A 55389-nucleotide genomic window follows, 5' to 3' on the forward strand; every position below is an offset into this window, starting at 1 on the left:
TTTCGCTGCAGCTTTATGAAATGGAAATGCCGGCCCGATTGGGCCGGCATTTTTGTTGCTTGGACGTTCCAAGGGGGATTCGAGATGATGTCCATTCGCTCGCTCGCGGGCGCATGCCTTGCCGCGTTCGCCTCGCTATGCGTGGTCGCCGCGCCCGCCTCGGCGCAGAATTACCCGACGCGCACCATCACCATGATCGTGCCCTTCGCGGCCGGCGGTCCGACCGACGTCATCTCGCGCATCGTCACCGCCAACATGGCGCAGACGCTGGGACAGAGCATCGTCATCGAGAACGTCGTCGGCGCCGGCGGCACCACGGCCACGACACGCGCCGCGCGCGCCGCCAATGACGGCTACACGCTGATCACCGGTCACATGGGCACGCACGCCGCCTCGGTGCCGCTCTATCCGAAACTCGCCTATCATCCGGAAAAGGATTTCGAGCCGGTCGCGCTGCTTGCCGGCACGCCGATCCTGATCCTTGCGCGCAAGGATTTTCCGCCGAAGGACCTCAAGGAATTCGTGGCTTACGTGAAGGCCAATGCCGAGAAGATCAACGCCGCACATGCCGGCGTCGGCTCGGTCTCGCACGCGTCGTGCGAACTGCTGAACTCGATCCTCGACGTTAAGCCGGTCGGAGTTCCCTTCAACGGCACCGGGCCGGCGATGAACGCGCTGGTGGCGGGCCAAGTCGACTACATGTGCGACCAGATCGTCAACGCGGTGCCGCAGATCAATGCCGGCACCATCAAGGCCTATGCGATCGCCACGCCCGAGCGCAACCCGTCGCTGCCTAACGTGCCGACCACGGCCGAAGCCGGTCTGCCGGCCTACCAGGCCCAGGCATGGAACGCGATCTTCGCGCCGAAGGGGACGCCGCCGTCCGTCATCGCCACGCTGAGCGCGGCGGCCACCAAGGCGCTCGACGACGAGGCGGTCCGCAAGCGCCTGCTCGAGCTCGGCAGCGTGATCCCGGCACCCGCCAACCGCACGCCGGAGGCGCTGGCAACCCTGGTAAAGAGCGAGATCGCGAAGTGGACGCCGGTCCTCAAGCCGGCAACTTAAACCAGCACAATCAAACGGATAGGGTGGGGCGGAACACTGGTTCCGCCCCTTGTCGTTTGCCGGGGAGGTGCTCATTTTTCGGGGTATAATCGGTGCAATTAGCCGAATCGGCGTGTCGATCGGCGGCCTCGGCCGCTAAATTCGCCGCTCTCTAGAGCCTTTCCGTTCCGATTGAATCGGAACAGGGCTCTTAGATCCTAGCTTTGACGCGTTTTCTTTACGCGAACCGGTATCCACTTCGCTTGAAAACGCTCTGAAGGGCCCGAACAGACGCCATGAACCAGTATCACGACCTGCTCGAACGCATCCTCGCCGATGGCGCGCAGAAGCACGACCGCACCGGCACCGGCACGCTGTCGATCTTCGGCCACCAGATGCGCTTCAACCTGTCGGCGGGCTTCCCGATGCTGACGACCAAGCGGCTCCCGCTGAAGGCGATCGTGCACGAGCTGTTGTGGTTCCTCGCCGGCGACACCAACATCAAATATCTCAACGACAATGGCGTCACCATCTGGGACGAATGGGCCGACGCCAATGGCGATCTCGGCCCGGTCTATGGCTCGCAGTGGCGGTCGTGGCCCGCGCCGGACGGACGCAGCATCGACCAGATTGCCAACGTCATCGAGATGATCAAGCGCAACCCGGACTCGCGCCGGCTGATCGTCAGCGCCTGGAATCCGGCCGAGGTCGACAAGATGGCGCTGCCGCCGTGCCACTGCCTGTTCCAGTTCTATGTCGCGGGCGGCAAATTGTCGTGCCAGCTCTATCAGCGCTCCGGCGACGTCTTCCTCGGCGTGCCCTTCAACATCGCCTCCTACGCGCTGCTGACCATGATGGTCGCGCAGGTGACCGGCCTGAAGCCCGGCGACTTCGTGCATTCGCTCGGCGATGCGCACCTCTACTCGAACCATATCGAGCAGGCGCGCCTGCAGCTGACGCGGCCGACGCGGCCGCTGCCGACGATGAGGATCAATCCCGACGTGAAGGACATCTTCGCGTTCCGTTACGAGGACTTCAAACTCGAGGGTTACGACCCGCACCCGCACATCAAGGCCGAAGTCGCGGTGTGAGGCATTGAATGTCTCTCGCCATCCGCCGCGCGCGACCCGATGAGGCCGGACTAGTCTTCTCGCTGGTCCGCGAGCTCGCCGAGTACGAAAAGCTGCTGCACGAGGTTCGCGCCAGCGAGGCCGACATTGCCGCCGCGCTGTTCGGCCCCGATCCGCGGTTGTTTTGCGACATCGCGCAATGGAACGGCGAGCCCGCCGGCTTCGCGGTCTGGTTCGTCAATTTCTCCACCTTTGCCGGCAGCCACGGCATCTATCTGGAGGATCTGTTCGTGCGGCCGGCGCTGCGCGGCAAGGGGATCGGCAAGGCATTGCTCGTGCACCTCGCGAAGGAGTGTCTCGCCAACGGGTGGTCACGCCTGCAATGGGCGGTGCTCGACTGGAACGCGCCGTCGATCGCATTCTACAAATCGCTTGGTGCCGAGCTGATGGACGAATGGACGATTTGCCGCGTCTCCGATACGGCGCTCGCGGCGCTGGCGAAGGGAGCACGTTGATGGAGATCGTGCTCGTCGTTGCGGTCGCCGAGAACGGCGTGATCGGGCGCGACAACGCAATTCCGTGGCGGCTGAAATCCGACCAGCAACGTTTCAAGGCGATGACCCTGAACAAGCCGGTGGTCATGGGGCGCAAGACATTTGAATCGTTGCGCAGGCCGCTTCCGGGACGGACCAACATCGTGGTGACGCGCGATGCCCACTACCAGGCACGAGGGGCCGTCGTGACGACATCGTTCGAGAACGCCCGCGGCGTTGCCCATGGCGACGCGCTGCGGCGTTCGGCCACTGAGATGGCCGTCATCGGCGGCGCCGAGATCTATGCGCAGTGGATGGATGTCGCCGATCGCCTCGAGATCACCGAAGTCCACGCCAGGCCCGAGGGCGACACGCGGCTTGACATCATTGACGCGAAGGAGTGGGAAGAGGTCGCGCGTGTGCGAAATCCGGCAGGGCCGGAGGACAGCGCCGACTTCTCCTATGTGACATATCGTCGGCGCGGCCGACGTTAACCAATGTTTGCATTGACAAATATGCCCCGGGGCATAGCTCGTGCCGCCAGGAAGCTTGCGTTGTAAGGGCCCCGACGGTCCCCTATAACCGGGCCGGACATTCGAGCCCGGGCGTCGCCGTCCGGACTTGCCGAGGAGATGTTTGATGCCGTGGAAAAATCAGGGCGGGGGTCCGTGGGGCTCGGGTCCGAAAGGGCCATGGGGCTCGGGTCCGCAATCGGTCGGGCCAAGGCCGCCGGATCTTGAGGACCTGCTGCGCCGCGGCCAGGACCGGCTGCAGCAATGGCTGCCCGGCGGGCATTTCAGCGGCGTCGGCATCGCGCTGATCCTGGCTGCCGTGCTGGCGATCTGGTTCGCGACCGGCATCTTCCGTGTTCAGTCCGAAGAACTCGGCGTGGTGCTGCGTTTCGGCAAGTATGTGCGCGATGCACAGCCGGGCCTTAGATATCACCTGCCGTATCCGATCGAGACCGTGCTGCTGCCGAAGGCGCTGCGCGTGAACACGACCTCGATCGGCATGACCTTGATCGACGATCCCGCCCGGCGCGGCCGCACCATGCGCGACGTGCCGGAGGAGAGCCTGATGCTGACCGGCGACGAGAACATCGTCGACGTCGATTTCACCGTGCTGTGGCGCATCAAGCCGGGCGGCGCCGGCGCATTCCTGTTCAACATCCAGAACCCCGAGGGCACCGTGAAGGCGGTTGCCGAAAGCGCGATGCGCGAGGTGATCGGCCGCTCCGAGATTCAGCCGATCCTCACCGGCGCGCGGACTCAGACCGAAACAACCGTGCAGGAGCTGATGCAGAAGACGCTCGACACCTACGGCGCCGGCATCCAGATTGCACAGGTGCAGATGCAGAAGGTTGATCCGCCGGCACAGGTCATCGATTCATTCCGCGATGTGCAGGCGGCGCGCGCCGATCTCGAGCGCGCGCAGAACGAGGCGCAAACCTACGCCAACCGCGTCGTGCCCGAGGCACGCGGCCGTGCCGCGCAGATCATCCAGGCTGCCGAAGGTTACAAGGAGCAGGCGGTCGCCGAGGCCAGAGGCCAGAGCGCGCGCTTCCTGAAAGTCTATGAAGAGTACAAGAAGGCCCCCGAAGTGACGCGCGAACGCATCTATCTGGAAACCATGGAGCACGTGCTCGGTGGCGCGGATAAGCTGGTTTACGACGGCGGCAAGGGCCAGAACATTGTGCCCTATCTTCCCCTCGGTGAACTGACGACGCGGCGCCCGGCAGCGCCGGCCACGACCGGGCAGCAGCAGGGAGGCTCGCGATGAGGTCCCCCGTTGCGGGCATTGTGGCCCTGATTGTCCTGTTCGTCGTGATCATCGTTGCCTATAGCTCGATGTTCACCGTGCAGCAGACCGAGCAGGCTCTCGTGGTCCGGTTCGGCAGGCCGGTCGCCGTCATCACCGAGCCCGGTCTGAACTTCAAGGTTCCGTTCACCGACAGCGTCATCTCGATCGACAAGCGCATCCTCGATCTTGAAAACCCGTCGCAGGAAGTCATCGCGTCGGACCAGAAGCGGCTGGTGGTCGATGCCTTCGCCCGCTACCGCATCAAGGACGCGCTGCGCTTCTACACCAGCGTCGGCTCGATCCAGGCGGCCAATCTGCAGCTCACCACGCTGTTGAACGCGTCGCTGCGCCGCGTGCTCGGCGAAGTCAACTTCATCGCGGTGGTCCGCGACGAGCGTGAGAAGCTGATGTCGCGGATCCGCGAGCAACTGGACAAGGAGGCCGACGGTTACGGCATCCAGGTTGTCGACGTGCGCATCCGCCGCGCCGATCTGCCGGAGCAGAACAGCCAGGCGGTCTATCAGCGCATGCAGACGGAGCGCCAGCGCGAGGCGGCCGAGTTCCGCGCCCAGGGCGCGCAGAAGGGACAGGAGATCCGCTCCAAGGCGGATCGCGAGGCAACCGTGATCGTCGCCGAGGCCAATTCGACCGCCGAGCAGACGCGCGGCGCCGGCGATGCCGAGCGCAACCGCCTGTTCGCCGAAGCCTACAGCAAGGATCGGGACTTCTTCGCGTTCTATCGCTCGATGACGGCCTATGAGAACGGCCTGCGTTCCAGCGACACCCGTTTCCTGTTGCGGCCGGATTCGGAATTCTTCAAGTACTTCGGCAGCGCGAACGGCAAGCCGCCTGAGGCGGCGGCCGCCGCGCCGAAACAGTAACGCCACAAGGCGGTGATGCGACTGACGCGTCGCCGCCATCATAGAAAAACAAACATGAAGCGGGAGGCTGCGATCCGATGAGGTCCATAGCGTTCGGCGACTTCCTCATCGGCTTGGGAATCCTGTTCGTGCTTGAAGGCATCCTGTTTGCCGCAAGTCCGGCCTGGATGCGCCGGGCCATGAAGAGCGCGCTGGACACGCCCGACAATATCCTGCGTGCCGTCGGCATCGGATCGGCGGTCGGCGGGCTGATCCTGATCTGGCTGGTGCGACGATAAAGCGTCAACCATCCTTCCAGGATATCCGAAGCACGACCGCAAATGCGGATCGGGGAACTTCGGGACTCCTCATGAGCGCAATTGCGCGCCTGGTCTCGCCCGTCGGACCGTCCCGGAATGACAACGAATGACAACCAAGGCTCTACGCAATCGTGAGCCTCCTGCATCCGGTTTTTCGCCGAAATGGCAAGCTGAGATGCTTGCGCCGCGCGCCCGTTCAGGCGCAGTCTGTGGCCAACGATTTTGACCCGTTTTCCTGGAGAACTTCCGACATGACCGCTGCCACACCAGCCCTGAGCCGCCGCCTCCGCCTGATGGGGGCCGCGATCTCGATCGGTGCTGCAAGCATGCTGAGCTCCGTGCCGGCGTTCGCGCGCGGTCCCGAAGGCATTGCCGACATCGCCGAGAAGGTGATCGATGCCGTCGTCAACATCTCGACCTCGCAGACGATCGAGGCCAAGGGCGGCGCGATGCCGCAACTGCCGCCGGGCTCACCGTTCGAGGAGTTCTTCGACGACTTCTTCAAGAACCGCCGCGGACCGGGCGGCAAGGGCGGCGACAAGGGCGGCGAGTTCCAGCCGCGCAAGACCAACTCGCTCGGTTCCGGCTTCATCGTCGATACGTCGGGCATCGTCGTCACCAACAACCACGTCATCGCCGATGCCGACGAGATCAACGTCATTCTTAACGACGGCACCAAGGTCAAGGCCGAGATAGTCGGCGTCGACAAGAAGACCGACCTTGCGGTCCTGAGGTTCAAGCCGCCGAAGCCACTCACCGCAGTCAAGTTCGGCGACAGCGACAAGATCCGCCTCGGCGACTGGGTGGTCGCGATCGGCAACCCGTTCAGCCTCGGCGGCACGGTGACCGCGGGCATCGTCTCGGCGAAGAACCGCGACATCAGCCAGGGGCCGTATGACAGCTACATCCAGACCGACGCCGCCATCAACCGCGGCAATTCCGGCGGTCCGCTGTTCAATCTCGATGGCGAAGTGATCGGCGTCAACACGCTGATCATCTCGCCGACCGGCGGTTCCATCGGTCTCGGCTTCGCAGTGCCGTCGAAGACGGTGGCCGGCGTCGTCGATCAGCTGGAGAAATACGGCGAGTTGCGTCGCGGCTGGCTCGGCGTGCGCATCCAGCAGGTCACCGACGAAATCGCCGACAGCCTCAACATCAAGCCGGCGCGTGGCGCGCTGGTCGCAGGCATCGACGACAAGGGCCCGGCCAAGCCGGCCGGCATCGAGCCGGGCGACGTCGTCGTCAAGTTCGACGGCAAGGACGTGAAGGATCCCAAGGATCTGTCGCGCATCGTTGCCGACACCACGGTCGGCAAGGAGGTCGACGTCGTCATCATCCGCAAGGGCAATGAGGAGACCCGCAAGGTCACCCTCGGCCGCCTCGAGGACACCGACAAGGTTCAGCAGGTGAATGCCAAGCCCAAGGACGACACGGCCGAGAAGCCGGTGACGCAGAAGGCGCTGGGCCTCGACCTGGCGGCGCTGAGCAAGGACCTGCGCAGCAAGTACAAGATCAAGGATAGCGTGAAGGGCGTCATCATCACCGGCGTCGACGGCGCCTCCGATGCCGCCGACAAGCGCCTGTCGGCCGGCGACGTCATCGTCGAGGTGGCGCAGGAAGCGGTCTCCAGCGCTGCCGACATCAAGAGCCGGATCGAGAAGCTGAAGAAAGACGGCAAGAAGTCGGTGCTGCTGCTCGTCTCCAACGGCGACGGCGAGCTGCGCTTCGTCGCGCTGAGCGTGCAGTAGGGCTGTTCCGCACACTGCGTCATTGCCGGGCTTGACCCGGCAATCCATCGGCGAACAAGACTCTGCAAACGAAGGTGGATGCGCGGGTCAAGCCCCGGGCATGACAGTGTCTTGAGAGGCTATCCCTCGACGAACTCGTCGCGACGATACCCCTGCGCATAGAGCAGCGCGGTGAGGTCGCCATGATCGATCCGCGCCGCCGCGGCGGCTGCCACCGCCGGCTTGGCGTGGTAGGCGACGCCAAGGCCCGCGGCCTGGATCATGCCGAGATCGTTGGCGCCGTCGCCGACCACCAGCGTGTCGATGTCGTCGAGATCGAAGGATTCCATCAGCTGGACCAGGGTGGCGAGCTTGGTGGCGCGGCCGAGGATCGGCTCGATCACCTCGCCGGTCAGCTTGCCATCCTCGACCCGTAGCTGGTTGGCCCGGTTCTCCTGGAAGCCGATCCTGGCGGCGACCACGCTCGTGAACAGCGTGAAGCCGCCCGAGATCAGGCAGGTGTAGGCGCCAAGCGCGCGCATGGTCATGACGAGGGCGCGGCCGCCCGGCGTCAACGTGATGCGCTTCTCCAGCACCTCATCGACCACGCTGACCGGCAGGCCCTTCAGCAGCGCCACGCGCTCGCGCAGCGCCGACTCGAACTCGATCTCGCCGCGCATGGCGCGCTCGGTGATGGCGGCCACATGGGCCTTCAGCCCGGCGAAATCGGCGAGCTCGTCGATGCATTCCTGCCCGATCATGGTGGAATCCATGTCGGCCAGAAAAAGCTTCTTGCGCCGGGCGATCCGAGGCTGCACGACAATGTCGATCGGCAGGTCGCCGCGCGCCTCGCGCAGGCGGGCTTCGATCGCCTTGATGTCGTCCTTGCCGGTGTCTTGGCTTTCGAAGGGAATGTCGACCGCGACCTCGTTGAACAGCCATTGCGCCGGGCCCGGAGAGGGCAATACGGCCCGCGCGCCGTCAACGATGGTGGAGTCGAGTGCGGGGCTTGCGGGATTGCAGATCAGCGTGGCAACGAGGGACATGCAGGCGCATTCGGGATTGTTGGACAAGGCCGTGCTTATCGCAGGGCCGACCGCCAGCGGCAAGTCGGCGCTGGCCCTCGAGCTTGCGCAAAAAACCGGCGGGGCCGTGATCAACGCCGACTCCATGCAGGTCTATCGCGACCTCAGGATCATTACGGCGCGGCCGACCGCCGAGGAGGAGGCTCAGGTTCCGCATAGGCTCTACGGGCATGTCGATGCCGGTGTGAATTTCTCCGCCGGCGCCTGGGTCAGCGATGCGGCGAAGGTGCTCGCCGAGGCGCGCGCGCAGGGTCGTTTGCCGATCTTCGTCGGCGGCTCGGGGCTGTATTTCAAGGCTTTGACGCAGGGGCTCTCGGCGGTGCCGCCGATCCCGGCCGCGGCGCGCGAAAATGTCCGCGCGCGGCTGGAGCGCGACGGCGTCGAGGCGTTGCATGCCGAGCTGGCGCAGCGCGATCCGGTGTCTGCCGCGCGCCTGAAGCCGCGCGACCGCACCCGTATCGCGCGCGCGCTCGAAGTGGTCGAGGCGACTGGGCGACCGCTGCCCGACTGGCATCGCGAGGGCCTGCCGCCACTGCTGCCGCCGGGCGAATTCCGCGCGCTGTTTCTCGCGCCGGAGCGGGAGAGCCTCTATGCGCGGATCGACGCGAGGTTCGACGTCATGCTCGATTCCGGCGCGCTCGACGAGGTCGCTGCTCTGGCCGCCCGCGGGCTCGATCCGCTGTTGCCGGCCATGAAGGCCCATGGCGTGCCGGTGCTGATCCGACACCTGAAGGGGGAGATCAGCCGGGAGGAGGCCGCGGAGATCGGCCGTGCGGATACCCGCCACTACGCCAAGCGCCAGTTCACCTGGTTCCGCCACCAGCTTCCCGAATTCGCCTGGGTGACGCCGGAGAGGGCGCGGAAGTGGCTGGAGAACCGGACTTCGTAGTCCGGAGGAGCCAACGGGTCGCGCGAACGCGCACCCGATGACAGGCTCCGCGCAATCCGGGGACCTTACGCCGGAGGTGCTTGCCCCGAATTGCGCTGCGCTTCATCCGGGCTATGGCTCTCTCCCTTTTGATCCGGCGCCCGTCTGCCATGCGTGTTTCGCCGCGCAAAAATACTCGCCGAACGAGCGGAACCTCGTTACACTCCAAAGATCGCGAAAGTGTCTGCCTTGCCTTGACATTCAGGCTTTGGCCGTTATGTTCGCGCAACCTTTGGGAAGCCTGAGCAGTCCAGTGCGCAACATTATTACCAAACTCCTTATCGCCGTCGTACCCAGGCACACCGCCGGGGATGGCTAGCGGCCATCCAAAGACGGGCGGTGTGCATGGGGCCTCTCGGGCCCTTTTTTATTTCCCGAAGCAGCACCAAGAGAATCGACAAAAGTCGCGCAAAAACAAGCGCATCCGGAGCGAACCATGACCGACAAGAGCCACGATCCCAATCAGATGACCGGCGCCGCGATGATCGTGCGCGCGCTCATCGATCACGGCGTGCAGCATGTCTTCGGCTATCCGGGTGGCGCGGTGCTTCCGATCTACGACGAGATCTTCCAGCAGAGTGAAGTCGAGCACATCCTGGTGCGCCACGAGCAGGGCGCCGGCCACGCCGCCGAGGGCTATGCCCGCTCGACCGGAAAGCCCGGTGTAGTGCTGGTGACGTCGGGTCCCGGCGCTACCAACATGGTGACGCCGCTCACCGACGCGCTGATGGATTCGATCCCGCTGGTCTGCATCACCGGCCAGGTGCCGACCCATCTCATCGGCAACGACGCCTTCCAGGAATGCGACACGGTCGGCATCACCCGGCCCTCCACCAAGCACAACTGGCTGGTGCGCGACGTCAACGACCTCGCCAAGGTGCTGCACGAAGCCTTCTACGTGGCGACCTCCGGCCGGCCCGGCCCGGTGCTGGTCGATGTCCCGAAGGATGTGCAGTTCGCGACCGGCACCTATCATCCGCCGCGCAAATCGGACGTGCACGTCTCCTACACGCCGCAGGTGAAGGGCGACGCGACGCAGATCCGCAAGGCGATGGCGATGCTGGCCTCCGCCAAGCGTCCGGTGATCTACAGCGGCGGCGGCGTCATCAATTCGGGGCCGGAAGCCGCCAAGCTGCTGCGCCAGCTGGTCGAGGCGACGGGCTTCCCGATCACCTCGACACTGATGGGCTTGGGCGCTTATCCGGCGTCGGGACCGAACTGGCTCGGCATGCTCGGCATGCACGGCACCTACGAAGCCAACATGACCATGCATGATTGCGACGTCATGCTGTGCGTCGGCGCGCGCTTCGACGACCGCATCACCGGCCGCGTCGATGCGTTCTCGCCGGGATCGAAGAAGATACACATCGACATCGATCCGTCCTCGATCAACAAGAACATCCGCGTCGACGTGCCGATCATCGGCGACGCCGCCAACGTGCTCGGCGACCTCTTGCAGGTGTTCAAGACGGAGGCGAAGAAGCCCGACATCAAGGCGTGGTGGCAGCAGATCGCGCAATGGCGCGCGCGCAACTCGCTGTCCTACAAGAAGAACAACGATATCATCCTGCCGCAATACGCGATCCAGCGCCTGTTCGAGCTGACCCACGGCAAGGACACCTACATCACGACCGAGGTCGGTCAGCACCAGATGTGGGCGGCGCAGTTCTTCGGCTTCGAGGAGCCGTACCGCTGGATGACCTCGGGCGGTCTCGGCACCATGGGTTACGGCCTGCCGGCCGCGGTCGGCGTGCAGGTGGCGCATCCCGACAGCCTGGTGATCGATATCGCCGGCGACGCCTCGGTGCAGATGACGATCCAGGAGATGTCGACGGCGGTCCAGTACGAGTTGCCGATCAAGATCTTCATCCTGAACAACCAGTACATGGGCATGGTGCGGCAGTGGCAGCAGCTCCTGCACGGCAACCGCCTGTCGCACTCCTACTCGGAGGCGCTGCCTGATTTCGTCAAGCTTGCCGATGCCTATGGCTGCGTCGGCCTGCAGGCGATGAAGCCGTCCGATCTCGACGGCGCGATCAGCGAGATGATCTCGATCAAGCGCCCGGTGCTGTTCGATTGCCGCGTCGCGGCGCTGGAAAATTGCTTCCCGATGATCCCGTCGGGCAAGGCGCACAACGAGATGCTGCTGCCGGAAGAGGCGACCAGCGAAGCCACCGCGAGCGCGTTCGCGGGCGGCAAGGCGCTGGTGTGATGATGCAGGCCACAAATTCCATTGTCATCGCCCGGCTTGACCGGGCGATCCAGTACGCCGCGGCGTCTCTTCGGACGCCTCTGGAATACTGGATCCCCGCTTCCGCGGGGATGACACGAGAGAGGGAAGATAGACGGGAAGCCAGGATGTTTGACCTCAGCCAACTCGAGCGCGCGCACCGGATCGTCGGCACCGCGGTGCCGCCGACGCCGGTGCATGCCTGGCCGCTGTTGGCCGAGCGGCTCGGCACGCGCGTCGTGGTCAAGCATGAGAATCACACGCCGATCGGCGCCTTCAAGGTGCGCGGCGGGCTGGTCTACCTCGAGCGGCTGAAGCGCGAGCGACCCGATGTGCCGGGCATCATCTCGGCGACGCGCGGCAATCACGGCCAGAGCCTTGCCTTTGCCGCGAGCCGCCACGGCGTGCCGGCCGTGATCTACGTGCCGCGGGGCAATTCGGTGGAGAAGAACCGCGCCATGTGTGCCTTCGGCGCCGAACTGGTCGAGCACGGCGAGGATTTCCAGGCCGCGCGGGAGGAGGCCGAGCGCCGCGCGCAGTTCGCCGGCCTCCACATGGTGCCGTCGTTTCATCCGGACCTGGTGCTCGGCGTTGCGACCTATGCGCTCGAACTGTTCCGCACCGCGCCTGATCTCGATGTTCTCTATGTGCCGATCGGGCAGGGCTCCGGCATCTGCGGCTGCATCATGGCGCGCGACCTGCTCGGCCTGAAGACGGAGATCGTCGGCGTGCAGTCGACCGAAGCGCCGTCCTACGCGCTGTCCTTCGCGGCCGGAAAGATCGTGACCACCGAGACCAGCAACACCCGCGCCGACGGCATGGCGACGCGGATTCCGGATCCGGACGCGTTCGCGCTGATCCGCAACGGCGCATCCCGCATCGTGCAGGTCACCGATGACGAGGTGCGACAGGCGATCCGCGCCTACTGGACCGACACCCATAACCTCGCCGAGGGCGCCGGTGCTGCGGCGCTCGCGGCCGCACTGCAGGAAAAGGGCAGGCTCGCCGGCAAGCGGGTCGGCCTGATCCTGAGCGGCGGCAATATCGATTTCGATCTGTTTCGGACATGGATCGGGACGGATACGGCGCCGGCCGCCGAGCGGGCGGTGGCGTGATGTGCAGTTTGTTGACGATCGCTTTTTTCACCTCGCCCCGCTTGCGGGGAGAGGTCGCGCCGAAGGCGCGGGTGAGGGGGACTCTCCGCGGGTTCATCTCACACCGTCCTCGCGGAGGCTCACCCTCACCCCAACCCTCTCCCCGCAGGCGGGGAGAGGGAGTCTGATCAGTTCGGGACACACAAAATGAACCAGCCCGCATCCGCCTACTTCCTCGAAGAGCGCCACGATCCCAACGAGACGCACACGCTGTCCGTGCTCGTGCAGAACGAGCCCGGCGTGCTCGCGCGCGTGATCGGCCTGTTCTCGGGCCGCGGCTACAACATTGACAGCCTCACGGTGTCGGAGACCGAGAACCAGAAACACCTCTCGCGGATCACGATCGTCACCACCGGCACACCGATGGTGATCACGCAGATCAAGCATCAGCTCGACCGCATGATCCCCGTCTACCGCGTCGTCGACATGACGCTGACCGGCAACTCGATCGAGCGGGAGCTCGCGATGGTCAAGGTCAGGGGCACCGGCGATCACCGCGTCGAGGCGCTGCGGCTGGCCGATGCGTTCCGTGCACGGGTGATCGACGCCACGACTGAGAGCTTTGTGTTCGAGATCACGGGCAATTCGTCCAAGATCAATCAGTTCATCGACCTGATGCGTCCGCTGGGCCTGGTCGAGGTGTCACGAACCGGGGTGGCCGCCATCACGCGCGGGCCGGAAGGAATGTGAATCATGTTGGCGCGCGACTGGTACTACACGCAACGGCGGCGGGTCGGGCTCGATACCGCGGTCGCCTCGATTTATGGCCAGCATGACGACGCCGATCTCCGCGCCCGCCAGGCGCTGACCATGCTGGGCGTCAAGCCGGGCTGGCGGATCGCCGATATCGGCTGCGGCAACGGCGTGCTGGCGACCGAGGCGGCGCTGCTGGGAGCCGAGGTCGACGCCATCGACATCTCGCCCGCGATGCTCGGGCTCGCCGATATCTACGCGCGCGACCGCAAGGCGCGGATCCGAACTCAGCCTGCTGGGCTGCTCTCCTTCGCCTACCAGCCGAATTCCTATGACTTGATCGTCAGCGAGTTCACGCTGCACCATCTGCCCGATTTCTGGAAGGCGGTGGCGGTGTCGCGGATCTTCAACGCACTGAAACCCGGCGCGAACTTCTATCTGCGTGACATGGTGTTCGTCAGCATGCCCGACGGCCTCGAGCGCGACGTCGAGGGCTGGGCCGACTTCTCGATCAAGAACCACGATTTCGAGCGCGAAAGCGTGATGACCCACATGCGCGACGAATACTCGACCTTCGGCTGGGTGATGGAGCGGATGCTGACCGAGACTGGCTTCACGATGGTCTCCGCCGATTATCACGCGCCGTTGCACGGCACCTATCTGCTGCGCAAGCCGAAGCCAGACGAACAAATCTAGAGCATGATCCGGAAGAGTGGAGACCGGTCTTCCGAAAAGATCATGCTCAGATAAAGATCCCGACCAACCGAGCGAAACCGAACCAAAAGAAGAACAACAATGAAGCCGGCCGATGTTGGCGTCGCCGTCATGGTCGCGGTGATCTGGGGACTTGCGTTCGTCGCAAGCCGGATTGCGCTCGATGAGCTGCCGCCCGAACTGATGACGGCGTTGCGCTTCGGCATCGCGGCGGTGCCGTGCCTGTTTCTGCCCAAGCCGAAGCAGGTCTCGTGGCCGCTCCTGATCGGCATCAGCTTCACTCTGTTCCTTGGCCAGTTCCTGGCCCAGTCCATCGCCATTGCACACGGCGTGCCGGTCGGGCTCACCAGCGTGATCGTGCAGAGCCAGGCCCTGTTTACGATCGGATTTGCGGCGGTTCTGTTCGGCGAATTGCCGTCGCGGATGCAGGCGATCGGCATCGCGGTCGCCGCGATCGGTCTGCTGATGATCTGCGGCACCGTCGGTTACGATTTCAGCGTCACGGCCTTCGCCATCCTGATGATCTCGCCGGTCTCGTTCGCGATCGGCAACCTATTGCTGCGGCCGGCGCAGGGCGCGCGGATGTTCGACCTGTTCGCCTGGCTGTGCCTGTGCGCGGCGGTGCCACTGTTCGTCCTGTCGCTGCTGACGCTGGGAGCGCAGCCGGTGTGGCAGGCGCTGTCGCATCTGTCGCCGCGCGGCATGGTCTCGATGCTGTTCGTCGGCGCCATCTCGACCAGCATCGCCTATTGGCTCTGGGGGCGGCTGCTGCGGGACCATCCGGCGGCGCAGGTGGTGCCGTTCGCGCTGCTGGTGCCGTTCGTCGGCTCGGCGGCCTCAAGCATCGTGTTCGGCGAGCAGTTCGGGCCGCTGCGGCTCGCGGGCATGATCACGGTCGTCGGCGGCATCGCGGTGATGCTGCTGTCGAGGCGGCCCAAGCCTCTGCCGGAAGTCGTGTGAGGAGATCATGTCGAATTCGTTGATGCTCGCCTTCGTCGTGTTCGCCGTCGCGATGTTCTTCACGCCGGGCCCGAACAACATCATGCTGCTGTCGTCGGGGCTGACCTATGGCTTCCGCCGCACGCTGCCGCATATCGCCGGCATCACGGTCGGCTTCGCCTTCATGGTCGGCGCGGTCGGCGTCGGGCTCGGCGCCATCTTCATCGCCTATCCGGTGCTGCAGACGATCCTGAAATACGGCGGCGTCGCCTATCTGATCTACCTCGCTGCGGTCATCGCCATGGCCGAGCCGCCCTCGGCGGACAAGGACGAGAAGCCCGGCCGCGGCCCGATGACCTTCTGGGGCGCGGCCATGTTCCAGTGGATCAATGCCAAGGGCTGGGTGATGGTGATCGGCACCATCACGGCCTATGCGGCGATTGCCGCCTTTCCCTGGAACATCGCGATCCAGGTCAGCCTGAGCCTGATCCTGGGGACGGTGTCCTGCACCGTCTGGGCGCTGTTCGGTACCGCGCTGCGGCCGATCCTGACCTCGCCCATGGCGATCCGCGTCTTCAACGTGGTGATGGCCGTCCTGCTCCTGGCCTCGCTCTACCCGGTCTTCATGGACGCATGATGCCGCACCGCGGCATGCGAGATGGGGGTTTCCCCTGAGGGGAAAAATGCTCTAGACAACGCCGGAAATTCACGGGCGGCCGGCGGTTTTGTCCTTCCGATAGCCTGATCCATCGGCCGATTTCGGCCCCTTTTGCAAACGAGGAAAACCACGATGCGAGTTTACTACGATCGCGATGCCGACCTGAACCTGATCAAGGGCAAGAAGGTCGCCATCGTCGGCTATGGCAGCCAGGGCCACGCCCATGCGCTGAACCTGAAGGATTCCGGCGTCAAGGAAGTCGCGATTGCGCTGCGCAAGGGCTCGGCCTCGGCCAAGAAGGCCGAGAACGCCGGCTTCAAGGTGATGGAAGTCGCCGAGGCCGCCAAATGGGCCGACCTCGTGATGATGCTGACCCCGGACGAGCTGCAGGGCGACATCTATCGCGAGCACCTGCACGACAACATGAAGAAGGGCGCCGCGCTTGTGTTCGCACACGGCCTCAACGTGCACTTCAACCTGCTCGACCCGCGTCCCGACCTTGACGTGCTGATGATCGCGCCGAAGGGCCCCGGCCACACCGTGCGCTCGGAATATCAGCGCGGCGGCGGCGTGCCCTGCCTGATCGCGATCGCCAAGGATTCGTCCGGCAACGCCCATGACCTCGGCCTCTCTTACGCCTCGGCGATCGGCGGCGGCCGCGCCGGCATCATCGAGACCACCTTCAAGGAAGAGTGCGAGACCGACCTGTTCGGCGAGCAAGTGGTGCTTTGCGGCGGCCTGGTCGAGCTGATCAAGGGCGGCTACGAGACGCTGGTCGAGGCTGGATACGCGCCGGAGATGGCCTATTTCGAGTGCCTGCACGAGGTGAAGCTGATCGTCGACCTGATCTACGAAGGCGGCATCGCCAACATGAACTACTCGATCTCCAACACCGCCGAGTACGGCGAATACGTCACCGGTCCGCGGATCGTCACCGATGAGACCAAGAAGGAGATGAAGCGCGTGCTCAACGACATCCAGTCCGGCAAGTTCGCCCGCGACTGGATGCTGGAGAACAAGGTCAACCAGACCTCGTTCAAGGCGACCCGCGCCAAGCTCGCTGCGCATCCGATCGAGGAAGTCGGCGCCAAGTTGCGCGACATGATGCCCTGGATCAAGAAGGGCGCGCTGGTCGACAAGACCAAGAACTAAGGCCGACATCGCAGGGTGGGCGGCGTCATGCCCACCCGACGCGCCAAGAGCAGAACGGTGGGCAGAGGCGTGCGGCGCCTGGCCCACCCTTTTCGTTTGTGAAGTCGCGAAATTGAGCCCCGGCTACCCGACCGCCATCGGCTGCTTCTCGAGCCTGTTGTGCAGCTGCCAGAAGCGCACCGTGCGCTGCGCGGTTTCCATCGACAGCCGACGGTAATCCCGCTCGGCGACCTTGAGCGTCACCTCGTCGATCGGATGCGTCATCGGCCGCTTGCACAGGATGGATTCGACCGTCGGCCAGTTCAGCCGCGCGGAGCGGCAAGGGATCAGGATCAGGTCGGAGCGGGGACCGAGCATCAGCCGTTCGATCATCTCGATCGGCATGTCGTTGAGCACGGCGAGCGCGACGGTAACCTCGTCGAACTTGCCGGTCTCGGCGAAGTTGTAGACCGCGGCGTCGTCGAGCTCATTCAACTGCTTCATCAGCTTGACCAGCTCTTCGGCGACGCCGTAGTTGCGACGGGGCGCTGCCGCTCCCGCCTGGGCGATGTCGTTCAGCACCTTCTGGATTTCGTCCCGCACCGCGGGTGGCGCGATCGCCAGCAGGCGGGCGCGCACCGTATCCTTGGCGCGGCGCAGCAGGTCGCGCAGGAGCTTGGCCGGAAGGTCGAGACGCAGGCCGAGGATCTCGATCAGCTCGTCGTCGCCCTCGGCGCGGGCGACAATGTTGGAATAGCCGTCGTCGGAGAACTGCGCGCTGGCGTTCTTGGCGAGGCGTCGGATCACCCTGTCTTCGCCGCGGTTGATGATCACATCGGTGACGCGCTTGGGCAGGTTCTCCCGCGCCGAGATCGCGAACAGATGGTCCTGTCCCTTGGTGCCGGCGATCTGGAGCAGCGCCTCGGAGCTGAGGCGGCTGGAATGCGTCAGCACCTCGCCGGCGACGCTGATGTCATCGTCCCAGGCGAGGTGCTGGATCACCTCGAAGGGCGCGTAGTCGAGCGGCGCCAGCCGCTTGCTGAGCTCGGCCCGCGCGCGCGTCTCGACGCGTGCGACCAGGAGGCAGAGCACGTCGTCGAACACCTTGACCTGTTCGTCGTTGAGGTGGTCGCCGTCGTTCAGGAACAGATCGGTGACCCGCCGCAGCGTCTGCACGCGCTTTGCGGTCGTTCCGTCCCGGACAGCATCTTCGAGTTCGGCAATGATCGATTGTGCCGGCTGTTGCGCCATTGATCGGCAGCCTGTTGTTGTTGATGACACCCGCGCGCACGATGCCGCGCGTGGTATTACACCTGCGTTAAGTGGGAACCTCGCGCAAATACAGGTGCATCGCATCCTTAACGGGCAGCGACCGAACCGGATTCAATTCGCGCTTTCGACGCGATCGGTCGCGTCATCCGTTCTTGATCGCTTGAACGACGTCGCAGAGAGGCGACACGTTTTAAGAATTGATTTAGGATCGAGCCTGCGATTGTGCCAAATGTTCAAGGATGCCGGCGACAGGTAGCCCGAACAGTATGCGCAGCATGACCAAGGCACGCGCCAGGGAACTGGAAAATCTCGGCCATCAGTGAGCCATTTTCCGGAGTCACCACCCGTCGTCATGACTGACGGAAAGAACCAGGACGAATTGACTTTGCTTGCGGAGGAGGCACTGCGCGCTCATCCCGGATGCGAGACAGCGCGCGTGCCGACAGTCGCCGCGCTGCCGCACGTGCGGATCGGCCGCAACTGGGAGATTCCGAACGTGGTGCTGGGCGACAGCCTGATCAGCGACGTCGATCGCGCCGTCATGTCGGTTCATCGCCGGCTTGGCCGCAAGTTCCATCTGACGTGAACGGCGCTGCCCACGTACCGGCCTGCGCCGGACGCGGCGCGGACAGTGAGGCCATGCTCACCATCCGCAGCGCGAACACCGCGGCGAGCGGGACCAGGAACAGCGCGTAGAGCGGCATCTCGGGAATTCGCTTGCCGAACGACACCGCGAACTGCAGCAGCAGATAGTAGCCGCCGGTCAGATGCAAGGCGCGCTAGGCGCGCGGGCCCAGCATTGCCGCGGTGCGATCGAATGAGGTCGCGGTCAATACTATGATGAACGCATAGCCGATGCCGCCGAAGATGTAGGACGCGGCCGAGATCGCGCCCGCGAAGCCGGGCGGATCGATCAGCGCGAACCAGACGATCGCGACGGCATGGATGGCGTGCGAGGCTGCGAAGGTGACGCCGAGATAGCGGCGGTTACGGCGCTGCCACCGTGTCCAGGCGTTCGGCCAGAGCCGCGCCAGCGCCGCCGCCGAAAAGGCAAGGCAGAAGAACAGCAGCGAGGTGCGCGCCGTGAAGCGGATCACCATCCGCACGCCGTCGACCTCGAACTGCCGCATCCCGGCGATCCAGACCTCAGGCCGATCAGGGCCAGTGAAAGCAGGGCAAACAGCCGCCAGCCCTCGAACCAGTTTCGACGCGTCGGCAGATCCGCCTCCCGTGTTAATGTAATCAGCAGTTACATGGCGCCCCAGCGTGTGGTCAACCGGTGTAATCAACGCTTACATTCACAGGCGGGTGATGCTAGATGTGCTGGATGCGCCGCCCCGCCAAAAGCCCGCCGTCCGGACGTCGACCGACCAAGCGGCGATCGGCAGCGCCGCGCGTGGCCGCGGCAACGCCGTATCACCATGGCGATCTCCGCCGCGTCCTGATCGAGGCCGCGATGCAACTGATCGGCGAGGGCGGTCCGGAGGCTGTCAGTGTCCGCGAGGCCGCACGCCGCGCCGGAGTCTCGCCGGGGGCGCCGTTCCGGCACTTCCCGAGCCGGGACGCCTTGATCAACGCGGTGGCAGAGGAAGCGCAGCGCCGCTTCCGCGCTGAGATCGAGGCGGCCCTTGCGACCGCACCGCCCGGCGATCCGCTGGGCCGCTTCCGCTGCATCGGGATGGCCTATCTGCGCTGGGCGATGCGCAACCCCACCCATTTCGAGATCATCTCGAGCCGCCGCTTTTTCGACCACGACCGGTCGACCGGAGTCTCCAGCGACAATGCCGGGCTGATCGCCCTGACCGAGCGGACGCTGGCGGATGCGTTTTCGGCCGGCCAACTCGAAGCACGGGATCTGAAGCAGGTTCAGATCGCCGGCCGCGCGCTGGTCTACGGCTTCGCGCGGATGCACATCGACGGCCATCTGCCGCGCTGGGGCGTCAGCGATGCGGAGGTCGAGCAGATGGCCGCCGCTATCATCAATCTCTTCATTGCGGGCATCGTAAGACGCGCGACGCCTGCTGCCTAAGTCTAGGGCGCGCCAGGCTGACGCACGGTCGCGCGGGCAAATTCATTGCGCGTTCATGACGATTATATTACGGTTTTGTGACACGGCGCAGGTACCGGCTGTGCGGTGTGCCTCCTGGCCTTCGCCAGCCAAGGCTGTGCATTGCGCCGGGTTCGTATTGCGTCTCACCCATGGCGCCCGCGCCACAGCAGAATTCCTCTGCCGCCGCGCTCGCCGGCGGCCTCGTCGCGATCGGTATCTGGCGCTTGATGGCGGTCGCCGCGCCGCATCTCGGCGCCCTGATCGTGATGTTGCAGACCGAGACCGATTTCGGCTCGCGGATCTGCTTCCTGTTCACCTGGGGGATCCTGAGCTTCCTGTTCATCGCGCTGCTGCGCAGGCCGGCACTGTCGGGCGCACTTTCGCTGACGCTGGTCGTGGTGCTGGTGCTGCTGTCGCGGTTCAAGCACGACGTGGTCCAGATGACCGCGAATTTCGTCGACCTGATGGTGATCGACCGCGACACCGCGACGTTCATGCTCACCATCTTCCCCACCCTGCGCTGGTCGATCATCGGCGCCGGACTTGTCACGCTGCCGCTGATGTACGCGCTGTGGTGGCTCGATCCGTTCCGCATCCGCCGCCTGCCGGCCGTGGCCGCCTGCCTTGCCTGCACCGCGGCGCTTTCGGCCTATGCCTTCACCTGGCCGGACGAGGCCTGGCGCGGTTATTACGACGACGGCTATTTGTCGAAATTCGCGCGCTCGGCCGTAACGTCGGTGTCCGATTTCGTCGCTGACGGCTTCATGGAGTCGGATCCGACTGCGAGCGAAGAGCTCAAGGTGCCGCTGGTCGATGCCTGTCATCCCGCCGGCCGGCGACCGAACATCGTGATGATCCATGACGAGTCGAGCTTCGACATTCGCGCGGCTGCCGGCGTGAAGGTGCCGCCGGGCTATGGCAGTCAGTTCAGATCCTATGATGGGGTCGAGCGGAAATTCCTGGCCGAGAGCAATGGCGGACCGAGCTGGTTCACCGAGTACAATGTGCTCGCGGGGTTGTCGTCGCGCTCGTTCGGCCGCTTCGCCTATTTCGTCACTCGCATCGCCTCGGGCCGTGTCGCGCGCGGCCTGCCGCTGGCGCTGCGCCGCTGCGGCTACGACACGCTCTCGCTCTACCCGGCGTATGGCGGCTTCATGAGCGCGCGCAGCTTTCAGACGACAACCGGCATCCAGCATTTCTATGACGCGCATGACCTCCACGCCAAGGATGTCGAGCCCGACAGCTTCTTCTACGACAAGGCGCTGACCTTGATGGCGGAGCAGAAGACGCCGGGCACGTCGCTGTTCACCTTCGTCTATCTCGCCGCCAATCATTTTCCGTGGGAGACGAAATTCCGTCCCGATCTGCTGCCGTCATGGAAGCGGCCCGGCAATGCGCCGCTCGTCGACGAATATCTGCGCCGGCAGACGATGAGCGCCATCGACTATGCCGGGTTCGTGGCGGCGCTGAAGAAGAAGTTTCCGGCGCAGCCGTTCCTGATCGTGCGCTATGGCGACCATCAGCCGGAGTTCTCGCCGCAACTGCTCGACCCCGAGCTCGACGAAGCCGGCATCGGCAAGAAGCTGTTGGACTATGACCCGCGCTACTACGCGACCTATTACGCGATCGACGCCATCAACTTCGAGCCGGTCAAGAGCCCGGCCGTCATGGACACGATCGACGCGGCCTATCTGCCGCTGGTGATCCAGGAAGCGGCCGGCATTCCGCTCGATCCGTCGTTCGAGGAGCAGAAGGCCATCATGCTCCGCTGCGGCGGCATCTTCTATTCCTGCAAGGACGGCGCCGAGGCGCGGCGCTTCAACCGATTGTTGATCGATGCCGGCATGATCAAAGGGCTTTAAGCGAGATCCAAAGCCGCAGAGCGTTGTTGGCGTACGCGCAGCTCTGTCCCCGTCATTGCGAACGAGGCAACGCAATCCATTCTCACCGATCGTGTGGCGAGATGGATTGTTTCATCGCGTACGCTCCTCGCAATGGCGGTACTACACATCGAGGTGATCGCGGCATGAACTCGACGAACGTCGTTAGACGAAGGTCGCGCCGGCGCGCGGACAGCATTACTCATTTGTAATTGCTTCGCCGAGATTTCGTCACGATTGTTTCCATGATCTGTCGCGCCGCTGCCACGGTCTTCATCAACGCGCAGCGTCAACCCCGCCAATCTTGCTTCTCTTGCAGGAGTGTTTGCCCATGCGAGCGCTCGACCTTGCGCGCCTTGTTGTAGCCTTCGGATTTGTCATTCCCTCAGCCTATGCTGCAGAGCCGCCCCACGACATCAAGGGGCTCTACATGATGACGGATTATCCGGCCGTCACCATCAGGCCCGGCACCACGTCCAACATCTCGCTGCGCCTTCAGAACTACGGCCTCGGTCCGCAGCGCTACAAGCTCTCGGTCGAAGGTGTGCCGAGCGGTTGGACCGCAACGCTGCTCGGCGGCGGCCAGCCGGTCGCGGCGGCGATGCCGGCGCCCGACTCCAGCGTGCCGCTGCAGCTTCGGCTTGACGTGCCCGCCAACAGCTCGCTCGCCGAGCAGACATTGACCGTCAGGGCCGAAGGGCAGGGCAGCGAGGCGACGCTGCCGATCGCAGTCGCACTTGCCAAGGAATTGCCGGCGAAGCTCTCGGTGTCATCGAAGCTTCCGGAACTGCGCGGCAGTCCGAAATCGAACTTCGAGTATACGCTGACCATCAAGAACGACAGCGGCCGCAACCTGGTCGCGAGCTTCGCGGCCGCGGCGCCCTCGAACTTCGAGACCTCGTTCACCGAGGCCTATGGCACCCAGGAATTGTCCTCGATCCCGATCGAGGCCGGCCAATCCAAGGACATCAAGCTCAAGGTCCGGCCGCCGAGCACGGTCGATGCCGGGCATTTCCCGGTCAAGGTGACGGTCAACGCCGAGGATGCATCGGCGCAGACCGAGGTGGCGCTCGATATCGCCGGCCAGCCGCAACTTCAGCTCTCCGGGCGTGACGGGCTGTTGAGCGCGCGCGCGGTCGCGGCGGAACAGAGCACGATCCCGATCGTCGTCACCAACAGCGGCACCGCGCCGGCCGAGAACATTGCGCTCGCCGCGACGGCGCCGAGCGGCTGGAAGGTGACGTTCCAGCCCGCCACCATCGAACGGCTGGTGCCCGGCAAGGATGCCGAGGTCCAGGCGCTGGTGACGCCGAGCGACAAGTCGCTCGCCGGCGACTACCAGCTCTCGGTGCGCGCCACCTCGCGTGGCGAGACCGCGTCGAGCCAGTTCCGCGTCACGGTCAATACGTCGACGGTCTGGGGCATGGCGGGAGCCGGCGTGATCGGTGTCGCGCTGCTGTTGATGCTTGGTGCTGTTGCAAGGTTCGGACGGCGATGAGCGAGCAGAAACCCGAAGGCGGTGCGGCGTCGCCCAACGTCGTCATCGCGGCGCGCGATCTCACCAAGCGCTACGGCAAGACCAGTGTCGTGGACGCCATCAACTTCGACATCGCCAAGGGCGAGGTGTTCGGGCTGCTCGGTCCGAACGGCGCCGGCAAGACCACGACCATCCTGATGATGCTCGGCCTCACCGAGATTTCGGCCGGCCGGGTCAGCGTGCTCGGCTTCGATCCGGCGCGCTCGCCACTGCAGGTGAAGCGGCGCGTCGGCTATCTGCCCGATGCCGTCGGCTTCTACGACCACCTGACGGCGGTGGAGAATCTTGCCTACGTCGCCAAGCTGATGGGCCTGTCGGTGGCCGAACGGTCGCAGCGGATCGCCGCGGCGCTCGCCCGCGTGCGCCTGCTCGATGTCGCCAACAAGCGCGTCTCAACCTTCTCACGCGGCATGCGCCAGCGGCTCGGGCTTGCCGAGATCATCGTCAAGCGCGCCGAGATCGCGATCCTCGACGAGCCGACCTCGGGTCTCGATCCCCAAGCGACGCTCGAATTCCTCGATCTGATCAGGGAATTGAAGGCCGAGGGCGTCACTGTACTGCTGTCGTCGCACATGCTCGACCAGGTCCAGCGCGTCTGCGATCGCGTCGCGCTGTTCCGTACTGGGCGGATCGTGATGATGGGCTCGGTCGCCGAGCTGGCGGTCCAGGTGCTCGGCGCGGGCTTTGTCGTCGAGGTGGAGGCCGACGGCGCCGGCATCGCTCGCCGGCTCGCCGCAATCCCGGGTGTCAGCAATGTCGAGACGCTTGCGGAGGACCGCTTCCGCATGACCGCGGACCGCGACGTGCGGCCGGATGCGGCGCGCGCCGTGGTCGCGGCCAACGGCGCATTGCGGCGGCTCTCGGTCGACGAGCCGAGCCTCGAGGCGATCTACGCCCATTATTTCCAGGCATCGCAGTCCGGAGGCGTGCGTGATGCGGCGTGAAGGTTCTGCATTCCAGGGCGTCGGCGCCGTCTTCATCAAGGAGCTGTCGGACAACATCTCGAGCGTCCGCATGCTGATGCTCGAGCTTCTGATCGTGCTCACTGCGATGGCGGCGCTCTATGAGGCGATCGATACGCTGCGCCAGAACACTGCGGAGGATCCGTTCCTGCTGCTGCGCCTGTTCACGGTGAGCCGTGCGCCGCTGCCGTCCTTTGTCGCCATCCTCGGCTTCCTGATCCCGTTGATGGCGATCGGGCTCGGCTTCGACCTGGTCAACAGCGAGCACAACCGGCGCACGCTGTCGCGGATCCTGGCGCAGCCGATCTATCGCGATGCGCTATTGCTCGGCAAATATCTCGCCGGCCTCGCCACGATCGCGATCAGCCTGACGGCGCTGTGGCTGATGGTGATCGGGCTCGGTCTGATCTTCCTCGGCGTGCCGCCGGGCGGCGAGGAGATCGCCCGCTCGCTCGCGTTCCTGGTGATTGCGATCTTCTATGCCGGCGTCTGGCTGTCGCTCGCCATGCTGCTCTCGATCGTGTTTCGTTCGCCGGCGACCGCGGCATTGGTGGCGCTCGGCATCTGGCTGTTTTTGACCGTGCTGTGGCCGATGCTGGCGCCGGCGTTCGCGCAGGTGATCTCACCGCCCGATCCGCGCTTCGCCGCGCTCGGCCTCGACACGCCGGATACTGCGATCTGGACGCAGCTCCTGCAGCGCTTCTCGCCGAACGATTTGTTCGGAGAAGCGATGCTTGCGGTGCTATCGCCGACGACACGCACGCTCGGCCCGGTGTTCCTCGATCAGCTGCGCGGCGCCGTGATGGGTGCGCCGCTGCCCTTCGGCGAAAGCGTGATGATTGCCTGGCCGCAGACGGTGGGGCTGATCGCCTGCACCATCGTGCTGTTCGTCGCCGGTTACATCCTGTTCCAGCGGCAAGAGGTCCGTGCCTGAGGAGCACGGACTACTCAGCGCGCCCTGATCTTTTCCCTCAGCCAGCGCGCCACGGCGTCGGGCGACGATGAAGCATCGTTGCCCGACGCACGCAGGTTTGCCTCGCGCATGTCAGCAATGTCGATCCTGCCGAGTAGCGGCTGCAGCGCCGATTTCAGCGTCTCGTCGTCGCGTCTCTTTGGCGACAGCAGCACGATCGCGTCATAGGGCGGGATCGCGTGCTTGTCGTCCGCGAGCGTGACCAGGTCGTATTTCGCGATCAGGCCGTCGCTGGTGTAGCCCGCGATCACGTCGACCTCGCCGGAGGCGACCGCCGCATACATGAAGTCGGGCTGCATCTGCCGCTGGGTGCGGAACGATAGTCCATAGGCTTTCTGGATGCCGGCCCATTCCGGCCGCGAGAAGAATTCATAGTCGCCGGCGATCGACATGGTCGGTGCCCGTGCCGCGAGGTCAGTGATCGAGTGGATGCCGAGCGCCTGGGCACGCTTGCGCGGCATCACCAGCGCATAGGCATTCTCGAAACCGAGCTCGCCGAGCAGGGTGATGTTTTGCTGCGCCAGCGTGGTCTTGAGCGCGGCCAGCAGCTTGGCACGCGGCCTGATGTCGGTGTGGTGGAACTGGTTGGCCCACAGCGTGCCGGAATAATCGACATAGACGTCGATATCGCCGGCCGTCAGCGCATCGAAGATCACGTTGGAGCCGAGGCCGGCGCGCGTCGTGGCCGGCAGCCCGGCCGATCGCAGCCGCTCGGCGATCAGCGCCGAAAGCACGTATTGCTCGGCGAAGGTCTTGGCGCCGACGACATAGCCCGCATGGGGCCGCACGATCGCCGGCACCAGCGTCGCAGCGATCAGCGCGGCAATCCCGAGGCCGCCGAGCCCGGCCCGCGTGCGGCTGCGGTTGCGCAAGCCGTTCTCGATCAGCGCAAGCAACTGGTCGACGGCGAGCGCAAGCACCGCCGCGGCGACGCAGCCGAACAGCACGAACACCCAGTTCTGCGTCTGCAACCCAGCGAAGATGTAGTTGCCGAGGCTGGTCTGCCCGATCGGCGTCGACAGCGTCGCGGTGCCGATCACCCACACCGCCGCGGTGCGGATCCCCGCCATCATCACCGGCAGCGCGAGCGGCAACTGGACCATCAGCAGCGATTGTCGCTCCGTCATGCCGACGCCCTGCGCCGCCTCCAGGATTTCCGGATCGACGCCCGACAGTCCCGTAATGGTGTTGCGCAGTACCGGCAGCATCGAATAGAGCGCGAGCGCCAGCACCGCCGGCAGGAAGCCGAAGGCGGAAAAGCTGAAGCCGAACCATCCGGCGGTCAGCGCGGCCAGGGCGAGCAGCAGCGGATAGAACAGCGCGAGCAAGGCGAGACCCGGCACGGTCTGCACGATGCTCGCGAGCCCGAGCAGCGCGCCGCGCAGCACCGGCCGGTTGCGGGCCACGATCGCCAGCGGCAGGCTGACAATAAGCCCGAGCGCCAGCGCGGCGACACTGACCCGCACATGGTTGCCGAGGTAATCCGGCAGATGTGCAAGCGCCTCGCTCCAGCGTGGATCGGCGAGCAGGCTCATGCTGTGCCTTCCCGCGGCAGCAGCGCGCCCAGCCGCTCGGCCTGCCGCCGCGGTGTATGCAGGAGCTCGTCGACATAGGCGTCGGTGCTGGCCGAAAGCTCGGTCGGCGTGCCCTGCGCCAGCAACCGGCCGGCGCGCATCACCGCGACGCGATCCGCCAGCAGGATCGCCTCCGTCATATCGTGGGTGATCATGATCGTGGTCAGGCCAAGCTTGCGATGCAGGGTGCGATAATCTTCACCCAGCGCGTCGCGGGTGAGGGGATCGAGCGAACCGAACGGCTCGTCCATCAGCACGATGCGCGGCTTCGCAGCGAGCGCACGCGCCACGCCGACACGCTGGCGCTGGCCGCCGGAAAGCTCATGCGGCATGCGGTCGCGATACTGCGCGCGTTCGAGCCGCACGAGGTCGAGCAGTTCGTCGACCCGCGCCGCGATCTCCGCCGCCGGCCAGCCAAACAGTCTTGGCGTGATGCCGATATTGCCCGCGACGGTCAGGTGCGGAAACAATGCACCGCTCTGGAAGACATAGCCGATGCGGCGACGCAGCAGGATCGGATCCGCGCGACTGACGTCCTCGCCCTCGACAGCGATCTGGCCGCGGTCGGCTTCGATCAGCCGATTGGCAAGCCTGAGCAGCGTGCTCTTGCCCGAGCCGGAGCTGCCGACGACGGCGAGGAATTCACCCTCGGCCACGTCGAGCGAGACATCGTCGACGGCCACCACGCGGCCGTCGTCAAAACTCTTGCCGACATGCGCGTAGGCGATCAGCGGCGTTGCGGGCATTCCGGGGCCTCAGGTCTCACGGTCATCAATGACAGTGATAGCCCATAAAACGGGCTTTGACTCGGGCCTCGGGCAGCCGGGCCGCAGGGCCGGTGTTCCCGGTTCGATGTTCCTGAGAATCAGGTCTGGATCAGCGGACCTGTGAGCACATCACACTTCATTCTTGGGTACGTATTTGCCCATAATGCATTTGTAGCTTTGCAGGCGCCACGCGTGATACGGGCCCTTGGCGAGCCAATCGGCGAGGCCGATCTGCGCATTGGCTACGCAGGCGCTCATGGTGATGCCGGATTGATCACTGGTGGTGACGACCTTTTCCATGCAGAGTTGGGCATTGCAGAGGACAGCGACGAGCGTGACGAGCATAACGGCCTTGTCGGTAGGATACCCCGGTCTGAACCGACTCATGCAGGGTTCATGCCACTATCGGCGCCTGCGGCATCGCGATGAGCAAGACCGGGAAAGTACGGCCGGATCGGTCGCGACATCAGGCGGCGCATAGCCGCCCGCCTGCGGATACGCTATACTTGTCACCCAACTACGACGCGAGATCGGGGCGAGCGAGGAACGTTGCGTGGTCGGGGGCTGCATCGATGATGACGTTGCCTGAGTTGGCAGCAAATGCCTTGGAGAAGTTTCTTGCCAAGCATGTGAGCCGCACGTTCGGGGCCTCGCAGGCGCGCTTCGGCGAGCTGCTTCCCGCCGCTGCCCGCATCGCGCTGGAATGCATCGGGAACAGCGATGCGCTCTATCACAATGTCGAACACACGATGCTCGTTACGCTGGCCGGCCACGACATCATCCGCGGCCGTGCGTTGCACACCCATGTCACCGCCGAGGATTACACGCATACCATCATCGCCTGCCTGACCCACGATATCGGCTATGTCCGCGGCCTCCTGAAGGGGGATGGGCCTGACGGTTACGTGATCGATGCGACTGGCAAGAAGGTGACGCTGCCCCGCGGTTCGTCGGATGCAGGCCTGATGCCCTATCATGTCGACCGGTCGAAGCTCTATGTTCTCGATCGCCTCGAGGCCGTCATTCCAATCGATCGCGAGCGGATCGCGCGCAACATTGAGGGGACCCGCTTTCCGGCACCCGAAGGCCAGGAATATGACGACGAGGCGGCGATCGTTCGCGCCGCCGATTTCATCGGCCAGCTCGGCGATCCTAACTACATCCGGAAGGCCAACGCGCTCTACCACGAGTTCGAGGAGGTCGGCATCAATCGCCAGCTCGGCTATGAATCGCCGGCCGACATCGTGGACCGCTATCCCCAGTTCTACTGGAGCATGGTGGCCCCGCACATCCAGGGCGCCATAAACTGCCTCAACATGACCGCAAGCGGCCGGCAGTGGATCGCCAATCTCTACAGCAATGTCTTCCGCGCCGAGCGCGAGGTCACGCTGTCCGGTCCGCAAATCTGACGCCGCCGCCGATCGGCTGCTGTCGGGTCGACTCCGTCCCGTTCCCTCGTCCCGCAACGTCCATATTGTACCCGTTTCACCGGTTGCACTGATGATGCAAATCGGCGACGCTGAGCCATGGACCGGCCTGTCGACCGTATTTTCGATCGATCCAGCATGACATCCCTTTTTGCGCGGCTGATTGCGATCGCGATCGCCTGCTGGCCGGTGCTCGCCGCGGCCGGTCCGGTCTATGATGTCGATCTGTACGCGCTGATGTCGGGCACCTGCCGCAACGTCAACATCGCCGGACGCAGTTACACCTGCAAGGCGGTCGCCTATTTCCACACCCTGCGCGGCCGTTCCGAATTCGTCGTCGTGCTCGACGATCCCGCCGACAAGAGCCACATCGTCTCGTTCTCCGGCGAGAGCGCGGCGCGAACCCAGGACAATCTGTTCGAGCTCGCGGTCGACCGCATGCTGCTGAAGTCGAGCGACCGGCCGCGGGTCGACGGCCTGCCGGTGCCGCTGGTGGAAATGTCGACGGGCTCGTGCCGGCAGGTCGGAAGCTTCGTCACGCGGCAGGTGTCCAGCATCACCTGCGCCGCCACCGATCACAACGGCAAGAGCTACGAGCTGAGCTTCGAGTCGGACGGCTCGCCCATGACGCTGCGCCGGTTGCGGCAGTCGTCGCTGCCGAGCGAGCGGCAGCGCGCGCGCCAGATCGCGCAGCTCGAGTGCCGCCTCAAGGCCCGTGCCGCGGGAGTCCTGCCGCGCGATACCACCGCCTTCATCATCCGTTGCCTTGGCGAGGACGACGGCAAGCCGCCGGGCGATCAGCAATAACGGCGCTGCACACGCTTTGGCTCGATCGTCGAAGCAGGGTTGCTCGCGGCGCAGAGCGTTCGCACCTTGCGGCTTTGCGCGACCGCCTGTTGACTAACTCCGGCAGTTGTGAGGAAACGGTCCGAATATCAAGGAGAATTCGATGCGCCTGAGAATCTACGCGATTGCCGCCTTGGGCGTTTGTCTTGCCGGCCCCGCCTTCGCACAGGCCTACGATCCGAACTATCCCGTGTGCATGCACGTCTACGGCGGTCGGCTGACGGAGGACTACATCGATTGCAGCTTCACCTCGATCCCGCAGTGTCAGGCAACAGCCTCGGGGCGATCGGCGTCGTGCTCGGTCAATCCTTTCTATGCGGGGCCGCGACAGGCGCCGAGGAGCCGGGCGCACCGCCGCCGCCACCACATGGACTAGCGCCGCGGGGACCGCGCCCATCGCAGCTGTAGGAAATGGTCCGAACAATAATAAATAACAACGAGAATCCTATGCGCCTGAAACTCTTCGCGATCGCATGTGCGATCTCCGCATCAGCGGCGGCTCTGACCGGACCTGCGGTGGCGCAGGCCTATGATCCGAACTATCCCGTGTGCATGCATTATTACGGCGGCCGGATCGGCGGAAACTACATCGATTGCAGCTTCACCTCGATCCCGCAATGCCAGGCGACAGCATCGGGCCGCCCGGCGATGTGCTCGGAGAATCCCTTTTACGCGCCGCCGGAGCCCCCCAAGCGCCGGGTGCGCCACGGACGCCATCCCGTCCATTGGCGCGGAGGCGTCGAGCAAGTGCGTCGAACGAGTGCGATCAGACCGGCACGGTCAGAGCGTCGTAGGTGAACAGCCAATCATAGCGTTCGCGGACCAGGTCGGGCTGCCATTCGCGCGACACATAGGCGTCGGCGCCTTCGGCATCGGCGAGCGCCGGATTGTGGAAGCGTTTGGCATTCTCGGCCGACTTCGCCACGATCGTATTTGTCCGTGTCAGTCGCGCAGCCTGATAACGCTGCAACGCCTCAGGGGGCGGAAAGCGTTCAAGGCAGCGCGCCAGCACCATGCCGTCCTCGATCGCCATGTTGGCGCCCTGGGCCAGGAAGGGAAGCGTCGGATGTGCGGCGTCGCCGATCACGCAGGCGCGCCCCGCGACAAAGCGATCGAGCGGATCGCGCCCCAACAGCGCCCATTTGTAGGGCACATCGAGGTTTTCGATGATGGAGTGGATCTCCGCGTTCCAGCCGGCAAAGGCCGCGCTGCACGCCTCCCGCGTGCCGCGTGTTCGGTCCATGACTCGACCGACCAGCTCTCGCCTTCGAAGATGCCGACGAAGTTCAGGAGTTCGCCGCGGCGTACCGGATAGGTGATGACATGGCCGCCGGGGCCGACCCAATTGGTGCCGACTTCGCGCTGCTGGCTCGCCGGCAGCCGCGCCATCGGCACCAGGCCGCGCCAAGCCGCCACGCCCGAAAAGAAGGGTTTTGAATAGCCGCCGATCTGCCGGCGAATCTCGGAATGGACGCCGTCGGCGCCGACCACGACCTCGCCGTGGTGCCGCTCGCCGTTGGCGAGCCGCAGCCAGATGCCGTCGCCGGCCTCGTCAAAGCCGGCGCAGCGACGGTCGAGATGCAAGCGGCCTGGCGCCAGTGTATTGAACGCCTCGACCAGCACGCGGTGAAAATCGCCGCGATGCACCATCCAGTAGGGCGCGCCATAGATGGCGCGCGAGGAGGCGCCGAGGTCGAACAGCTTCCAGGTCCGCCCAGTGCTGAACAGCCTGATTTCCTTGCCCGAAGGCTCACAGGCAATCACCTGCATCTGCTGCTCGAGGCCGAGCGCGATCAGGACGCGGGTGCCGTTGGCGCTGAGCTGGACTCCGGCGCCGAGTTCGCGCAGCTCGGACGCCTGCTCGAAGATCTCGACGTCGATCCCGCCTGCAGCAGCGACAATCCTGCGACCAGCCCGCCGATCCCGGCGCCGGCGACCAGGACCTTCGGCGGCTTGCGCTGTGCGCTCACGCGAATGCCCGCCGTTACCTGCGCGTGATCAGGAAGTCGTCGGTGAACTCCCCGCGCGACACCTTGACTGGGATTTCGCCCTCGCTGCCGATCTCGAGGATCTCCGAACCGGACTTGCTGTCCTGTGGTGTCAGCAATTCGATGCGCTCGGCGATCCGCTCGGCCTGCCAGCCCGTCAGTCTCCAGGCGAAGCGGCCCCCGAGGTCGCGCATTCCGAATTCATCGTCGGCGGGCGTCAGCACCAGCTCGTCCCGCGAGATGGCGCCGGGAATGCGCTCCGCCACGGTGATCGCTTGCGGATCCTGGGCAAATCGCCGCAACAGCTTGGCCAGTGCTGTGAGGTCTGCGGCTTCGCCGAGGAACAGGAACAGCGGATGGAAATCGCTCGGCATGTATTCAAATCGCAGCATGTTCGCCTGTCCAAATGCCGGAACTACTCGCTGAGCACCTTGACGATGTCCTGGGCATGACACAGCTCGACCGTGCCGACCTCGTCGGGCCGGGCAGGAGACTCCAGGCATCGGACCTGCAACCACTCGCCGTCATCCATGTTCTCGATCACCTCGGCGACGACATCCTCCTGCAATTTCAGGCGCGTCCCCACCTTGATCGTCCTGACATCCATCATTGCACGGCCGCCTTGCTCAGAAGAACGTGGTCAGATTCTTGGCCATCAGGATGTTCTGTTCAAGCAATATCTCGCGCATGGCAATCTTCCAGCCCGCCTCGGTCAGACGAAGCGTGTCGTTGCGGCGGCCCACGAAGGTGTAGGTCTCGTACTCGACGCGGTTCTGGTAGACTAGGAAGCGGCTGGTGACATCGAGCTCGCGCGGCGCGTCGATATCCGGCCGCACACCCTTGATCTGCACATTGCTCACCATGTGCGTGATCCGCGACAGCGGTTCCTCCGCGTAGTGCACGCCGGTCAGGATCTGCTCGACACGCTTGGTCAGCGTCCACTTGTCTTCATCGAACCAGCTCATGCCTTCGCCGCGCCGGGTATTCTCGCGCGCGGCTTGCTGGCCGAATTTCACGTTGCGCCGGATCGGCATGAAATAGGTGATGTCGTCGGCCACGAGGTCGAGCCAGTCGCGAAAGCGCCGGTCATCGATCAGGTCAGCCTCGCGATAGTAGAAATCCTCGACATCGGCTTTCAGCCGGTAGTAGGCCGCGGATCGTTCGATCGCCGCGTTGGACGCCGGAGCGGCCGGCTGCTTGTCCTGGACGGTCGTCGTCATGGGCATCTCCTTATCAGGCATGGCAAAGTCAAAGCGCCGGCTTGGACGGCACAGGTCCACCCTGTTGCGCAAAGCAGCCGACGTCGATCACGGTGCCGGACAGCGTTTCGGCTTCCGGCGACAGCAGAAAGGCGACGACATTGGCAATGTCGTCGCCAGTGGCGACGCGGCCGGCGGCGGTGCCCGGCGCCCCCTTGCCGAAGCGGGCCGCATCGCCGCCGACGCGGCCGAGACTCATGCCGCTGACGATGCCGCCGCCTCCGGGGATCACGGTGTTCACGCGGATCCGCTGATGGAAGAAGTCGTAGGCCATCGCCGCGCTCAAGGCCACAACGCCTCCCTTGCTCGCGCTATAGACCGCCATGTTCGGCTTGCCCCAGCCGGCGCCGGATCCGATGTTGATGATCGAACCGCCACCTTGCGCGATCATGTGCGGGATCGCGGCGCGGCTCGTCAGATACGGCCCCTTGAGGTTGACGGCGATGATGCGATCGAACAGTGCCTCGTCGGTATCGAGCACCGTTCCGAGCGGACCGATCGCGGCGTTGTTGACGACGCCGTCGATGCGGCCGAAGCGCGCCAGCGCCCGCTCGATCACGTGAGCGACGTCGGCTGCGTCAGACACATCGGCTTCCATCAGTTCGGCGGAGAGTCCCTCGCGATCAAGCTCCTCGCGCAGGCTGGGAATGGCGTTCTGTGCTGTGCTCGAGACTTGCGGCGTCTCGAGGCCAAATGCCACGACCGAATGGCCGCGCCTGGCAAGACCGAGCGTGATCGCGCGGCCGATGCCGAAAGTGCCCCCGCTGACGAGGACGGTTTTTCCCGGCGCGGTCATTCTGCGGCCTGCCTGCTGTTGCCCGCGGGCGATCCGAGCAGCTCGTTCCAGTCGCCGCCTCGCATGTAGGTGGTCCAGCGACGATAGAAGCCACGCGCGATCTGTTCGGTGACTTGGGTGCTGACCTCACCGCCCAGCGGGTGGTCGGTGACGTAGGCCCCCATGGATTGCTGATAGTTGAAGGGGTGGCGCCGCGCGATGGTCCCCGTGCTGGCCGCGGTCGCATAGAGCCAGTTCTCCATGTCGTCTTGCTCGGTCATGCCGGCCGGGCCGGAGTAACGCATGTAGTAGTGACGCAGATAGTCCTTGGCTTCCTGGGGTGCGTCCTTGTCGACCAGGAAGAAGCGCCAGCCTTCCGTCGAGGTCGGGCTGTGCGGATGCCAAGCGCATAATCCACGCGGCTGCCGTCCATGGTAGGAGGTGTTGGGGAAGATCGTGCCGACGAAGGGCAGGAGGCGCGCCTGTTCGCCGAGCCGTCGCTTGCGCTCCTCGAAACAGTGCCGGAAGTATTTTTCGAGAATGGGATTGTCGAGGAAGGACTCGACGTATTCGTTGGCCTCCGGCTGGAGGGCGCTGTGCACGCCGTGTCCGCCTGGAAAACTGATCCAGACGTGTTGTGCCTTCTCCAGCTCGTCGTCGCGGCGGCCCTTCTTGCCGGCCGCAGCGCTCGGTCCGATGCCGATCAGGTCGACGGAACGGTGACTGGGATTGTGATAGGTGTCGCCCAGGAAATTCTCGGCGGCGAATTTCCAGTTGGCAGGGAACACCCATTTGTGGACGCCAATCACCTCCGAGCCGCCCTCCCGGCCGTCGCGACAGTCGAGCGCCTGGTCGAGATGGATCTTGGCATCGCCCAGATAGGTGAGGAAATCGGGCGCATCCTTGTCCCAGGTCGCCCAGATCGAGCCCTTGTAGTTGCAGAGCTTCGCAACCGAAACCAGCGAATTGGCCTCGCGATCGAGCACGCCGTCATAGAGTGTCCGGTGCAGCGGAACGCCCTGCAGCTTGCCGTCGGTGGTATAGGTCCAGCTATGGTAGGGGCAGGTGAACAGCGACGTGTTGCCCTGCTCGTAACGGCACACCTTCATGCCGCGGTGCCGGCACGAGTTGAGGAAGATGTGGATCTCGCCCTTCTTGTCGCGACAGAGGATGACGGACTCCTCGCCCATGCGTGACGTGTAGAAATCGCCGGGATTCGGGACTAGGCTTTCATGGCCGACCAGAAGCCAGGCCCGGGTGAAGACCTTGTCGAGCTCCTGCCGGTAGATATCGGCATCCACGAAGATCTCGCGGCTGATGAAGCCGTTCTTGACGTCAACAAGCTGGTCGAAATCATTCCGCAAGGACATCGGCTCCTCCTTGTGTTGCAATGGGCGACGGCGCGTCGCGACAGATGAGGTTGGTTCCTAGTTGCTGAGCTTGCAGCCGCCCGCATTCTCGGGGCGGAATGCCTTGTTGCCGGGAATGGTCGAGATCTTCTGGTAGTAGTCCCAGGGATGCTGGCTCTCGTCCGGCTTCTTCACGCGGTAAAGCGAGAGGTCGTAGATGACGCGGCCGTCCTTGCGGATATGCCCGGGGCGGCCGAAGAAATCGACCGGCAGCTTGCGCATCTCGGCATTTACGGCTTTCGCCTCGTCGGTGCCGCCGGCCTCGATCGCCTTCAGATAGTGGCGCACGGCGGCATAGGTCGCCGCCTGCAATTTGGTCGGCTCACGCTTTTCGATCGCAAAGAACCGCTTGGCAAACGCGCGGGTGCCGTCATCGTCATCCCAGTAGTACTGCGAAGCGATGTACATGCCTTGTGCATCCTTCAGGCCGATCGAATGGACGTCGGAGATGAAGGTCAGCATGCCGACGATGGTCTGGCCGCCCTGTTGCAGGCCGAACTCGTGGGTCTGCTTCACCGCATTGACGGTATCCGCGCCGGTTCCGGCCAGCGCCACGACCTTGGCGTTGGAGTTCTGGCCCGCGAGCAGGAAGGAGGAGAAGTCGGTTGTGTTGAACGGATATCGCACTGCGCCGAGCACCTTGCCGCCGGCGTCGGTGACCGCCCGCGAGGCATCCTTCACCATGGCCGTGCCGAACGAATAGTCGACCGCGACGAAGAACCAGTCCTTGCCGACGCGGCGGCTGAGTTCGCCGACCAGCCCGGCCGACAGCGCGTAAGTGTCATCCGCCCAGTGCGTGACGACAGGCGAGCATTTGTCACCGGTCAGTTCCGATGTCGCGGCGCCCGACACCAGCGCGGTCCTGTTGCTCTGCGTCGCGAGCCCGGCGACGGCAAGGCCGACGGAACTCACGGCGAGGTCGGTGACTGCGTCGACATGCTCGACGTCAAACCACTGCCGCGCGATCCCGACCGCGACGTCGGGCTTGTTCTGGTGATCGGCCGAGATGATCTCGATCGGCTTGCCCAGCACCTTGTTGTGAAAATCCTCCGCGGCAAGCTTCGCAGCGGTCACCGAGCCGGGGCCGCCGAGATCGCGGCCGCTGCCATAGTCGCCCAATACCGCAATGCGCACCACGCCGTCGGAGATGCCTGAACCGTCGGGCGCGGCGTGCGCCAGCTGTATCGAAAGCATCAGCGTGGCGATCGTCGATGCCGCCCAAGCCGTGTGCCGCCTGCGCGGACCACCTGTCTGAAGCAATTCTAGTCCTCCCTGTGTGTCCATCTAGTGGACATCATTCTCATATTTTGAAATAGTATCGGCGGCGGCAAATCGGTCAAGTTGCGCGGCGCGCAATGCGCCCCTGCCGGAATCGCGGATGTAGTGGATGGCGAAGAAATCAAAGGCTGAAACGCATGACGCGGAGCAGGGGGCATCAGGGGTGCGGGCGGTGGACCGCGCGATCGCGATCCTGCAATGCTTCACGCCCGATCAGCCAGCGCTGAGCGTGATCGAGATCCGGAAACGCGTCGGGCTAAGCCGGCCGACGCTGTACCGTCTGTTGCAGACGCTGGCGCAACGCGACCTCATCCAGACCGAAGGCGAGCCGCAGCGCTTTCGCCTCGCCCATGGCGTGATGAAGTTGTCGCATGTCTGGCTGAAGGGACTCGATATCGTCGCGACCGCACGCCCGATCGTCGAAGGCCTGCGCGAGGTGACCGGCGAGACCGCCGCTCTGTTCCGGGTGCAGGAGGATCGCGGCATCTGCATTCTCGAATGCGAGAGCCGTCATGTGCTCTCGATCAGTCGCGGCGTCGGCGACAGCTTGAGCCTGACGCAAGGATCGACGGGCAAGGCCATGTTGGCCTTCATGGAGGCGGAGCGACAGGCCGAGCTTCTCTCCACAGTCAGGAAGAGCGGCGAGCGCGCGGAGCTTGAGGAAGCCCTGAAATTCGCCAGACGCCACGGCTATGCGATGAGCCGCAGCGAGATCTTCGCCGGTGCGGTTGCGGTCTCCGCACCGTGCTTCGATCACCGCGGCACCGTTGTCGGCTCGATCGGCCTTTACGGACCGAGCGCACGCATCGATGAACGGAAGCTGCTCGAATACTCGAAGCTGGTGCGCGAGGCCGGACGGCGGATTTCGGTGCTGCTGGGGTTTCAGGACACCGAGCCCGCAAGGAAACGAGCGCGCCCCGATTGATGCCGGCTCCGCGGCTGGTGCCCGGCATGGGCAAGGAGTGATGGGGTCAATTGAGATGGTTGCCTATAGCTTCAAGCGCCGCTTCGTCGATCCGATCCGCGTCGGGCTCGGGCTGCTCAAGCCAGAGCCAGGACTAATCCGGCCGCGGCCGAAGCTGCAAACGATCCGCGCGGAAGGCAAGCGTCGGCATGCTCGAGCCGGCGATACCGTGCAGCTGTATTTCGGTCAGCGAACCAAGCAGTGCGAGAAGATCGGGGAAGCGCGATGCACCGAGGCTCCTCCGATCGTCCTGAAGATCCCGCGCGATGACGCCTGCTCAGCCGCGCCGATCGATCCCGGCAACGTACTGCATCCGGCGCTTCTACGCCGGCGTGCCCATCGCATAGGGCTTCAGCACCGCATAGAGGAAGTCGTGCGTCGGCGTCGCGACGCCGAGCTTGCGGCCGAGTTCGACCACCTTGCCGTTGAGCCAGGGCAGTTCGAGCCGGTTGCCGCGCTCGAGATCGAGCGCCATCGACGCCTTCATGGCCGGCGGCGCATGGCCGATGAAATCGAGCACCTTCTCGAGTGCGTCGGACGGCAGCTTGATGCCGCTGGCGCGGCCGACGGCGATGGTTTCCTGGCAGGTCGACACGAACAGAGGGCGCAGATCGGGATCGTCGCGCAGTCTGCCGATCGGTTGCCTTGTGACGGCCGTCATGCCGGCATTGCTGGCGAGCAGGATGAACTTCATCCAGAGTTCGGTGATGATCTCCTCGCTCAGCGTCGCATCGAAGCCGGCCTTCAAGCAGAGTTCGAGAAAGGCCTTGCCGCGCGGCGTGATGCTGCCGTCGAGCTCGCCGAAGATCATGCGCATGAAGGTGCCGACCTGGTTGATCACGCCGGGCTTGATGATCGATGCGCTGATCTGCGCCACGCCGCCCATCACCGCCTTCCGCCCCAGGATCGGGATCAGCCGCTCCGGCGCGTCGATCCCGTTCTGCAGCGGGATGACCGCTGTCTCGGAGCCGACCATCGGCTTGATATGCTGACCGGCGCTTTCGACGTCCCATAGCTTGACGCAGAACAGCACGACATCGACGGGACCGACGCTGGCCGGATCGTCGGTCGCCCGGGTCGGCACCAGATGGGTTTCGCCGCGGCCGCCCTGGACCTTCAGCCCTTCGCCCCGCATGGCGGCCAGATGGGCGCCGCGCGCGATGAAAGTGACGTCGGCTCCGGCATGGGCGAGCGCCGCGCCAAAAGCACCCCCGACGCCTCCTGCGCCAACGACTGCAATCCGCATGATGTATCTCCTGTGGTCCGCCCCAGTGGCCGGTGCGGCAGCCTCGACGATATCGGGCCAATTCTCAACCCACTCGTCCTGAAAACCGCGTGAACCCACGGTCGCCTTCGACGATCGGCGCCATCTTCCTGCGTTGAACTTGCCGGCCTAAATGGCTAAGCCTTCCTGCGAAGTTCGGGAGGCAACGCGGTGGAGATGACAGAGCCGACGGCGGTCGCGCTTGACAACGCGACGGTGGCGTTTCGGTTGGCGGGTGGACGGGTCTATACCGCGGTCGAGAAGGCAAATCTTGCAGTGGCGCATGGCGAGTTCGTCGCCATCGTCGGCCCGACGGGGTGCGGGAAATCGACGCTGCTGAATGTCGCCGCCGGCCTGTTGAGGCCCGCGTCGGGCGCGGCCCGGATCTTCGACAAGCAGCTTACCGGCCTGAACCGCGACGCCGGTTACCTGTTCCAGGCCGATGCATTGTTCCCGTGGAAGACCGCGATCGACAATGTCGCGATCGGGCTCGAGATCAGGGGTACGCCGCGTGCCGAGGCGCTGGAGCGCGCGCAGAAATGGCTGGCGTCGGTCGGCCTCGGCGCCTTCGCCAACCGTTATCCGCACATGCTGTCCGGCGGCCAGCGCAAGCGCGTCGGGCTCGCCCAGGTGCTGATCCGCGATCCGAAGATCCTGCTGATGGACGAGCCGTTCGGTCCGCTCGACGCGCAGACCCGGCAGATCATGGGCAACCTGCTGCTGGAACTGTGGACCGCCGATCGCAAGGCGGTGCTGTTCGTCACCCACGACCTCGAGGAGGCGATCGCGCTCGCCGACCGCGTCGTGATCATGTCGGCGGGTCCTTCCGCCCGCATCATCGGCGACTGGCGCATCGCACTGCCGCGGCCGCGCGACATTTCCGAGATCCGCATGGAGAAGGACTTTCACGCCCTGCACCGGGAGATCTGGAGCGTGCTGAAGGACGAGGTGATGAAGGGCTACGTGCAGTCCTCGCAGGCGGGAGCGGCCTGATGTCGCGCGTGACGCTGTTGGCGCTGCAGCTTCTGGTCGCCGTCGTCGCGCTGGCGCTGTGGCAGCTGTTCGCGACCGTGCCGGTGTTCGGCAAGATCCTGCTGCCACCGTTCTTCTTCTCCAACCCGGTCGACGTGTTCAGCCAGATCGTCAAATGGTTCTCGACCGGCGTGATCTGGAAGCATCTGGCGATCACCCTGTGGGAATCGATCCTCGCCTTCGTGATCGGCTCGGCCGGCGGCATCCTGGTCGGCTTCTGGTTCGCGCGGCAGCCACGCGTCGCCGCGGTGTTCGATCCCTATGTGAAGATGGCCAACGCGCTGCCCCGCGTGGTGCTGGCGCCGATCTTCGCGCTGTGGTTCGGGCTCGGCGTCTGGTCCAAGGTCGCGCTCGGCGTGACGCTGGTGTTCTTCATCGTGTTCTTCAACGTGTATCAGGGCGTCAAGGAGGTCTCGGCCACCGTGCTCGACAACGCCCGCATGCTCGGCATGAACGAGCGGCAGTTGATGCGGCACGTCTATTGGCCCTCGGCGCTGTCCTGGATGTTCTCCTCCCTGCACACCTCCGTCGGCTTCGCGGTGGTCGGTGCCGTCGTCGGCGAATATCTCGGTGCCGCGGCCGGCCTCGGCTATCTGATCCAGCAGGCCGAAGGCGTGTTCGACGTCGCCGGCGTGTTCGCCGGCATGTTCGTGCTGTCGGCGTTCGTCATCCTGATCGACATGGGCGTGACCGTCGTGGAGAAGCGGCTGCTGGTCTGGCGGCCGACTGTCGGGGGCGGCAGGCAGTAGGTCGATCGTCATTACGGAGGAGCGATGCGATCCGCCATCCGCCAATGCCGGATCACGCCCGTTCGGCTGTCGGTGCCGCGTCAATCAGCGCTCGGATCTTGTCCGCGACCTCCGGCTCGGTCGGGTTGTAGACCACCATGCTGAGATCGGGCCGGCCGTCGACCGCGAATGCTGAATATTCGAACGTGATCGGGCCGAGGATCGGGTGCCGGAGATGCTTGACGCCCTCGCCATGGGTGCGGACGTCATTGTCGCGCCACATCGCCGCGAACTCCGGGCTCAGCCGGCAGAGCTCGTCGACGAAAGGCTGCACTGCTGCCGCAGCGCCGGCACGCGCCGCATCCCCCCTGAACGCGCCGACCACGAAGCGGGCCACGCTCTCCCAGTCGCGCTGCGCGGCGCGGACGCGCGGATCGAGGAAGATGAAGCGCAGGATGTTGCGCTGGCTCGGCGGCATCGCTCCATAGTCGGTCAGCATCACCGTCGCGGCCCTGTTCCAGGCGACGACATCCCATGTCGCGGTGCGGATGACAGAGGGACTCGGCGATAGTGCGTCGAGCACGCGCTGCAGCCGCGGCGTGACGCCTTCGCTTCTTTGGTAACACACCTCGGGCGTGCGGCCGAGGCCGAGCAAAAAGAGATGCTCGCGCTCGACATCGGTCAGCATCAACGCCCGCGCGATGCGATCCAGCACGTCGGCTGACGGCGCGCCGCCGCGGCCTTGTTCGAGCCAGGTGTACCAGGTCGGGCTGATATTGGCGCGCTGCGCCACTTCCTCGCGGCGCAGGCCGGGCGTGCGCCGCCGGCCTGCGGGAAGGCCGAAGGCGGCCGGATCGAGCTTGCTGCGCCGGTCCTTCAGATAGCTCCCGAGCAGGTTGTCGTGCACGGCCGAAACGCTCATCCTGTTAGCTATTATACCATGATAACGCCACTACTTTACCAGGATAACCCGAGCGACGAGATTTGTCTCCAGCGAAACCTGGAGATTTGCTTATGCGCATATTCGTCACTGGAGCCACCGGCTGGGTCGGCTCGGCCGTCACCAAGGATCTGATCGCCGCCGGCCATCAGGTGCTCGGCATGACCCGCTCGGACAAGGGGGCGGGAGACCTGACCGCTGCCGGCGCCGAGCCGCATTACGGGACGCTCGAGGATCTGGATAGCCTGAGGCGCGGCGCCGCGCAGTCCGATGCTGTGATCCACTGCGCCTTCAACCACGACTTCTCGAAATTCGCCAAGAACTGCGAGGATGACCGGCGCGCGATCGAGACGCTCGGCGCCGTGTTCGAAGGCTCGAAGCGCCCGCTGATCACCACATCGGGCGTCGCGCGCGTGGCGCAGGGCCGCGTCGCGACCGAAGAGGATGCGCCGATCCCGGTCTCCGACGCTTATCCGCGCGCATCGGAAGCGACGACGATGGCCGTGGCGTCACGCGGCGTGCGTGCGGGCGTCGTGCGGCTGCCGCCCTCGGTGCACGGCCATGGCGACCACGGCTTCGTGCCGCGCCTCGTCGCCTTTGCGCGCGAGAGGGGCGTCTCCGCCTATATCGGCGAAGGGCTCAACCGCTGGCCCGGCGTGCACCGTCTCGACGCGGCGCGCGTGTACCGGTTGGCGCTCGAGCGTGGCGTCGAAGGCGGGTCCTTCCACGCCGTGGCGGACGAGGGCGTGCCGTTCAAGGACATCGCCGCGGTGATCGCGCGCCGCCTCGACATCCCCTTGGTCGCGAAGTCGCCGGAGGAGGCCGCTGAGCATTTCGGCTGGTTCGGCAGGTTCGTCGCCTTCGACGTCCCCACCTCGAGCGCGCGCACCAGGTCGCGGCTCGCCTGGCAGCCGGAGCAGCCGGGATTGCTCGCCGATATCGACCATCCGGCGTATTTCGCGCAGTAAGGCAGTAAGGTGGGTTAGCGAAGCGTAACCCACCGATCCCCGCGCAACGATCAGAGGTAGGTTACGCCTTCGGCTAACCCACCCTATGCAGCTACGCATTCGGCTCAGAGCGGGAAGCACCGCATATAGGCCGTAAACAGCTTCTCGTCGCTATAGCTCACCAGCTTTGAGTCAATCGCTTCGGCAAGTTCAAGGTCGCGGTTTTGGACGCGCAGCCATGCCTGGGAGTCGGCGGTGATGTTCAGGGCCGCATCACCGAGATGACGTCCCGGCACCACCTGGAGGTCCTTTCCCTTGATCACGACCGTTGCATCAAGCGCGCTTGCCCCGGTGAAGCTGAGATGAGTCACGAGATCCAGACCTCGCGCCCTGCCGCGCTGCAGAAAAGGTCCGATCACATCCTCGCCGGCTGGACAGGCTGAGATGCAGTATGCAGCCTTGTAACCCGGCTTGAACGAGAGGGATTGCCAGACATTCAACGTTTCCGTACGGGGAACGCGAGCGCGATAATCCCTTGCGTCTTTCGAATCTGCGACCTTCTCGACCCACTGTGAGAAGTTGCCGAGAAAATCGTGATAGTTGTGGGTGTGGCAAGACAAGAAATCAAAGCTTCCGTCCGGCTTGATCGCTCCGACCGGGCAGGCTGCGACGCACAGTTTGCATTCCAGGCAAGGATTGTAGTCGATCGGGTGGTCGTGCGCGTCCACCTCGCATCCAAGCAGGATCGTGCCGAGCAGGACGAAGCTTCCGAATTTCGGGTGGATGATGCTGCGATGGATTCCCATGCGCCCGAGCCCCGCTTCCACTGCGATCGGCTTGTGCTGGACCATCATGATCCTGGGCAAGTCCATCTCCATCGGGAAGGCGGCGACCGCATTGCATGACGGAATGCCGTGTTCCCCAAGCGCGCGAACGATCGCGCGCGCGGTCTCGTTCACGTGATCGTAAGTGCCGTGGAACTCCTCGTTGGCTACCGATCGCGCGGGAGAACGCACCGGCTCGCGGTTCATGCTGCAAGCGACCGCGAGCAGGGAGCGTGTGCGGCCAAAAACCTTTCGAATGTAGTCCCGCTGCGGCGCGATGGCCGCCCGTTCGATCTCGATGATGCCTGCATCATCGGCCCCGCACTTTCGCGCGATATCTTTGATGAGCTCCGAAGAAACCGGGACGTTGGGGACATCTTGGCTGCGGCGTGCGCGCACAGCCCTGACCGTGGGGTGATCGTCCAAGCTCATGGGCTCAGCTCTCGCAAGATGATGATTATCATATTATGAGGCGGGCCGGACGTGAGGCAAGTAATTGTATGTCAATCATAATATAATGAGGTCTCGCAATGACCTGGAGAGAGTGGTCGTTAATCCAGCAGTTTCGTATCGTCCTGCGCCCGCGGCGGCGTCTTGATCGCGATCGCCTTGATCGGGCGACCGTTGGGCTTGGTGCCGCCATGCGGCGTGCCCTTCGGGATCACGACGAGATCGCACGGTTTCACCGTGATCTCCTTGCTATGCCGCCGTCGCAGCCGTGACCAGCTATCGGAAAGTTGCCTTCTCAAGCCTGCCGCACTGCTTTATCTTGCTGCCAAATTTCGAGTGGAGGACGTCATGAGGACGATGTTTGGCAAGGTCGCGGGCGCGTTGCTGGCGCTCGTGATGAGCACAGGCCTGGCCGCAGCGCAAAGCAAGATCACCATCGCGGTCGGCGGCGGCGCCTGCCTGTGCTATCTGCCGACGGTGCTGGCCAAGCAGCTCGGCGAGTATGAGAAGGCGGGGCTTTCGGTCGAGCTGGTCGATCTGAAGGGCGGCTCGGATGCGCTCAAAGCGGTGCTCGGCGGCAGCGCCGACGTCGTCTCCGGCTATTTCGACCATTGCGTCAACCTCGCGACCAAGAAGCAGGAGCTGCAGGCCTTCGTGGTCTATGACCGCTATCCCGGCCTCGTGCTGGTGGTCTCGCCGAAGCATACCGGCGAGATCAACTCGATCAAGGATCTCGCCGGCAAGAAGGTGGGCGTCAGCGCGCCGGGCTCCTCGACCGATTTCTTCCTGAAGTACATGCTGAAGAAGAACGGCCTCGACCCGATGAGCACGTCGGTGATCGGCGTCGGCCTCGGCGCCACCGCGGTGGCGGCGATGGAGCAGGGCCAGATCGACGCCGCCGTGATGCTCGATCCCTCGGTTACCGTGCTGCAGGGCAGCCATCCCGACCTGAAGATCCTGAGCGACACCCGCACCCAGCGCGACACGCTCGCGGTGTTCGGCGGCGAATATCCGGGCGGCGCGCTCTATTCGACCGCGGCCTGGGTGAACGGGCACGAGAAGGAGGCGCAGGCGCTGACCAACGCCATCATGGCGACGCTGTCCTGGATCCATTCGCATTCGGCCGAGGAGATCATGGCGAAAATGCCTGACGAGATCGTCGGCAAGAACAAGGACCTCTATCTCGCCGCGCTGAAGAATACGATCCCGATGTATTCGGAGAGCGGCAAGATGGACCCGAAGGGCGCAGAGGCCGTGCTTGCGGTGTTCAGCACCGGCTCGCCGGAGGTGGCGAAGGCCGGCGTCGACGTGACCAAGACCTACACCAACAAATTTGTCGAGCAGGTCAAGAAAACGACAGGAATGAACGCGAAGTAAGGAGCATGATCGGGATCCGGAGAGCTGCTGTCACACAAAGCGTGTAGCGGTTTTCCGGTGAGACCATGCTGCCAAGGGAATCAAGGTGCGATGAACGACATGCAGTCTCCGGTCATTCATCGCGTCACCGCGCTTGATCTGACGTTGCGGAATCGGCCCTGGCCGTTTGCCGACGAACGGCGCGCCGAGATCGACGCGCATTTCACCGCCCAGCAGCGTGCGAAGCCGAGCCTGTGGAACGGCCGCGTGCTGCTCGGCCGCGATCCCGTGTTTGCCGGCGGGCGCCTGAGCGCCAATTATTTCGAGACCGATTTTGCCAGCTTCCTCGCCTGGCGCGACTGGGGCTTTCCCGACCGGGAGATCTTCAACGGCTTCGGCATGGGCGCGCTGCTCGCGAGCGACGGCGCCTTCGTGCTCGGCGAGATGGGCCAGCACACCTCCAATCCCGGGCGGATCTATTTTCCGTCCGGCACGCCCGACCTCGATGACATCAGGGGCGAGACGGTCGATATCGCCGGCAGCGTGATGCGGGAGCTCGAGGAGGAGACCGGTCTCTCCGTCGCAGACTGCCGCGCGGACGCGGACTGGTACTGCGTCTACACCGGGCCTGCGCTTGCGATGATCCGTATCCTGCGCGCCGACATGCCGGGCGAGGCCCTGCGTGCGCGGCTGGAGGCCAATCTGGCGCGGCAGGACGATCCGGAGCTCGCCGCGATCCATCTGGTGCGCAGCCGTGACGATTTCAGCACCGCGATGCCGCGCTTCGTGACCGCGTTCATCGAAGCGCAGCTTCCGGTCTAGTGCCGCGCGCCTGCAACCAAGTGCTGAAGGAACTGCGCCGTACGACGCGGCCATGGCGCTTGACATCATCGGCTGGTCCCCCTGTGATAGGCGGCACCAAGAAACAAAGAAGCAGTGCACAATCTCCGGGGAGGGATTCATGCGGGTCACCAAGGCGCCACGCAGGCTGACGGCGTTGTGCGCCGGTGCCGCGACGCGGATGCGGCGCGCGACCGTGCTGCGGCCGGCCGGCATGACCTCTAGCCAGACATAGACCGCGTTTCGAAAGGGGCCGCCGTGCTCGCCGTCGAAGGTCTCGTCAAGCGGTTTGGCGGTTTCCGCGCCGTCAACAACGTGTCGTTCCGCGTCGAGCAGGGCGAGATCCTTGGCCTGATCGGTCCGAACGGCTCGGGCAAGAGCACGATCTTCAACATGCTGTCAGGCACGCTGCCGCCGACCGCGGGCTCCATCCTGTTCGACGGCCGCGAGATCGCAGGGCTTCCCCCGCACCGGATCATCAATCGCGGCGTCGGCCGCACCTTCCAGATCCCGCGGCCGTTTCACCGGCTCAGCATTTTCGAGAACGTGACACTCGCCGGCTTCTACGGCCAGGGCCGCTATAGCCGCGCCAAAGCGGAGGAGGCGGCCGAGCGCGCGCTCGCGATGGTCGGCTTGCCGGCCGACCGTCACGCCAGCGTCGAGGGCCTTGGCGCCGCGGGGTTGAAGAAGCTCGAGCTCGCCAAGGCGCTCGCCACCGGGCCGAAGCTGCTGCTCGCCGACGAAAGCCTCGGCGGCCTCGACGAGGCGGAGATGGACCAGGCCGCCGACATGCTGCGCCGGATCCGCGACGAGCTCGGCATCACCATCATCTGGGTCGAGCACATCATGGGTGTCTTGATGCGCGTCGTCGATCGCGTGATGGTGCTCGATCACGGCGAGAAGATCGCGGAAGGCCTGCCGGCCGATGTCGCTGGGAACGCCAGGGTGATCGAGGTCTATCTCGGCACCGATGCCGATGCGAGCCTAGCGGCGGCCGCTGCCGCGCAGGCGCGCCGCCGGATCGAGGCGTGACCGGCATGCTCGAGCTCAGATCGATCGATGCGGGCTATGGCAGCTTCCAGGCGCTGTTCGACGTCAGCCTCGACGTCAAGGCGGGCGAGGCCGTCGGGGTGATCGGCCCGAACGGCGCCGGCAAGACGACGCTGATGCGCGTGATCTCCGGCCTGATCCGCCCGGCCAGGGGCACCATCGCAATGCAGGGCACCGACGTCGTGGCGACGCCTCCGCATCGCATCGTCAGCCTCGGCATTGCCCATGTGCCGGAGAACCGGCGGCTGTTTCCGCGGCTCACCGTCGCCGACAATCTGAAGATGGGCGCCTATATGCCCGGCGCGCGGGCCCATTACGCCGAGCGGCTCGACTTCGTGTTCGAGCTGTTCCCGCGCATGAAGGAGCGTCGCCACCAGATGGCCGGCACCATGTCGGGCGGCGAGCAGCAGATGTGCGCGATCGGCCGCGCGCTGATGTCGAACCCAAAGCTGCTGCTGCTCGACGAGCCCTCCGCGGGGCTCGCGCCGGTCGTGGTGCAGCAGGTGTTCGAGCTGGTGAAGCGGATCCGCGCCAGCGGGCTCACGGTGCTGATCGTCGAGCAGAACGTGCAGCAGGTGCTGCGCGTGGTCGACCGCGCCTACCTGCTCGAGGCCGGCACCATCCGCGCCGCCGGCACGTCGGCGGACCTTGCCGCGAGCGACACCATCAAGCAGGCGTATCTGGGGGTGTGAGGATGACACTGTCCACTCGATCAGTGTTCTCCCTCTCCCGCTTGCGGGGGAAGGGCGGGGTGGGGGTATCTCCGCGAATCGCATTGAGGAGAGAGCCCCCACCCGGCGCGCTCGCGCGCGCCGACCTCCCCCGCAAGCGGGAGAGGTAAGGAGAGGAAACACCATGCAATCCTTCCTCGACATCTTCGACATCTACTTTCTCGAGGCCGTCATCAACGGCATCCTGCTCGGCGGCGTGCTGGCGCTGCTCGCGCTCGGCCTGAACCTGATCTTCGGCGTGATCGACGTGACCTGGATCTGCTACGCCGAGCTGGTGATGATCGGCATGTATGGGATGTACTACCTGGTGCAGTATTTCGGCCTGTCATACTGGGCCGCGGCGCCACTGGTCATCATGCTGGTCGCGCTGCTCGGCGCGGCGCTGCATTTCTTCGTCATCGCGCCGTTGCTGACCGCGCCGCCGATCAACCAGCTATTGGCGACCGGCGGCGTGCTGTTCGTCCTGCAGAGCTTTGCCACCGTCGCCTTCGGCATCGATTTCAAGAATCTCGGTATCCGCCTGCCGGTGCTGTCGCTCGGCGATATGAATTTCAGCTACGCGCGGCTCCTCTCGTTTGCCGCGGCGCTGCTCGGCATGGTCGGCGTCTACCTGTTCCTGACCCGCACCTTCACCGGCACCGCGATCCGCGCCATCGCGCAGGACCGCCAGATCATGCCGCTGATGGGCGTCGACGCGAAACGCATCTACCTGGTCACCTCGGCGATCGGCGGCGGGCTGGCCGGCCTCGCGGCCTGCCTGCTCGTGCTGCAATACGACGTGCATCCCTTCGTCGGCCTGTCGTTCGGGCCGATCACCTTCCTGATCTGCGTGCTCGGAGGGCTCGGCAATTTCATCGGCGGCTTCATCGCCTCGTTCCTGTTCGCCGAGATCATCTCGCTCGGCGGCCTGTTCTCCGATCTCGAATGGGGCTATGTGCTGGCCTTCGCCTTCTTCATCGTGATGATGTTCATCCGGCCCGCGGGCCTGCTCGCGAGGCGCTCGTGAACAAGCGGGTCGCAGGGTGGATCGTCGCGCTTGCCGTGCTGGTGGCAGTACCCTTCGTGCACAGCGATCCCTACCACCTGCACCTCCTGGTGCTGATCCTGATCTGGTCGTTCGCCTACACGTCGTGGTCGATCATGGGCCGCTTCGGCCTGGTGTCGCTCGGCCACGGTGGCTTCATGGGAACAGGCGCCTATGTCACCGCGCTGCTCTGGAATGACTTCGGGCTGTCGCCGTGGATCGGCATTCCGCTCAGCATGCTGGCGGCGGGCGCGCTCGCGCTTGTTGTCGCCTATCCCTGCTTCCGCTTCCGCATCACCGGCCACTACTTCGTGCTGGTGACACTGGCGCTGGCCGGCATCGTGCTGCAGGTCATCACCGCGACCCGCGACTATACCGGCGGCTCGCTCGGCTTCACGCCACGGCGCGCCGGCGGCAGCAGCATTGCGGCGCTGCAGTTCGACGACAAGACGACCTGGTATCTGATCGCACTCGCGGTGTGGCTGGCCGGCATTGTGATCTGGCACTGGATCGACCGCAGCATGAGCCGCCATGCCATGGAGGCGATCTCGGAGGACGAGGACGCGGCCGCCGCGGCCGGCGTCAACGTCACGGCCGAGAAGCTCAAGATCACGCTGATCAGCGCGCTGATGACCGCGCTCTCGGGCGCGCTGTATTGCCAGTACCAGATGTTTATCTCGCCTGACACGGTCAGCGGCATCGCCGTCTCGCTGCAGATGGTGTTCGCGGTGATCGTCGGCGGCGTCTATGTCGCGCTCGGGCCGACCGTCGGCGCCATCATCACCATCCTGCTCGCGGAGGTGCTGCGCGTCAGCTTCGGGACCGAGGCGGTCGGCTGGGACAATCTCGTCTACGGCGTGCTGCTGGTGCTCTTCATCATCTTCCTGCCCAAGGGCATTCTTGGTAGCGTCATCGACTGGATCAAATCGCCACGCAAGCCGCCGAGAGATCATGAGCAGGCAGCCGTCCCCATCGCTCGCCGATGAACTGAAACCCTTCGTCGCGCCGTTCCGGTTCGACGGCACGGGCCAATTCCATTTGAAATCGTATCCGACCGCCGAGAAGGGCGGCATCGACAAGGACGCGGGCGGCAAGATCATCGAAGCCAACCGCAAGCGACTCAGCGACTTCCAGGAGAGGCTCTACGCGCAGGACCGCTGGTCGCTGCTCCTGATCTTCCAGGGCATGGACGCCGCCGGCAAGGATAGCGCGATCAAGAGCGTGTTCGAGGGCGTCAATCCGCAGGGCTGCGAGGTGTCGTCCTTCAAGCAGCCCTCGACCAAGGAGCTCGATCACGACTTCATGTGGCGCGCGATGATCGCGCTGCCGGAGCGCGGCCGCATCGGTATCTTCAACCGCTCCTACTACGAGGAATGCCTCGTGGTGCGCGTGCATCCCGAGGTGCTGCAGAAGCAGAAGCTGCCGAAGCGGCTGGTGACCAGGCATATCTGGCGCGAGCGCTTCGAGGATATCTCGGCGATCGAGCGCTATCTGTCGCGCAACGGCACCGTGATCCTGAAGTTCTTCCTGCACGTCTCCAAGGAGGAGCAGCGCCAGCGCTTCCTCGCCCGGCTGGAGGAGCCGGCCAAGAACTGGAAGTTCTCGATGGCCGACATCTCCGAGCGCGCGCTGTGGGCGAGATACCAGGCGGCCTACCAGGACATGATCCACCACACCGCGACCAGGGACGCGCCGTGGCACGTCGTGCCCGCCGACCACAAATGGTTCGCCCGCGTCGTGATCGGCTCGACCATCGTCGCCGCGCTCGACCGGCTCAATCTGAAATTCCCTGAGGTCGACAAGGCGGACCTGGGCGAGTTCAAGCGCATCCGCGAGGCGCTCGAGGCGGAGGGCAAGGGCGGAGCGGCGAAGGCGGTTGCGAAGAAGTAGAGGCGACACTGTCGCTGCATCGTGCTCGCAGTCGCTCCGTGAGGTGAGCACAGTAGTCAGGCTCCCTCCCCCCTTGCGGGGGAGGGTGGGGAGAGGGGTGAGCTCCGGGCGAGATTATCGTCGCAAGCGAGGCTATCGCAATCTCGATCGCGCGTCGTTGTCGACATCGAGAGAGCACGCCGTGTGGCCACCCCTCTCCCTGGTCCACCCCCGCCGGGGGAGGGGACCTTACCGCATGTTGCTTACCGCCATGCCATACCGCACATTAGGTCAGCTACCCTGACCATCTTTCCCCATTGCGGCCGCTTGCCATAATCGTCTAGAACCACGCCCACGGCGCTGCCCGGCAACCGACTGTCAACGGTTTTGACCGAGGATCTGGCGCTCCTAAGGGTCTGGCAATGCTGATTCGCGGCCAAATTGATGGGATTTCGGGGGAGGTGGCCTTGGCCGCCCGCACCGCCGCGATCCCGGCTGCGCTGCCCACCCTGCTTATTGGCGGCCTCCTTCTTACCTGCCCCTGAGGGCCGGCTGGGCGTTTGCGCCTGGGCACTCAGGGGTTTGTACGAGATCACCGGACCCTGATATCGCCCCAGCAACATGACGGGCGCACAAGCTCAAAGGAATTTCTGACATGGCCACCGTGAACAAGTCCGAGAAGGACCGCGTCATCATTTTTGACACCACCTTGCGCGACGGCGAGCAGTGCCCCGGCGCCACCATGACCTTCGAGGAAAAGCTCGAGGTCGCCGAGTTGCTGGACGACATGGGCGTCGACGTTATCGAAGCCGGTTTCCCGATCACCTCGGAAGGCGACTTCCAGGCGGTTAGCGAGATCGCTCGCCGCTCCAAGAATGCTGTCATCGCCGGCCTGTCGCGCGCGCATCCGGCCGACATCGACCGCTGCGCCGAAGCCGTGAAGTTCGCCAAGCGCGGCCGCGTCCACACCGTGATAGCGACCTCGCCGCTGCACATGCGGGTCAAGCTGAACAAGACCCCGGAGCAGGTGATCGAGACCTCGGTTGCCATGGTCGCGCGCGCCCGCAACCAGATCGACGACGTCGAGTGGTCGGCGGAAGACGGCACCCGTAGCGAGATGGATTTCCTCTGCCGCATCGTGGAAGCCGTGATCAAGGCCGGCGCCACCACGGTGAACATCCCCGATACCGTCGGCTATACGGTGCCGGAAGAGTACACCCACTTCATGAAGACGCTGATCGAGCGCGTGCCGAACTCGGACAGGGCGGTGTTCTCGGTTCACTGCCATAACGATCTCGGCATGGCGGTCGCGAACTCGCTGGCCGGTATCGTCGGCGGCGCGCGCCAGGTCGAGTGCACCATCAACGGTATCGGCGAGCGCGCCGGCAACGCCGCGCTGGAAGAGATCGTGATGGCGATCAATGTGCGGAACGACAAGTTTCCATACTGGAACAAGATCGACACCACGCAGCTCACCCGCGCATCCAAGCTGGTGTCGGCCGCGACCTCGTTCCCCGTCCAGTACAACAAGGCGATCGTCGGCCGGAACGCCTTTGCCCATGAGAGCGGCATCCATCAGGATGGCGTGCTGAAGGACGCCTCGACCTACGAGATCATGCGGCCCGAGATGGTCGGCCTGAAGCAGTCGTCGCTGGTGCTCGGCAAGCATTCCGGCCGCCATGCCTTCGTGCACAAGCTGGAGGAGATGGGCTACAAGCTCGGTCCCAACCAGCTGGAGGATGCCTTTACGCGGATGAAGGCCCTGGCCGACCGCAAGAAGGACATCTACGACGAGGACATCGAGGCGCTGCTGGACGAGGAGATCGCGGCCGCGCACGACCGCATCAAGCTGACCTCGCTGACCGTGATCGCCGGCACCCATGGCCCGCAGCGCGCGACCATGAAGCTCGACGTCGACGGCCAGACCAGGATCGAGGAGGCCGAGGGCAACGGCCCGGTCGACGCCGTCTTCAACTGCATCAAGCGCCTGGTGCCGCACGACGCCAAGCTCGAACTTTACCAGGTGCACGCGGTGACCGAAGGCACCGACGCGCAGGCCGAAGTCTCGGTGCGGCTGGCGCATGAGGGCCGCTCGATGACCGCGCGCGCCGCCGATCCGGACACGCTGGTTGCCTCGGCCAAAGCCTATCTCGGTGCGCTGAACAAGATCGTGATGAAGCGCCAGCGCGACGTTCCGGCGGCGGCCGCGAGCTGACGTCCAGAGAAATGACCGAAGAATAAGAAACGCGGCGTCATCGGCGCCGCGTTTTTGCTTTCTGGCGCGCGCTTCGCCGCCTCCTCCAGCCGCTACAGCTTGTAGCCGATGTTTCGCAGCAGGTCTTTCCGCCAAGCAATGTCGGCGTCGGTCTCGATGTCCAGCGGCGAGGCGCCATCCACCACACCGAGCACGCCGCGCCCCAGCTCGGTTTGCGCGACAATCACCTGTGTCGGGTTGGCCGTCGCGCAATAGATCCGGCAGACCTCCGGCACGGCGCGCACCGCAGCCAGCACGTTGACGGGAAAAAACCCTTCACCAAGGAAGATCAAGAAAGTGTGGCCGGCGCCGATGGCCAATGCGTTGTCGCGTGCCAGGGCGAGTGAGGCTTCGTCGTTGCCGGACCAGCGCACCAATCGCTTGCCGGAGGCTTCGCAGAAGGCCACCCCGAAGCGGATGCGCGGAACCGCGCCCACCAGCGCCTCGTGAAGATCCTCCACGGTCTTGATGAAATGCGACTGGCCGAAGATGAAGTTGACGTCATCCGGCTTGACGATGGGCACCACGGTGAGTTCCATCGCTTCGCTCCTTCAGGATGAGCTAGATGCCATCCATGCTAGGCCGCCTGAAGATGATTGCAAGCGCCGGCCAGGGTCGGAGGCCGACATCACCTTGGACCGACGCTTTCGAAAACGCGGCGTCGTGGACGCCGCGTTTTCTTTCGATCATCTCACGAAGCTATCACCTTCGCGGCGTCGCGGGCCACCACGTCAGGCGGCCGGTCTGATGTTCTGGTTGACCCGGAACAGATTGGCAGAGTCATATTTGCGCTTCACCTCGATCAGTCGCGCATAATTGGATCCGTAGGTCGCCTTGAGGCGGGCGTCACCCTCATCGTCCATCATGAAGTTCGGGTAGGCGCCGCCTAGGTCGAATGGGTGAACCGCCTCCCAATAGGCCTTGGTCCATCGGGTGATCGGCCCTGCCTTTTGCGGATTCGGGTCGATGCCGGCGATCACCATTGACCAGGTCGCATCACGGCAATTCCAGGCGGTCTCGCCGATGCCGACACGGTGGACGGCGCCGTCGATCGGGTAGAGATGCATGAGCGACAATTCGCTCGGGGTTTTTGCAGCCTGTTCGAGATGGATGTCGATCGCGGCGTCCGGCAGCGTCTTGACGAAGTCGCCGCGCCAGTACCACTGCATGCCCTTGGGGTAGAGCCCGTCGAACATGCTCTGCACCGCGGGATACGGCATCGTTCCCATCCAGTTGAGCCATGGCTCCGGCAATGCGTCGAGCAACGGCGCCAGGGCCGTCTTGGCCGCATCCTCGGGACCATCGTAGCAGCACATCAGGAGGCAGATGTGCTTTCCCCAGAGCTCCTCGGGGAACGGCGGGCTGGACAGAACCGTCTTGAGTCCGAGGAAAATGCCGAGTTCCTCCGGCGCCGCCGGGAGGAAGTCGCGATAGCGCTGCATGATGGTGCGTGCGTGCTTCTGGTCCCAGGCGACCGGCCCGGCAAACACCGTGGAGACGGTGTGGAGCTGGAACACAAAGGAGGTGACGACGCCGAAATTGCCGCCGCCGCCACGCAGCCCCCAGAACAGGTCGGGGTTTTCGTTCTTGCTGGCGACCACGACGCTGCCGTCGGCCAGCACGACGTCGGCCTCGATCAGGTTGTCGATGGTGAGTCCGTATTTGCGGGTGAGATAGCCGTGGCCGCCGCTCAAGGTCAGGCCGGCGATTCCGGTGGTCGAGATGATGCCGGCGGGCACGGCGAGGCCGAACGCGTGGGTGGCATGATCGACGTCGCCCTGAGTGCATCCCGCGCCGACCCGCGCGGTGCGGGCGATTGCGTCGACGCGTACGCCCTTCATGGTCGAGAGGTCGATGACCAATCCGTCATCGACACTGGCGAGACCGGGTCCATTATGGCCACCGCCGCGGATCGCGATCCGCAGGTCATTGTCGCGGCCGAACTTCACCGCCGCGATGACGTCGGCAACATCGGCGCACCGCGCAATGAGCAATGGCCGCTTGTCGATCATGCCGTTATAGAGCGCGCGAGCCTCGTCATAATCGGCCTCGCCAGGCTCGATCACCGTGCCACGCAGGCTCTCGCGCAATTTGGTCTTGGCTTCGTCACGCATGATGCTCTCCTGATCTCACGGGTCAGTCGGGCTGTCCGATTACGGCCTCCTGCGTCCTTCCATGGGGAGCTTGGTCTGCCACCTGCTGGCGTTCTGCCGGTTCGCCCGACGGCGATAAC

Annotated in this window: 56 protein-coding genes and 2 pseudogenes; 39 read left to right on the plus strand and 19 right to left on the minus strand. The window is 64.8% G+C overall.

Annotated elements, in window-relative coordinates; all coding sequences use genetic code 11:
- Window positions 1-84 precede the first annotated feature (84 nt).
- From MTX19_RS10365 to MTX19_RS10400, 8 genes are all read left to right on the plus strand, one after another.
- A complete protein-coding gene (locus MTX19_RS10365; RefSeq protein WP_280983506.1) occupies window positions 85-1065 on the plus strand; it encodes a tripartite tricarboxylate transporter substrate-binding protein in 981 nt (326 codons plus the stop codon).
- A 275-nt stretch (window positions 1066-1340) separates the two neighbouring features.
- Window positions 1341-2135 carry a thymidylate synthase gene (locus MTX19_RS10370; protein WP_280983507.1) on the plus strand — a complete coding sequence of 265 codons (795 nt, stop codon included), beginning with the start codon at window positions 1341-1343 and terminating at the stop codon, window positions 2133-2135.
- An 8-nt stretch (window positions 2136-2143) separates the two neighbouring features.
- Window positions 2144-2629 (plus strand): GNAT family N-acetyltransferase, encoded by a 486-nt coding sequence (locus tag MTX19_RS10375; RefSeq protein ID WP_280985954.1) that lies wholly within the window; start codon window positions 2144-2146, stop codon window positions 2627-2629.
- Entirely contained in the window at window positions 2629-3141 is a 513-nt protein-coding gene (locus tag MTX19_RS10380) for a dihydrofolate reductase (protein WP_280983509.1), read from the plus strand. Before MTX19_RS10375 ends, MTX19_RS10380 begins: the two co-directional genes overlap by 1 nt.
- A gap of 145 nt (window positions 3142-3286) precedes the next feature.
- The gene (hflK, locus tag MTX19_RS10385) at window positions 3287-4426 is read left to right on the plus strand and encodes an FtsH protease activity modulator HflK (protein WP_280976372.1); all 1140 of its coding nucleotides are present in this window, start codon (window positions 3287-3289) and stop codon (window positions 4424-4426) included.
- Complete coding sequence (locus MTX19_RS10390; RefSeq protein ID WP_280985955.1) at window positions 4423-5328, plus strand: protease modulator HflC; 906 nt, start codon at window positions 4423-4425, stop codon at window positions 5326-5328. Before hflK ends, MTX19_RS10390 begins: the two co-directional genes overlap by 4 nt.
- Before the next feature lie 77 nt (window positions 5329-5405).
- Window positions 5406-5606 (plus strand): DUF2065 domain-containing protein, encoded by a 201-nt coding sequence (locus MTX19_RS10395; RefSeq protein ID WP_280976374.1) that lies wholly within the window; start codon window positions 5406-5408, stop codon window positions 5604-5606.
- 272 nt (window positions 5607-5878) lie between these two features.
- Window positions 5879-7375, plus strand: a complete 1497-nt coding sequence (locus MTX19_RS10400) for a Do family serine endopeptidase (RefSeq protein ID WP_280983511.1) — start codon at window positions 5879-5881, stop codon at window positions 7373-7375.
- Window positions 7376-7494: 119 nt separating this feature from the next.
- Here MTX19_RS10400 and serB read toward each other — a convergent pair whose 3' ends face one another.
- The gene (gene serB, locus MTX19_RS10405; RefSeq protein ID WP_280983512.1) at window positions 7495-8400 is read right to left on the minus strand and encodes a phosphoserine phosphatase SerB; all 906 of its coding nucleotides are present in this window, start codon (window positions 8398-8400) and stop codon (window positions 7495-7497) included.
- Here serB and miaA point away from each other — a divergent pair.
- The 8 genes from miaA to ilvC all read left to right on the plus strand — a co-directional run bounded on the left by miaA (window position 8399) and on the right by ilvC (window position 16907).
- Complete coding sequence (gene miaA / locus MTX19_RS10410) at window positions 8399-9328, plus strand: tRNA (adenosine(37)-N6)-dimethylallyltransferase MiaA (RefSeq protein WP_280984758.1); 930 nt, start codon at window positions 8399-8401, stop codon at window positions 9326-9328. The genes serB and miaA overlap by 2 nt on opposite strands.
- Window positions 9329-9803: 475 nt before the next feature.
- Window positions 9804-11579, plus strand: coding sequence for an acetolactate synthase 3 large subunit (locus MTX19_RS10415; protein ID WP_280983513.1), 1776 nt, complete (start codon window positions 9804-9806; stop codon window positions 11577-11579).
- A gap of 146 nt (window positions 11580-11725) precedes the next feature.
- Window positions 11726-12712, plus strand: a complete 987-nt coding sequence (locus MTX19_RS10420; RefSeq protein ID WP_280983514.1) for a threonine dehydratase — start codon at window positions 11726-11728, stop codon at window positions 12710-12712.
- Between the two features lie 186 nt (window positions 12713-12898).
- Window positions 12899-13441, plus strand: a complete 543-nt coding sequence (gene ilvN, locus MTX19_RS10425; protein WP_280983515.1) for an acetolactate synthase small subunit — start codon at window positions 12899-12901, stop codon at window positions 13439-13441.
- Window positions 13442-13444: 3 nt separating this feature from the next.
- The gene (locus MTX19_RS10430; protein WP_280983516.1) at window positions 13445-14140 is read left to right on the plus strand and encodes a class I SAM-dependent methyltransferase; all 696 of its coding nucleotides are present in this window, start codon (window positions 13445-13447) and stop codon (window positions 14138-14140) included.
- Between the two features lie 99 nt (window positions 14141-14239).
- Window positions 14240-15118, plus strand: a complete 879-nt coding sequence (locus MTX19_RS10435) for an EamA family transporter (protein ID WP_280983517.1) — start codon at window positions 14240-14242, stop codon at window positions 15116-15118.
- Window positions 15119-15125: 7 nt separating this feature from the next.
- The gene (locus MTX19_RS10440) at window positions 15126-15734 is read left to right on the plus strand and encodes a LysE family translocator (protein ID WP_280983518.1); all 609 of its coding nucleotides are present in this window, start codon (window positions 15126-15128) and stop codon (window positions 15732-15734) included.
- Between the two features lie 153 nt (window positions 15735-15887).
- Window positions 15888-16907, plus strand: coding sequence for a ketol-acid reductoisomerase (ilvC, locus tag MTX19_RS10445; protein ID WP_280976383.1), 1020 nt, complete (start codon window positions 15888-15890; stop codon window positions 16905-16907).
- 123 nt (window positions 16908-17030) lie between these two features.
- Here ilvC and MTX19_RS10450 read toward each other — a convergent pair whose 3' ends face one another.
- The gene (locus MTX19_RS10450; RefSeq protein WP_280985956.1) at window positions 17031-18137 is read right to left on the minus strand and encodes a DUF2336 domain-containing protein; all 1107 of its coding nucleotides are present in this window, start codon (window positions 18135-18137) and stop codon (window positions 17031-17033) included.
- Window positions 18138-18510: 373 nt separating this feature from the next.
- Here MTX19_RS10450 and MTX19_RS10455 point away from each other — a divergent pair, with 373 nt between their 5' ends.
- Window positions 18511-18744 carry a hypothetical protein gene (locus MTX19_RS10455; RefSeq protein WP_280983521.1) on the plus strand — a complete coding sequence of 78 codons (234 nt, stop codon included), beginning with the start codon at window positions 18511-18513 and terminating at the stop codon, window positions 18742-18744.
- Here MTX19_RS10455 and MTX19_RS10460 read toward each other — a convergent pair.
- Window positions 18698-19377: pseudogene (locus tag MTX19_RS10460) on the minus strand (hypothetical protein). The gene MTX19_RS10455 and the pseudogene MTX19_RS10460 overlap by 47 nt on opposite strands.
- A gap of 177 nt (window positions 19378-19554) precedes the next feature.
- Here MTX19_RS10460 and MTX19_RS10465 point away from each other — a divergent pair.
- The 5 genes from MTX19_RS10465 to MTX19_RS10485 all read left to right on the plus strand — a co-directional run bounded on the left by MTX19_RS10465 (window position 19555) and on the right by MTX19_RS10485 (window position 25521).
- Window positions 19555-20187, plus strand: coding sequence for a TetR/AcrR family transcriptional regulator (locus MTX19_RS10465; RefSeq protein WP_280983522.1), 633 nt, complete (start codon window positions 19555-19557; stop codon window positions 20185-20187).
- A 170-nt stretch (window positions 20188-20357) separates the two neighbouring features.
- Window positions 20358-22070 (plus strand): sulfatase-like hydrolase/transferase, encoded by a 1713-nt coding sequence (locus MTX19_RS10470; protein ID WP_280983523.1) that lies wholly within the window; start codon window positions 20358-20360, stop codon window positions 22068-22070.
- A gap of 349 nt (window positions 22071-22419) precedes the next feature.
- Entirely contained in the window at window positions 22420-23586 is a 1167-nt protein-coding gene (locus tag MTX19_RS10475) for an NEW3 domain-containing protein (protein WP_280983524.1), read from the plus strand.
- Entirely contained in the window at window positions 23583-24569 is a 987-nt protein-coding gene (locus MTX19_RS10480; protein ID WP_280983525.1) for an ABC transporter ATP-binding protein, read from the plus strand. Before MTX19_RS10475 ends, MTX19_RS10480 begins: the two co-directional genes overlap by 4 nt.
- Window positions 24559-25521 (plus strand): ABC transporter permease, encoded by a 963-nt coding sequence (locus tag MTX19_RS10485; RefSeq protein ID WP_280983526.1) that lies wholly within the window; start codon window positions 24559-24561, stop codon window positions 25519-25521. The genes MTX19_RS10480 and MTX19_RS10485 overlap by 11 nt, the downstream gene beginning before the upstream one ends.
- Window positions 25522-25535: 14 nt before the next feature.
- On the opposite strand, the gene MTX19_RS10490 is transcribed toward MTX19_RS10485, so the two are convergent.
- From MTX19_RS10490 to MTX19_RS10500, 3 genes are all read right to left on the minus strand, one after another.
- On the minus strand, window positions 25536-27095 hold the full coding sequence (locus MTX19_RS10490) for an ABC transporter permease/substrate-binding protein (protein ID WP_280983527.1): 1560 nt from the start codon (window positions 27093-27095) through the stop codon (window positions 25536-25538).
- A complete protein-coding gene (locus MTX19_RS10495) occupies window positions 27092-27880 on the minus strand; it encodes an ATP-binding cassette domain-containing protein (protein WP_280983528.1) in 789 nt (262 codons plus the stop codon). Before MTX19_RS10495 ends, MTX19_RS10490 begins: the two co-directional genes overlap by 4 nt.
- 150 nt (window positions 27881-28030) lie before the next feature.
- Window positions 28031-28246, minus strand: coding sequence for a hypothetical protein (locus tag MTX19_RS10500; protein WP_280983529.1), 216 nt, complete (start codon window positions 28244-28246; stop codon window positions 28031-28033).
- Between the two features lie 227 nt (window positions 28247-28473).
- Between MTX19_RS10500 and MTX19_RS10505 the strand changes: the two genes are divergently transcribed.
- The 4 genes and pseudogenes from MTX19_RS10505 to MTX19_RS10520 form a co-directional block, all read left to right on the plus strand.
- Window positions 28474-29310: a metal-dependent phosphohydrolase gene (locus MTX19_RS10505; protein ID WP_280983530.1), complete on the plus strand. Its 837-nt coding sequence runs from the start codon at window positions 28474-28476 to the stop codon at window positions 29308-29310.
- Window positions 29311-29466: 156 nt separating this feature from the next.
- Complete coding sequence (locus tag MTX19_RS10510) at window positions 29467-30135, plus strand: hypothetical protein (RefSeq protein WP_280983531.1); 669 nt, start codon at window positions 29467-29469, stop codon at window positions 30133-30135.
- A 142-nt stretch (window positions 30136-30277) separates the two neighbouring features.
- Entirely contained in the window at window positions 30278-30550 is a 273-nt protein-coding gene (locus MTX19_RS10515) for a DUF3551 domain-containing protein (protein WP_280983532.1), read from the plus strand.
- 71 nt (window positions 30551-30621) lie between these two features.
- Window positions 30622-30891: pseudogene (locus tag MTX19_RS10520) on the plus strand (DUF3551 domain-containing protein); the annotation flags it as partial.
- Between the two features lie 49 nt (window positions 30892-30940).
- On the opposite strand, the gene MTX19_RS10525 reads toward MTX19_RS10520, so the two are convergent.
- A complete protein-coding gene (locus tag MTX19_RS10525) occupies window positions 30941-31417 on the minus strand; it encodes an FAD-dependent monooxygenase (protein ID WP_280985957.1) in 477 nt (158 codons plus the stop codon).
- A 224-nt stretch (window positions 31418-31641) separates the two neighbouring features.
- Here MTX19_RS10525 and MTX19_RS10530 point away from each other — a divergent pair, with 224 nt between their 5' ends.
- Window positions 31642-32172, plus strand: a complete 531-nt coding sequence (locus MTX19_RS10530; RefSeq protein ID WP_280985958.1) for a hypothetical protein — start codon at window positions 31642-31644, stop codon at window positions 32170-32172.
- Here the strand turns inward: MTX19_RS10530 and MTX19_RS10535 are convergent.
- From MTX19_RS10535 to MTX19_RS10560, 6 genes are read right to left on the minus strand one after another with little or no spacing between them, the layout of a single operon-like run.
- A complete protein-coding gene (locus MTX19_RS10535) occupies window positions 32159-32554 on the minus strand; it encodes a hypothetical protein (RefSeq protein WP_280983535.1) in 396 nt (131 codons plus the stop codon). The two genes, MTX19_RS10530 and MTX19_RS10535, sit on opposite strands and share 14 nt — an antisense overlap.
- A 23-nt stretch (window positions 32555-32577) precedes the next feature.
- Window positions 32578-32772: a hypothetical protein gene (locus tag MTX19_RS10540; RefSeq protein WP_280983536.1), complete on the minus strand. Its 195-nt coding sequence runs from the start codon at window positions 32770-32772 to the stop codon at window positions 32578-32580.
- Between the two features lie 16 nt (window positions 32773-32788).
- On the minus strand, window positions 32789-33382 hold the full coding sequence (locus MTX19_RS10545; RefSeq protein WP_280983537.1) for a 3-phenylpropionate/cinnamic acid dioxygenase subunit beta: 594 nt from the start codon (window positions 33380-33382) through the stop codon (window positions 32789-32791).
- Window positions 33383-33410: 28 nt separating this feature from the next.
- Entirely contained in the window at window positions 33411-34217 is an 807-nt protein-coding gene (locus tag MTX19_RS10550) for an SDR family oxidoreductase (RefSeq protein ID WP_280983538.1), read from the minus strand.
- Complete coding sequence (locus MTX19_RS10555; RefSeq protein ID WP_280983539.1) at window positions 34214-35566, minus strand: aromatic ring-hydroxylating dioxygenase subunit alpha; 1353 nt, start codon at window positions 35564-35566, stop codon at window positions 34214-34216. The genes MTX19_RS10550 and MTX19_RS10555 overlap by 4 nt, the downstream gene beginning before the upstream one ends.
- Before the next feature lie 57 nt (window positions 35567-35623).
- Window positions 35624-36799: an ABC transporter substrate-binding protein gene (locus MTX19_RS10560; RefSeq protein WP_280983540.1), complete on the minus strand. Its 1176-nt coding sequence runs from the start codon at window positions 36797-36799 to the stop codon at window positions 35624-35626.
- A 193-nt stretch (window positions 36800-36992) separates the two neighbouring features.
- Here MTX19_RS10560 and MTX19_RS10565 point away from each other — a divergent pair, with 193 nt between their 5' ends.
- Window positions 36993-37808 carry an IclR family transcriptional regulator gene (locus MTX19_RS10565; RefSeq protein WP_280983541.1) on the plus strand — a complete coding sequence of 272 codons (816 nt, stop codon included), beginning with the start codon at window positions 36993-36995 and terminating at the stop codon, window positions 37806-37808.
- A 361-nt stretch (window positions 37809-38169) separates the two neighbouring features.
- On the opposite strand, the gene MTX19_RS10570 is transcribed toward MTX19_RS10565, so the two are convergent.
- Window positions 38170-39093 (minus strand): 2-dehydropantoate 2-reductase, encoded by a 924-nt coding sequence (locus MTX19_RS10570; RefSeq protein ID WP_280983542.1) that lies wholly within the window; start codon window positions 39091-39093, stop codon window positions 38170-38172.
- Between the two features lie 195 nt (window positions 39094-39288).
- Between MTX19_RS10570 and MTX19_RS10575 the strand changes: the two genes are divergently transcribed.
- Window positions 39289-40104 carry an ABC transporter ATP-binding protein gene (locus tag MTX19_RS10575; protein ID WP_280983543.1) on the plus strand — a complete coding sequence of 272 codons (816 nt, stop codon included), beginning with the start codon at window positions 39289-39291 and terminating at the stop codon, window positions 40102-40104.
- Window positions 40104-40892 carry an ABC transporter permease gene (locus MTX19_RS10580; protein ID WP_280983544.1) on the plus strand — a complete coding sequence of 263 codons (789 nt, stop codon included), beginning with the start codon at window positions 40104-40106 and terminating at the stop codon, window positions 40890-40892. The genes MTX19_RS10575 and MTX19_RS10580 overlap by 1 nt, the downstream gene beginning before the upstream one ends.
- A gap of 52 nt (window positions 40893-40944) precedes the next feature.
- On the opposite strand, the gene MTX19_RS10585 is transcribed toward MTX19_RS10580, so the two are convergent.
- The gene (locus MTX19_RS10585) at window positions 40945-41793 is read right to left on the minus strand and encodes a helix-turn-helix transcriptional regulator (protein ID WP_280983545.1); all 849 of its coding nucleotides are present in this window, start codon (window positions 41791-41793) and stop codon (window positions 40945-40947) included.
- 92 nt (window positions 41794-41885) lie between these two features.
- Between MTX19_RS10585 and MTX19_RS10590 the strand changes: the two genes are divergently transcribed.
- Window positions 41886-42779: an SDR family oxidoreductase gene (locus MTX19_RS10590; protein WP_280983546.1), complete on the plus strand. Its 894-nt coding sequence runs from the start codon at window positions 41886-41888 to the stop codon at window positions 42777-42779.
- 104 nt (window positions 42780-42883) lie between these two features.
- Here MTX19_RS10590 and MTX19_RS10595 read toward each other — a convergent pair whose 3' ends face one another.
- Both MTX19_RS10595 and MTX19_RS10600 read right to left on the minus strand, forming a co-directional pair.
- On the minus strand, window positions 42884-44014 hold the full coding sequence (locus MTX19_RS10595) for a 4Fe-4S binding protein (RefSeq protein WP_280983547.1): 1131 nt from the start codon (window positions 44012-44014) through the stop codon (window positions 42884-42886).
- Between the two features lie 119 nt (window positions 44015-44133).
- A complete protein-coding gene (locus MTX19_RS10600; RefSeq protein ID WP_280983548.1) occupies window positions 44134-44268 on the minus strand; it encodes a hypothetical protein in 135 nt (44 codons plus the stop codon).
- A 112-nt stretch (window positions 44269-44380) separates the two neighbouring features.
- On the opposite strand from MTX19_RS10600, the gene MTX19_RS10605 reads away from it, so the two are divergent.
- From MTX19_RS10605 to MTX19_RS10640, 8 genes are all read left to right on the plus strand, one after another.
- On the plus strand, window positions 44381-45409 hold the full coding sequence (locus MTX19_RS10605; protein WP_280983549.1) for an ABC transporter substrate-binding protein: 1029 nt from the start codon (window positions 44381-44383) through the stop codon (window positions 45407-45409).
- Window positions 45410-45508: 99 nt separating this feature from the next.
- Window positions 45509-46210, plus strand: a complete 702-nt coding sequence (locus MTX19_RS10610) for an NUDIX hydrolase (protein WP_280984759.1) — start codon at window positions 45509-45511, stop codon at window positions 46208-46210.
- A gap of 276 nt (window positions 46211-46486) precedes the next feature.
- Window positions 46487-47260, plus strand: a complete 774-nt coding sequence (locus tag MTX19_RS10615; protein ID WP_280976402.1) for an ABC transporter ATP-binding protein — start codon at window positions 46487-46489, stop codon at window positions 47258-47260.
- Window positions 47261-47265: 5 nt separating this feature from the next.
- A complete protein-coding gene (locus tag MTX19_RS10620; RefSeq protein ID WP_280983550.1) occupies window positions 47266-47970 on the plus strand; it encodes an ABC transporter ATP-binding protein in 705 nt (234 codons plus the stop codon).
- 163 nt (window positions 47971-48133) lie between these two features.
- The gene (locus tag MTX19_RS10625; protein WP_280976404.1) at window positions 48134-49015 is read left to right on the plus strand and encodes a branched-chain amino acid ABC transporter permease; all 882 of its coding nucleotides are present in this window, start codon (window positions 48134-48136) and stop codon (window positions 49013-49015) included.
- A complete protein-coding gene (locus MTX19_RS10630; protein WP_280983551.1) occupies window positions 49012-50019 on the plus strand; it encodes a branched-chain amino acid ABC transporter permease in 1008 nt (335 codons plus the stop codon). The genes MTX19_RS10625 and MTX19_RS10630 overlap by 4 nt, the downstream gene beginning before the upstream one ends.
- Entirely contained in the window at window positions 49985-50923 is a 939-nt protein-coding gene (locus MTX19_RS10635) for a polyphosphate kinase 2 family protein (RefSeq protein ID WP_280983552.1), read from the plus strand. Before MTX19_RS10630 ends, MTX19_RS10635 begins: the two co-directional genes overlap by 35 nt.
- A gap of 634 nt (window positions 50924-51557) precedes the next feature.
- Complete coding sequence (locus tag MTX19_RS10640; RefSeq protein WP_280983553.1) at window positions 51558-53117, plus strand: 2-isopropylmalate synthase; 1560 nt, start codon at window positions 51558-51560, stop codon at window positions 53115-53117.
- Window positions 53118-53209: 92 nt separating this feature from the next.
- On the opposite strand, the gene MTX19_RS10645 is transcribed toward MTX19_RS10640, so the two are convergent.
- Together MTX19_RS10645 and MTX19_RS10650 are read right to left on the minus strand one after the other, a co-directional pair.
- On the minus strand, window positions 53210-53695 hold the full coding sequence (locus MTX19_RS10645) for an adenosine-specific kinase (RefSeq protein ID WP_280976408.1): 486 nt from the start codon (window positions 53693-53695) through the stop codon (window positions 53210-53212).
- A 192-nt stretch (window positions 53696-53887) separates the two neighbouring features.
- On the minus strand, window positions 53888-55270 hold the full coding sequence (locus tag MTX19_RS10650; RefSeq protein WP_280983554.1) for an FAD-binding oxidoreductase: 1383 nt from the start codon (window positions 55268-55270) through the stop codon (window positions 53888-53890).
- Window positions 55271-55389 lie beyond the last annotated feature (119 nt).

Source organism: Bradyrhizobium sp. ISRA464 (genome assembly GCF_029910095.1).
In the GTDB taxonomy this organism is placed as follows: Bacteria; Pseudomonadota; Alphaproteobacteria; order Rhizobiales; family Xanthobacteraceae; genus Bradyrhizobium.

Coding starts and splice junctions, on each gene's coding strand:
- MTX19_RS10375 (WP_280985954.1), top strand. CDS start 2,144: ATGTCTCTCGCCATCCGCCGCGCGCGACCCGATGAGGCCGGACTAGTC.
- MTX19_RS10570 (WP_280983542.1), bottom strand. CDS start 39,093: ATGCGGATTGCAGTCGTTGGCGCAGGAGGCGTCGGGGGTGCTTTTGGC.
- MTX19_RS10430 (WP_280983516.1), top strand. CDS start 13,445: ATGTTGGCGCGCGACTGGTACTACACGCAACGGCGGCGGGTCGGGCTC.
- MTX19_RS10470 (WP_280983523.1), top strand. CDS start 20,358: ATGGCGCCCGCGCCACAGCAGAATTCCTCTGCCGCCGCGCTCGCCGGC.
- MTX19_RS10510 (WP_280983531.1), top strand. CDS start 29,467: ATGACATCCCTTTTTGCGCGGCTGATTGCGATCGCGATCGCCTGCTGG.
- miaA (WP_280984758.1), top strand. CDS start 8,399: ATGCAGGCGCATTCGGGATTGTTGGACAAGGCCGTGCTTATCGCAGGG.
- MTX19_RS10480 (WP_280983525.1), top strand. CDS start 23,583: ATGAGCGAGCAGAAACCCGAAGGCGGTGCGGCGTCGCCCAACGTCGTC.
- MTX19_RS10605 (WP_280983549.1), top strand. CDS start 44,381: ATGAGGACGATGTTTGGCAAGGTCGCGGGCGCGTTGCTGGCGCTCGTG.
- MTX19_RS10440 (WP_280983518.1), top strand. CDS start 15,126: ATGTCGAATTCGTTGATGCTCGCCTTCGTCGTGTTCGCCGTCGCGATG.
- MTX19_RS10490 (WP_280983527.1), bottom strand. CDS start 27,095: ATGAGCCTGCTCGCCGATCCACGCTGGAGCGAGGCGCTTGCACATCTG.
- MTX19_RS10535 (WP_280983535.1), bottom strand. CDS start 32,554: ATGCTGCGATTTGAATACATGCCGAGCGATTTCCATCCGCTGTTCCTG.
- MTX19_RS10415 (WP_280983513.1), top strand. CDS start 9,804: ATGACCGACAAGAGCCACGATCCCAATCAGATGACCGGCGCCGCGATG.
- hflK (WP_280976372.1), top strand. CDS start 3,287: ATGCCGTGGAAAAATCAGGGCGGGGGTCCGTGGGGCTCGGGTCCGAAA.
- ilvC (WP_280976383.1), top strand. CDS start 15,888: ATGCGAGTTTACTACGATCGCGATGCCGACCTGAACCTGATCAAGGGC.
- MTX19_RS10450 (WP_280985956.1), bottom strand. CDS start 18,137: ATGGCGCAACAGCCGGCACAATCGATCATTGCCGAACTCGAAGATGCT.
- MTX19_RS10620 (WP_280983550.1), top strand. CDS start 47,266: ATGCTCGAGCTCAGATCGATCGATGCGGGCTATGGCAGCTTCCAGGCG.
- MTX19_RS10395 (WP_280976374.1), top strand. CDS start 5,406: ATGAGGTCCATAGCGTTCGGCGACTTCCTCATCGGCTTGGGAATCCTG.
- MTX19_RS10530 (WP_280985958.1), top strand. CDS start 31,642: ATGGACGCCGTCGGCGCCGACCACGACCTCGCCGTGGTGCCGCTCGCC.
- MTX19_RS10485 (WP_280983526.1), top strand. CDS start 24,559: ATGCGGCGTGAAGGTTCTGCATTCCAGGGCGTCGGCGCCGTCTTCATC.
- MTX19_RS10475 (WP_280983524.1), top strand. CDS start 22,420: ATGCGAGCGCTCGACCTTGCGCGCCTTGTTGTAGCCTTCGGATTTGTC.
- MTX19_RS10645 (WP_280976408.1), bottom strand. CDS start 53,695: ATGGAACTCACCGTGGTGCCCATCGTCAAGCCGGATGACGTCAACTTC.
- MTX19_RS10585 (WP_280983545.1), bottom strand. CDS start 41,793: ATGAGCGTTTCGGCCGTGCACGACAACCTGCTCGGGAGCTATCTGAAG.
- ilvN (WP_280983515.1), top strand. CDS start 12,899: ATGAACCAGCCCGCATCCGCCTACTTCCTCGAAGAGCGCCACGATCCC.
- MTX19_RS10545 (WP_280983537.1), bottom strand. CDS start 33,382: ATGACGACGACCGTCCAGGACAAGCAGCCGGCCGCTCCGGCGTCCAAC.
- MTX19_RS10380 (WP_280983509.1), top strand. CDS start 2,629: ATGGAGATCGTGCTCGTCGTTGCGGTCGCCGAGAACGGCGTGATCGGG.
- MTX19_RS10390 (WP_280985955.1), top strand. CDS start 4,423: ATGAGGTCCCCCGTTGCGGGCATTGTGGCCCTGATTGTCCTGTTCGTC.
- MTX19_RS10650 (WP_280983554.1), bottom strand. CDS start 55,270: ATGCGTGACGAAGCCAAGACCAAATTGCGCGAGAGCCTGCGTGGCACG.
- MTX19_RS10625 (WP_280976404.1), top strand. CDS start 48,134: ATGCAATCCTTCCTCGACATCTTCGACATCTACTTTCTCGAGGCCGTC.
- MTX19_RS10495 (WP_280983528.1), bottom strand. CDS start 27,880: ATGCCCGCAACGCCGCTGATCGCCTACGCGCATGTCGGCAAGAGTTTT.
- MTX19_RS10420 (WP_280983514.1), top strand. CDS start 11,726: ATGTTTGACCTCAGCCAACTCGAGCGCGCGCACCGGATCGTCGGCACC.
- MTX19_RS10400 (WP_280983511.1), top strand. CDS start 5,879: ATGACCGCTGCCACACCAGCCCTGAGCCGCCGCCTCCGCCTGATGGGG.
- MTX19_RS10525 (WP_280985957.1), bottom strand. CDS start 31,417: ATGGACCGAACACGCGGCACGCGGGAGGCGTGCAGCGCGGCCTTTGCC.
- MTX19_RS10565 (WP_280983541.1), top strand. CDS start 36,993: ATGGCGAAGAAATCAAAGGCTGAAACGCATGACGCGGAGCAGGGGGCA.
- MTX19_RS10505 (WP_280983530.1), top strand. CDS start 28,474: ATGATGACGTTGCCTGAGTTGGCAGCAAATGCCTTGGAGAAGTTTCTT.
- serB (WP_280983512.1), bottom strand. CDS start 8,400: ATGTCCCTCGTTGCCACGCTGATCTGCAATCCCGCAAGCCCCGCACTC.
- MTX19_RS10635 (WP_280983552.1), top strand. CDS start 49,985: ATGAGCAGGCAGCCGTCCCCATCGCTCGCCGATGAACTGAAACCCTTC.
- MTX19_RS10575 (WP_280983543.1), top strand. CDS start 39,289: ATGACAGAGCCGACGGCGGTCGCGCTTGACAACGCGACGGTGGCGTTT.
- MTX19_RS10595 (WP_280983547.1), bottom strand. CDS start 44,014: ATGAGCTTGGACGATCACCCCACGGTCAGGGCTGTGCGCGCACGCCGC.
- MTX19_RS10540 (WP_280983536.1), bottom strand. CDS start 32,772: ATGATGGATGTCAGGACGATCAAGGTGGGGACGCGCCTGAAATTGCAG.
- MTX19_RS10500 (WP_280983529.1), bottom strand. CDS start 28,246: ATGCTCGTCACGCTCGTCGCTGTCCTCTGCAATGCCCAACTCTGCATG.
- MTX19_RS10365 (WP_280983506.1), top strand. CDS start 85: ATGATGTCCATTCGCTCGCTCGCGGGCGCATGCCTTGCCGCGTTCGCC.
- MTX19_RS10580 (WP_280983544.1), top strand. CDS start 40,104: ATGTCGCGCGTGACGCTGTTGGCGCTGCAGCTTCTGGTCGCCGTCGTC.
- MTX19_RS10550 (WP_280983538.1), bottom strand. CDS start 34,217: ATGACCGCGCCGGGAAAAACCGTCCTCGTCAGCGGGGGCACTTTCGGC.
- MTX19_RS10455 (WP_280983521.1), top strand. CDS start 18,511: ATGACTGACGGAAAGAACCAGGACGAATTGACTTTGCTTGCGGAGGAG.
- MTX19_RS10555 (WP_280983539.1), bottom strand. CDS start 35,566: ATGTCCTTGCGGAATGATTTCGACCAGCTTGTTGACGTCAAGAACGGC.
- MTX19_RS10640 (WP_280983553.1), top strand. CDS start 51,558: ATGGCCACCGTGAACAAGTCCGAGAAGGACCGCGTCATCATTTTTGAC.
- MTX19_RS10610 (WP_280984759.1), top strand. CDS start 45,509: ATGCAGTCTCCGGTCATTCATCGCGTCACCGCGCTTGATCTGACGTTG.
- MTX19_RS10590 (WP_280983546.1), top strand. CDS start 41,886: ATGCGCATATTCGTCACTGGAGCCACCGGCTGGGTCGGCTCGGCCGTC.
- MTX19_RS10435 (WP_280983517.1), top strand. CDS start 14,240: ATGAAGCCGGCCGATGTTGGCGTCGCCGTCATGGTCGCGGTGATCTGG.
- MTX19_RS10370 (WP_280983507.1), top strand. CDS start 1,341: ATGAACCAGTATCACGACCTGCTCGAACGCATCCTCGCCGATGGCGCG.
- MTX19_RS10560 (WP_280983540.1), bottom strand. CDS start 36,799: ATGCTTTCGATACAGCTGGCGCACGCCGCGCCCGACGGTTCAGGCATC.
- MTX19_RS10515 (WP_280983532.1), top strand. CDS start 30,278: ATGCGCCTGAGAATCTACGCGATTGCCGCCTTGGGCGTTTGTCTTGCC.